This is a genomic window from Pseudomonas sp. SYWMCR5, assembly GCF_057197165.1.
In genome coordinates, this window is record NZ_JBXUNH010000011.1 from 53,764 (window position 1) to 110,155 (window position 56,392).

Sequence of the window (56,392 nt, forward strand, 5' to 3'; positions counted from 1 at the left end):
GCCTTGAAGAACCCGGCCTGAACCGCGTGATTCGCGCCGGCTACGAGCTGCTCAACCTGCAGACCTACTTCACCGCCGGTGTACAGGAAGTGCGCGCCTGGACCGTCCGCGTCGGCGCCACCGCCCCGCAAGCCGCCGGTGTCATCCACACCGACTTCGAGAAAGGCTTCATCCGTGCCGAAGTGGTCGCCTATGACGACTTCATCCAGTTCAAGGGTGAAGGCGGTGCCAAGGAAGCCGGCAAATGGCGCCTGGAAGGCAAGGACTACATCGTCAAGGACGGTGATGTGATGCACTTCCGCTTCAACGTCTGATCGCGCTGCAGGAGCATTCGGTACGCCGTCTCACTCCGAGCCAATAAAAAAACCGCGCCTTTGCGCGGTTTTTTATTGGCTATTGGAAGCCTCGATGGGCGAGGGGCCGCTAGGCGAAGATCACGGCTACTGTTAATGCAGCTGGAATTGACAAGTCCAATCCGCCCGCTTTATCCCGCCGGCATCAACCACCATCATTGAATCAACCGCTCCACTGCCGACCATCGACGCAAGCAACACTGCGAGGGCTCGAACATGACCAGCATTCCCCGCGACACCCCGTCATCCGTCCGCAATCTTCAGGCACGCCTGGAGCCGGTGTTCTACGCCCTGCTGCGCGGTGTACTGGGCATCGTCATGTTCACCCACGGGCTGCCCAAGCTGCTGGGTGACTCACATGGCTCGATGGCCGATCCGATGGCCAGTTCGACCCACCTCATCGGCAACGTGATGGGCCTGCCGTTCGCCGCCGAACTGGCGTTTCTGGTGATGCTGCTGGAAACCGTCGGCGCGCTGATGCTCGTCGTCGGCGTGCTGACCCGGCCCGTTGCCCTGGCCATGGCCGCGGAGATGGTCGGGATCAGCTACGCCCTCGGTCCGACCTGGCCGTGGGTGGACCGGGGCATCGAATATCCGGTGATCCTCGGCAGCCTGGCGTTGTACATGGCCATCCGGGGCGGCGGACGCTTTGCCTTGGATCACACGTTGTGGCACGGGCGCTAAGTGCAACGCGACCCGTTCAGGCGACGCTCGATCAGCCGTTACGGAACAGGAAGCTGTAGGCGTTGAGTGCCGGCACACCGCCCAGGTGCGCATACAGCACCCGCGAACCTTCGGGGAATTCGCCATCGCGCACCATGCCGATCATCCCCGCCATCGACTTGCCCTCGTACACGGGGTCGGTCAGCACCCCCTCCAGCCGGCCACACAGGCGGATCGCCTCCAGCGTGCCCTCGTTCGGCAGCCCATATTCGGGGTAGGCGTAGCGGGTATCGAGCACCACATCGTCCTCGGTGATCTCGCGCCCCAGGTCCACCAGCTCGGCGGTGTGACGTGCGATGCGCAGGATCTGCGCCTTGGTCTGCTCCGGCTTGGCTGAAGCGTCGATGCCGATCACCCGCTGCGAGCGCCCATCGGCGGCAAAACCGACCACCATGCCCGCCTGAGTGCTGCCGGTAACCGAACACACCACGATGTAGTCGAACTTGAAGCCCAGCTCCGCCTCCTGCTGGCGTACTTCCTCGGCAAAGCCGACAAAGCCCAGCCCGCCGTAGGGGTGCTCGGAGCACCCTGCCGGAATCGGGAACGGCTTGCCGCCCTTGGCGCGAACATCCGCCATCGCCTGCTCCCAGCTGGGGCGGATACCGATGTCGAAGCCCGCGCTGTCGAGCCGCACATCGGCCCCCATGATGCGTGACATCTCGATATTGCCGACACGGTCATACACAGCGTCGGAGTAGTTCACCCAGTTTTCCTGCACCAACACGCACTTCATGCCCAGGTGCGCGGCCACTGCGGCGACCTGGCGCGTCTGGTTCGACTGGATGCCGCCGATCGACACCAAGGTGTCGCAGCCTTGTTGCAGCGCCTCGGGGATCAGGTATTCGAGCTTGCGTGTCTTGTTGCCACCAAAGGCCAGGCCGCTGTTGCAGTCCTCGCGTTTGGCATAGAGCTCGACCTTGCCCCCCAAGTGGGCACTCAAGCGCTTGAGCGGGGTGATCGGGGAGGGACCGAAGGTCAGCGGGTAACGCTCGTAGCGACTCAGGTTCATGGTTGTGCTCCCAGTTGCGAAACACGCGGATCGCGGGCTCCGATAGGGTCAATGCTAGGGAGGTTGGTGGAAAAACGGGTTGCAAGTTTTCCCTGAATTTCGAGCTATTGTTTTATTGATCGATCATTTCACTTCGCTTTGTTGTGAGGTCCAGGCATTGAAAGCAATAAATGAACGCGAGCGGAAAACCCCTCCCCTGTCCGGGCCGCCACAGCTCGACCGTATCGACCGTGCGATTCTGCGTGCCCTGCAGCAGGACGCCTCGATTGCCAACGTGGCCTTGGCCGACAAAGTCAAGCTCAGCGCCCCGGCCTGTCTGCGACGGGTCGAACGCTTGAAGCAGGCGGGGTTGATCAAGGGCATCGTCGCCCTGCTCGACAGCGAGCGGCTGGATGCCGGGATGGTGGTGTTGATCGGCGTGGTACTGGACCGCTCCACCCCGGAGTCCTTCGCCGCATTCGAAGCGGCTGCGCAGAAGGTCTCCGGGTGCATGGAGTGCCATGTGGTGACGGGGGAGTTCGACTATTTCATGCTGCTGCGCACCCGCGACAGCCAGAGCTTCAACCGCCTCCATGCCGAGCAGTTGCTGTATCTGCCGGGGGTGCGGCAGATCCGTTCGTTCATGGGCCTGCGCCAGGTGCTTTCGACGACTCGGATTGTGTTGTAGAACAACACTTCACGCCGCGATCTCAACACCCCCACGGCACCGGCGCCTCGGCCTCGATGCCATAGCGCACGATCGCCTCGGCACACCGCTGGCGCTCCAGCACGCCTTCATCGGCCAGGCTCGACAAGGCCGCCAGCACGATCTGCCGGCTGTCCACCTCGAAGAAGCCACGCAGCCGCTCGCGGCTGTCGCTGCGTCCGAAGCCATCGGTGCCCAAGGCAACGAAGCGATCCTGCACGTATGGCGCCACCAGGTGCGGCCAGGCGCAGACATAGTCGGTCGCGGCAATCACCGGCGCGCCCTTGGGCAGGCACTGCACCAGGTGACTGACCCGCGCCGACTCCTGCGGATGCAGCCGGTTCCAGCGTTCCACCTCCCGTGCCTCGCGCGCCAGCTCGCTGAAACTGGTGGCGCTGAACACTTCACTGGCCACGCCCCAGTCCTGCGCCAACACGCGTGCCGCCGCCTGGACTTCGCGCAGGATCGTACCTGAGCCCAGCAACCGCACCGTGCCACTCGCCCCTTCGGGCAGGTGTTGCTCCAGACGGTAGAGCCCCCGGATGATGTCGTCCTCGACCCCTTCCGGCAGGCTGGGCTGTGGATAGTTTTCGTTCATCAGGGTGACGTAGTAGAACGCATCTTCCTGCGCTTCGAGCATGCGCCGCATGCCGTGGTCGAGGATCACCGCGAACTCGCCGGCAAACGCCGGATCGTAAGCACGGCAGTTGGGCACCGTCGAGGCGATCAGCAGGCTGTGGCCGTCCTGGTGCTGGAGTCCTTCGCCGCCCAGGGTGGTACGCCCGGCAGTGGCGCCCAGCAGGAAACCACGGGCGCGCTGGTCGGCGGCGGCCCAGATCAGGTCGCCGATACGCTGGAAGCCGAACATCGAGTAGTAGATGTAGAACGGCAGCATCGGCAAGCCATGGGCCGAATAGCTGGTGGCCGCCGCCACCCAGGAGCTGATCGCCCCCGCCTCGCTGATGCCCTCTTCGAGGATCTGCCCGTCAAGCGCCTCGCGGTAGCAAAGGATCGAACCGATGTCTTCGGGCTCGTAGCGCTGGCCGACGCTGGAATAGATACCGATCTGCTTGAACAGGTTGGCCATGCCGAACGTGCGCGCCTCGTCGGCGACGATAGGCACCACTCGCGGCCCGAGCTGAGGATCCTTGAGCAACCCGCCGAGCATGCGCACGAAGGCCATGGTGGTGGACATTTCCTTGCCATCGGCCTGGGTGGCGAATGCCGCGTAGCTCGCCATCGCCGGCACCGGCAGCCCCTGGGCCTGGCGTGGCCGCGACGGCAGGTAACCGCCCAGTGCCTGGCGGCGTGCATGCAGGTAGCGCATCTCGTGACTTTCGTCGGCAGGCTTGTAGAAGGCCAGGGACTCGGTCTGCTCATCGCTCAATGGCAGGTTGAAGCGATCGCGGAAGGCCATGAGCGCCTCGCGGTCGAGCTTCTTCTGCTGGTGCGTGGTCATCTTGCCCTGCCCGGCCTCACCCATGCCGTAGCCTTTCTTGGTCTGCGCCAGTACCACGGTCGGGCGACCATCACCTTGCTGGGCGGCATGGTAGGCGGCATGGATCTTCACCATGTCGTGACCACCGCGCTTGAGCCGGTCGATCTGTTCGTCGCTCATGCCTTGGGCCATCTGTGCCAGCGCCTCGCTCTGGCCGAAGAAATGCTCGCGGTTGTAGCGCCCATCCTTGGCGGCGAACGTCTGGAACTGCCCATCGACGGTGGCCGACAGCGTGCGCTCCAACTCGCCGGAGGCATCGCGGGCGAACAGGCCATCCCAATCCGATCCCCAGACCAGCTTGATCACCCGCCAGCCCGCACCGCTGAACAGCGCCTCCAGTTCGTCGATGATGCGCCCGTTGCCGCGCACCGGGCCGTCCAGGCGCTGCAAGTTGCAGTTGACCACCCACACCAGGTTGTCCAAACGCTCGCGCGCGGCAAGGGTAAGCGCCGACATGCTTTCCGGTTCATCCATCTCGCCATCACCGAACACGCCCCACACCCGACGCCCGGCGCTCTGGCGCAGGCCCCGGTGCTCCAGGTAGCGCATGAAGCGCGCCTGGTAGATCGAGCTGATCGGCCCGATGCCCATGGAGCCGGTGGGGAACTGCCAGAAATCAGGCATCAGCCAGGGATGTGGATAACTCGACAGACCCTGCACACCGCGGCGCCGCGCAGTGATTTCTTGTCGATAGTGCTCCAGTTGCTCAACCTGCAAGCGCCCTTCGAGGAAGGCCCGGGCATAGACACCCGGCGCCGAGTGCGGCTGGAAGAACACCAGGTCACCCGCCCCCGGTGCATCGCCGCCACGGAAGAAGTGGTTGAAGCCGACCTCGAACAAGTCGGCGGCACTGGCGTAGCTTGCAATATGACCGCCCAGCTCGCCGTAGGCCTGGTTGGCGCGCACCACCATGGCCAGCGCGTTCCAGCGCATGATCGAGGCCAGGCGTTCCTCGGTCGCCAGGTCGCCTGGGAAAACCGGCTGCTGCTCGACGCCGATGCTATTGATATAGGGCGTGCCATGCCCTGGCTGCCAGCCGACTGCGTGACGCCGCGCCAGCGCCGCAAGCCTGTCGAGCAGCACCCGCGTGCGCGGTGCGCCTTCGTGTTCGAGCAGCGACAGCAACGCGTCGCGCCACTCGTCCAGGCCCTGGGAGTCGATATCGTCCTCGGCGGACGGCTCGCGCAACGATCCTGCGGCTTGATGGATGCTCATGACAGCGCTTGCACCTCGGTGTGCTTGTTGGGTGGGGTTTCAGACCGCCAGGAAGCGTTCCTCGAGAATCCGCTTGACCAGCATCCGCGCCACGTCGACGACCTGCTCGACCTGTGTCACGGGCGAGCCCTGACGACTGATCGCGGGGTCGAGCTGCAGGCAGCGCAGCTCATGGCCACACACTGAGCCTAGCCATGCCAGGCGCACCTGCCCGTCGCTCTCGAGGTCTAGCAGGTAGCACCGCTTGGAGACCGCTCGCAGCAGCGCGCTGGCCTCGCACACCGACTCGGCGGCAAGCGTGCGCTGCCCCTCCCCGGCGGCCAGCCAGTTGGCCTGCAGGCCGTCCATGTCCTGCACGTGCAGATGGGCAACTTCGTTCCAGCCATCGAGCGCGGCGTGCAGCCCGCTGCCCAGGCTTTCGGGCAACGCTGCGCTGGACACCACCACCACCGCCACGTCCTGCGATGGCGCCTTCACCCACCTTGCGAACCTGGAAATCGCCAGCATGACCTGCTCCCTCTCGTCGGGCCTGTGCGCATGAAACCTGCTCCAAAACGATACTCAGCGCAGGTTTGAATTTCATACCTATTCTCAAGCTTGATCGGGAACATCCTTCCCGTTTCCTAGCACCCATTGAAGACCGTCCCGTGACTGCTTTGCAGAACAGACCATCATTCCGGCAACCGCCCAAGCCTGGCGGCAGCGGGCCCCACGCCAGACCGAGGAAGCGCGATGAAAGAACCCTCCAAGTCCATCGAGGTCAACGCCCACGAACGCAAGATCCTGCGTGCATTGCAAGCCAATGGCCGAATCAGCAACGCGGAACTGGCGAAGAAGGTCGGGCTGAGCACCACTGCGTGCTGGAACCACACCAAGCGGCTGTTCGATGCGGGCGTGATCAAAGGGGTGCATGCCCACGTCGATCCGAACGTGCTGCAGCAAGGCACCGTAGTACTCATCGGCGTGGTGCTGGATCGCTCCACCCCCGAGAGCTTCGCCGCGTTCGAAGCGGCCGCGCGCAACCTGCAGCAGGTGCTGGAATGCTGGCTGGTGGCGGGGGATGTGGACTACTTCCTGAAGATCCGCGTGCGTGACCTGCCGGCCTTCAACCAACTGCACAATACGCAGATCATCGCCCTTCCCGGAGTGCGGCAGGTGCGCACCTTCTTCGTGCTCAACGAGGTGAAGTCCGGGGGTTTCATCAATATCTGAGGCAATGCCACCTGCTTTGGTAAACCGTCCCTGAAAGGCATCCGTTCCTTCTTTTTCGAGCTGTGCCCCGACGCTCTAATGCCGACAGCGGTCCGTCGCAGACGCTCCGCTTCCCCCAGGAACGGAGCGTCCCATGCCACTTATCAACGCGTCCATGCAATTGCCAGGTCTGGCGGTGGCCTTGCTATACACAGGGCTCATCAGCGCACAGCCAGCCGATCCGCAGACCGAGACTCTGCAACTGGAACGCCGTGCCGCGCAGTGCGTGCCGCATCTGGAGAGTCTGGAGCGGCTGCTCATCGACAGCATCCATCGCCTGGAGCCCACCATGGGTGAAAGGCTGCGGCAGATTCCCGAAATCGAACGTCGTATAGCCCGCCTGCGCCAGCAGTTGGACCAGGAGCTCCAGGACTACGAAAAACTGCCGTGGCGCCCAGAGCACCGCATACGTCTGCAAGCGCTTGAAAACGAAATCTGGACCAATCAGAGCGCCATCCGTTCGACCCAGTTCGACGAGCGCAACCTGACGGTGATGAAACCGGCACTCAGCAGCACACGCCTGCAACAGAGCGCCGTACTCCAGCAACTGGACGCATTCACCGCCGCACGCCATGACTGTGAATCCCCCCAGCACAGCCCTCAGTGCTACGCCGAGGAGGTCGTGCCTCTGCACCCTCTGCTGCAGTCGGCACTCGACGACACCCATGCGCTGCTCAAAACGCTCTGGTCACAGCTCAGCAACATTGCCTTCTATTCGATGACATGGATAGACGACTGCGCGGCGACAGCCCCCTCGGGATTCGGCCGACAGCCATCCCCCGATTTCCAAACCCCCGCTAGATAGTTCTCCCAATCCACAGAAGAGGTCCACCGTGTCTGAATCTACCCCATTCATCAGCCGCAGAGCCCTGATCGAGAAAAACATCCGTAAGGAACTGACAACTCATGGCGCATCCCAACCGTTGAGCCTGCCAACCGTCCACAGCCCGCTCGTGACTCACTACGTGAACAGGATCGAGGGCTCCTACGACTCGTCGCGCGCCAGGATCGATACGGACCACGCCATCGACCTGCTCTACATCGCCTACAACACCACGCCCCAACGCAACGGCGACATCCGCGTCAAGATCAGCAGCATCATGAACAGCCTGATCAAAGCGCAGCAGGAGAGTGAACGCCAGATCAAGGCCGCCAGCAATGCCGCCAGCCGTCTCACCCGAAGGCTCAACCGCGGCCTGACCGGCTGGACCGCCGCCCAGACAAGCGGCGACATCACGCAGATCAAGCGCTTCGTCGGCAAAGAACTGATGGAGATGGCCAACGAGATCAAAAAATCGGCCATGGAGGTCAACGCGAACCTGCAAACCATCGTCGACCGCTACGATTGCATCATCAATGACACCAACGAAGTGACCGCCAGCAGCGAAATGGCCTTGAGCTTGACACTTGAGGCCAACGAAAAAATTCGTCAGGAAATTCTTCAGCACAAGGCTCGCAGCAAGGCACTGGAATCGCTGGTAGCCGACATGCAACAACAGGTCCAGCGCTACGAGGCGCTTGCCCGCGACTATGCAGCCCAAGCCAAGTCTTCCGAGGAGCGCGCCTTCTGGTCAGGCATGCTGCGTGGTGCGGCGCAGGTGGTATCGGCCGCCATGCCACTGGTGGCCATGGCCGCCAGCGGCGGCGGCTCGTCGCTGATCGCCGCCGCCTCAGTCGCTACCAGCGTCGGTAAAGGCGCCAACAGCGACACCACTGGCGATCTCATTCGCCTGAAGAAAGAACGCTCCGAGCAGCGCGCGGAACTGGCCCTGATACAGGAGGATGTGGAGAAACTGCAGACGTCGATCTCCGGTTATCAGAAGCAGAAAGGCCAGGAGAGCGACACCGGCAAGCTCAAGGCGCTGGAGAACCGGATCACCGAAGCCCAAGAGCTTCTGGCCAAGGCCAAGGTCAAGTACAACCTGGCCAAGGAGCACCTTGGAACACTGGATTCCGCGCTCCAGACGCTGGCCTCGGCAGCCGGTGAGATCAGCGATGCCAGCCGGGAACAAGCCGACAACCTGCGCCAGATGCAGCTGCATATGCTCGATAATGCCGACAAGTACGAAACCGCCCGGCGCGAACAGGCAGCCGAACTGGCGGAAGTCTCTGTGCTGATGGCAGGCAAAGGCAGCGAGCAGGAGATCATCGAGCTTGCCATCAGGTCACTGAACCTGAGCGTGAGCGCCCTCAAGCGCACCCGCGAAATCGTCGTGGAAATTGCGTTCTTCTTCCGCTCGTTCTGCGACTTCATGGAGATCATTCGCCAGGATGCCCAAGAGCAGATCGAAGAGTTCGAAGATGCCGAAGACATCGACTCGAGCCGCGACTACCTCTTCTCGCAATTGTGTGAGTCCACCGACGCATTCTTCATCAGTCAGACCGGGCAGTGGATCGCCGTCGGCATTGTCTCCGATCATTTCGCCCTGACGTTCAAGGACGGCTGGAGCAAGCTCAACACGCTGTCCGGAAAGTACATCACCAACGACGAACTGCCGGCCTATCTTACCCAGGCGGCGGGCAAGCTGGACATGATCGCAGCCGACCGCAATGCCGCCAGCCACGAGCGTCAGGTGTACCTGGAAAACTACCGTAGCGAACTCAACGCCGGTTAATGGCCTCCCGGCAGGGGCAAATAATCAGTTCATGATTTTCTGAACTGATTATTTGCCCCTGGCGATTTTTCCCCCTGACACGCCTCTCCAGAATCGCCTCACCACAATCACAATAACCGTGAGGCCACTCCCGTGGACCAGACCCTCCAGGTACGGCAAGCTGCCGCCGACCTCGTCGACGCCTTTGCCAGTAACGATACCGCCCGCTATTTCGCCTGTTTCAGCGAAGACGCCACGTTCCTGTTCCATACGCTGCCCCAACCGCTGCTGTCTCGCCGCGCCTATGAAGACCTTTGGGCCCAGTGGAAAGCCGACGGCTTTGCCGTGCTCGGCTGCACCTCGAGCAATGCCCACGTGAGCCTGCAGGGCGATCTGGCGATCTTCATGCACGACGTGGCCACACGCATTCGCATTGCCGAGCAGGAACAAGCGCTGAACGAGCGCGAGACCATCGTGTTCCGCCTGCAAGGCGAGCGCTGGCTGGCGTGCCATGAACACTTGTCGGTCGCCTCCTGCGCCTAACGGCCTTGCCGCACTGCCATCGCACTCACAACAAGGCCTGCCTCAGGCCAACAACACACGCGCTGGAGCACCACCATGAGCCACTCGACCGGTATCGAGACCAATGGCGTCGAACAGATCCCCGACGATCAACGCGACGCCACTCCCCTTGACCTTTTCCGCCTGATCTTCGGCGGCGCCAACACTTTCGCCACCGCCGTGCTCGGCAGCTTCCCGGTACTGTTCGGGCTGTCCTTCCAGGCGGGGCTGTGGGCGATCCTGCTCGGCGTCGGGGTCGGTTCGCTGATCCTTGCCCCCATGGGGCTGTTCGGCGCACTCAACGGCACCAACAACGCCGTCTCGTCCGGTGCGCATTTTGGCGTACACGGACGGATCGTCGGCTCGTTCCTGTCGCTGCTGACCGCCGTGGCGTTCTTTTCGTTGTCGGTGTGGAGCTCGGGCGATGCCCTGATCGGCGGCGCCAAGCGCCTGGTCGGGCTGCCCGAAACCGACCTCACCCTGGGTCTGGCCTATGGCCTGTTCGCAGTGCTGGTGCTGGTGGTATGCATCTTTGGTTTCCGCTTCATGTTGTGGGTCAACAAGGTTGCGGTATGGGCTTCAAGCCTGCTGTTCCTGCTCGGCGTCGCCGCCTTCGCCGGACCGTTCGACGCAAGCTTCGCCGGCAGCGTCAACCTCGGCCAGCCGGGCTTCTGGGCCGCCTTCGTTGGCGCCGCGATCCTCGCCATGAGCAACCCGGTGTCCTTCGGCGCGTTCCTCGGTGACTGGTCACGCTACATCCCGCGCCAGACCCCGAAATCGCGCATCATGCTGGCGGTGATCCTGGCCCAGGCCGCGACCCTGATCCCGTTCCTGTTCGGTCTGTGCACCGCTACCCTGGTGGCCAGCCAGGCGCCGGACTATATCGCCGCCAACAACTATGTCGGCGGCCTGCTGGCGATTTCGCCGACCTGGTTCTTCCTGCCGGTATGCCTGATTGCCGTGATCGGCGGCATGTCCACCGGCACCACCGCGCTGTACGGCACCGGGCTGGACATGTCCAGCGTGTTCCCGCGCCTGCTCAGCCGCGCGGCCGCCACCCTGCTGATCGGTGTGCTGGCGATCGCCTTCATCTTCATCGGCCGCTTCGCTTTCAACCTGGTGCAGAGCGTATCGACCTTCGCCGTGCTGATCATCACCTGCACCAGCCCGTGGATGGTGATCATGATCCTCGGCCTGATCACCCGCCGTGGCTTCTACCACGCCGACGACCTGCAGGTGTTCACCCGCGGCCAGCGTGGCGGCCACTACTGGTTCCTGCACGGCTGGAACTGGCGCGGCATGGGTGCCTGGATCCCCAGCGCCGCCGTGGGCCTGTGCTTCGTCAACCTGCCGGGACAGTTCGTCGGCCCGTTTGGTGACCTGGCTGGCGGCATCGACCTGAGCCTGCCGGTCACCCTCGGCATCGCCGGCGTGCTGTACCTGATCCTGCTCAACCTGTTCCCCGAACCTGCCGGTGTCTACGGCCCGCGCGGCCCGCGCTGGGTACGCTGCAAAGACGCTCCCGTGACCCCCGTGACCACTGCCGAAATGGCCTGACTGGAATCCGACCATGACCACCCCCCACTACATCGACGGCCGCTGGGTCGAAGGCCAAGGCAACGACAGCATCAGCGTCTGCGATCCCTCTCTGGGCATCCCGTTCGCCGAGCTGAAATCGGCCAGCAGCGCCCAGGTGGACGAGGCGGTGCAAGCCGCACGCCGTGCGCTGCCCACCTGGAAGAGCCGCCCCGCCGCTGAGCGCGCGGCCCTGCTGCGCGGATTTGCCGAACAGCTCGGTGCCCGCCGCGAGGAACTGATCGCGCTGCAGATGCGCAACAACGGCAAGCCACGGCACGAGGCCGAGATCGATCTGGACGACGCGGTGGCAACCTTCGCCTACTACGCCGAGCTCGCTGAACAACTGCCGCAGAAAAACTGCGACGTGCCCCTGGCCGCCCCAGGCTTTACCGCACGCACCCGCCTGGAAGCCGTCGGCGTGGTCGGCCTGATCGTGCCGTGGAACTTCCCGCTGGTGACCAGTGCCTGGAAGCTCGCCCCGGCCCTGGCCGCCGGCTGCACCGTGGTGCTCAAGCCCTCGGAGGTCACCCCGCTGATCGAACAGGCCTACGGCCAGATCGCCGAGCAGTTGGGGCTGCCTGCCGGGGTGCTGAACATCGTCAACGGCAAGGCCGAGACCGGCGCGGCGCTGAGCGGCCACAACGGTCTGGACAAGCTGTCGTTCACCGGCAGCAATGCCGTCGGCAGCCAGGTCATGCGCAGCGCCGCCACGCAGTGCCGCCCAGTGACATTGGAGTTGGGCGGCAAGTCGGCGATCGTGGTCTTCGACGACTGCGATCCGGACCAGGCGGTAGAGTGGATTGTCGCCGGCATTACCTGGAACGCCGGGCAGATGTGCTCGGCCACCTCACGCCTGCTGGTGCAGGACGGTATCGCCGACACGCTGCTGCCACGCCTGCAGGCGGCGCTGGAGAAATTGCGCGTGGGCAATCCACTGGTCGAAGACGTCGAGATGGGCCCGCTGACCAGCCAGGCGCAATGGCTCAAGGTTGCCAGCTATTTCGCCAGGGCGCGTGAAGAAGGGTTGAAGTGCCTGGCCGGTGGCAAGGCGCTGGATGCCGAAGGTTGGTTCGTCAGTCCGACACTGTACGTCGATGTGCCCGAGACCAGCCGCTTGTGGAGCGAAGAGATCTTCGGCCCGGTGCTGTGCGCACGCCGGTTCACCACGGAAGAGCAAGCAATTGCCCAGGCCAACGACAGCCGCTTCGGCCTGGTGGCCACGGTCTGCTCGGCGGACCTCGAACGCGCCGAGCGCGTGGCCGATGCGCTGGAGGTCGGGCATGTATGGATCAACTCGGTGCAGGCGGTGTTCGTCGAAACCTCGTGGGGCGGCACCAAGGGCAGCGGCATCGGGCGCGAGCTTGGGCCTTGGGGGTTGTCGGGGTATCTGTCGGTGAAGCACGTGACGCGGTGCGTAGGCTGAGGTCTCGGTAATGCAGTTGGGGCTGCCTTGCAGCCCATCGCGGGACCAGTCCGCTCCCACACTGATCGGGGCATGCCCAGAGGGTGGACGGATATCCCACTAAATCTGTGGGAGCGGGCTGGTCCCGCGATGGGCCGCAAAGCGGCCCCATTTGTGTCACACCGATTCGTCTGCCGCCCGTGTCCCTTCCTGCAGCAACACCATGCTCTGCGGCGACGACAGCGCGATACCTTCCTCGCGCAGGCGCCCGAGAATGGCGAACAGCAGGTCACTGCGTGCGCCCGACACCTGCCGCGGCCCGGCCACGTAGCCACTGGCGCTGAGCACCATGCCGCTGGCGGTCAAATCCTTGAAGGTGACCGACGGCGCCGGAGCATCGAGGATCGCCTCGTGGTCGCGGTAAGCCTGCAGCAGCAGCTCGCGCACGTGGTTGGCATCGGTCTCCAGTGGCAGGGTCAAGGTCACACCGACCACACCCAGCGCATTGGCCATGGTCACGTTGCGCACGTTCTGCGAGATGAACTGCGAGTTGGGCACGATCACCGTCGAGCGATCGGACATCTGGATCTCGGTAGCGCGCACGTTGATGCGCCGGATGTCACCCTCCACCCCCGCCAGGCTGACCCAGTCACCCACCTTCACCGGACGCTCGGTGAGCAGGATCAGGCCGGAGATGAAGTTCTGCACGATCTGCTGCAGACCGAAACCGATACCCACCGACAGCGCACTGACCACCCAGGTCAGGCTGGTCAGGTTGATGTGCAGGGTCGACATCACCAGCATGGCCAGGAACAGGAAGCCCAGGTAGCCAACCAGCGTCACCAAAGAGGCACGCATGCCAGCGTCCATGTCGGTTTCCGGCAACAGACGCTCGCTCAGCCAGCGCTTGACCACACGAATGGCGAACAGCCCACCGAGGAAGATCGCCAGCGCCAGGAAGATATCCTGGGGCACGATGTTCAGGTTGCCGAGGACCTTGCCACCGCTACCATCCCAGTCGGCCAGGCTCAGCAGCAGCTCGCCGGGGCTGGTGCCCGAAGGCATGAACGCCAGCAGCGCAGCGATGAACAGCAGTACGGTGCGACCGATACCGGCCAGTACCGTGCTGGCCTGGGCCTGGTGACGCTGCTGCAGGCCCAGCGCCGAGGCCAGCGCCAGGCCAGCAGGCTGACGCGGCGACAGCAAGGTTTCGCAGAGGTCGCCGAACACGGTCACCAGCAGGTAGGCGCACACCGCCACGACACTGATCCACAGCAGCTTGGCGGTCAGGAAGTAGGCCAGGGTGAGGTAGCCGGTGAGCAGCGCCAGCAGGATCGCGATGACCCACACCACCACCACGAAGGGGATCAGCCCCGCCAGGCCCGCCGGGCGCTCCAACCCGTGCTGGCGACGAGTGCGGCGATAGCGTACCAGTACGGCGACGAACAGCAGCGATACCACCAGCGCGGTCAGGCCGTTGGTGGCCAGGGTCAGTGCCAGGCTGGTGCCGATGACACTGTTGATCCGCTCCTGGGTCAGCAGCAGCACCAACGCCAGGGCCAGGGCCTGCGGGAACCAGCCCAGGGCGCTGGCCACTTCGTCGGGGATCGGCGGCAGGCGCCAAGACGGGCGCTGCAGCATCAGCATGGCGCGGCCCAGGCCCGAGATGAAGGCGCTGAACACCACCAGGGTGAGAACATGATTGGTCAGGCTGGCAAGGTCCGGCCCTACCTCGGCACTGCTTTCCAGGCCCCAGCGCAGCAACGACACGGAACCGGCGATGGTCGCCAGGGTGGCCAACGCCACGCCCAGGGCCAGGGCACTGCGGCGCAAGCGGCCTTCGGGCAGCCAGCGGATCATCGCGTCGGCCAGCAGGCGCTCGAGCACCTTGCGCACCAAGGTCCAGACCAGCACGGCAGCCACCAGCGCGCTGATGAACAACCAGCGGTGCTCGGCGCTGAGGGCACTGGCCACAGCATCTGCCGCCTCACCGCGCAGGTCGCGCAGGCGCGCCACGTCTTCATCGGTAGGACGGATCAGGCTCGACCAGAACGCCGGGCTCAGCGGGCTGGCGGCGCGGCTGGTGATCTGCGAGTTGAACAGGCTGCGGCGCAGGTTGACGATCTGCGTAGACAGGTCACGCGCCGACTGGGTGAGCTGGGTAGCTTCGGTCTGCTCGGCCACCAGGGTCTTTTTCTGCTTGCCCAGTTGCTGGCGCTGGCGCGTCAGGCTCTCGGCCTCCTCGGGCTGCACCGGCCCCAGCACATTGAGCTGATCATCCAGCCGGGCGACATCCGCCGTACGCTGCGTGGCCAGGGCATCGGCCTGGCGCTGCACCTGCAGCGCCGACTGACGCAGTTGCGAGAGCAGGTCGTCATTGGCATTGCTGGTCACGCCCTGGCGGATCTGGTCGAGCCGGTCGCTCAGCTGATCCAGGCTGGCATCTTCGTCCAGCACCTGCTGTTCGGCAGCGGCCAGGCTCGATACCGGGGTGGCCGGTGCCGACCAGGCGGGCGTGGCCACCCACAGCAACAAGGCCAAAATCCCCACGTAAAAACGCTCAAGGCTTACACGCCTCATCGAAATACCCTCTATACAACTCGACAGGCGGAGGATTCTACGCTGCCGCGGCGATCAGGTGATGACCGTTTCTCGCGCCAGTAACAGACGCTTGCGTTCCACACCCCAGCGATAACCACTGATATCCCCATCACGCCGCACCACTCGGTGGCAGGGGATCGCCACGGCAATGCGGTTGGCCGCGCAGGCCAGGGCGACGGCACGCACCGCCTTGGGGGCGCCGATGCGCTCGGCGATATCGCTGTAGCTGACCCGGCCGCCCGCCGGCACCTCGCGCAGTGCCTGCCAGACGCGCTCCTGGAACGCGGTGCCCTGTACATCGAGGGGCAGTTGCAGCCCCAGCGACGGTTGCTCGACAAAACCCACCACCTCGGCAACCAAGCGCTCGAAATCGGGGTCACCCCCGATGAAATGGGCCTTGGGGAACTGGTCCTGCAGTTGTTCGAGCAGCGTTTGCGGGTCATCGCCAAGCAGGATGGCGCAGATGCCGCGCTCGCTTTGCGCCACCAGGATCGCCCCGAGAAAGCACTGGCCAAGGGCAAAGCGGATGGTCGCGCCCACACCGCCAGCCCGGTACTCACGCGGCTGCATGCCCAGGCGCTGGCCCGCGCTGGCATAGAAGCGGCTGTTGGAGTTGTAGCCCGCGTCGTAGATCGCATCGGTGACGCTGCCTGCCTGCTCCAGCCCTTCACGCAAGCGCCGGGCACGGAAGGCCGACGCATAGGCCTTGGGCGTGAGGCCAGTTTCGGCCTTGAACAAGCGGTGCAGGTGGAAGGGGCTGACACCCAGTTCGGCGCCAAGCTGCTCAAGTTGAGGAGCGCTGTCGTGGGATTCGATCAGCCGGCAGGCACGCGCGACCAGCGCGGTACGCTTGGCGCCAGGGTCGACGAGGGTTGCCGTGCAGCGTTTGCAAGGGCGGTAGCCGGCGGCTTCAGCGGCGGCGCCATCATCGAAGAACTCGACATTTTCGCGCTTGGCCATCCGCGACTTGCAGCCGGGCTGGCAATAGATGCCCGTGGTGCGCACGGCATAGACGAAGTGACCGGCCGCTTGTGGATCGCGGGCCTGGACGGCCTGCCAGCGGGCGGCATCGGTGTTGTAGGGGGTGGCTGGCATGGGCGGGGCCTCTGGGGTGATTGGCTGTCAGGGTGCCAGGTTCTCTTGGAGCGGGCTCTCCGGTTCTTGCGGGGCTATTTTGTGCTGACCTTTTCGCGGGCAAGCCCGCTCCTACAAGAGACAGCGCGCCCATGCAGGAGCGGGCTTGCCCGCGAAAAGGCCCCCACCTCAAGCCCGCCAGAGATACCAGGCCGCCACCGTCCGATATGGGCTCCACACCCCACCCAGCGAGCGCATCTGCGCCGGTGTCGGTGCCCTCTCCAACCCCTTCAGGCGACGGTATCCCTCGCGTACCCCGAAGTCATCCACCGGCAGGATGTCCGAACGCTCCAGGCTGTAGATCAGCAACATCTCCACGGTCCAGCGCCCCACGCCACGCAAGGCCACCAGCCGCTCGATCAGCGCCTCATCCTTCATCGCCAGCGCTTCCTCGCGCCCGGGCACGGCCCCGTCGAGACGGGCCTGGGCGATGTGCAGGATGCTCGCCAGCTTGCTCGCCGAGAAGCCACAACCGCGCAACAGCTCGGGGTCGGTGGCGAGCAACTGCTCCGGCGCAGGAAACGCCACCTGCGGATACAACGCCAGCAAGCGCCCGAGTATCGCCTCGGCCGCCCGGGCATGCAGTTGCTGGTACGCCACCGCCCGCACCAGCGCCTCGAACGGCTCACGCCCAGGCGTAGCGCGGTGCAGGCACGGCCCGACCGCGGCGATATGCCGGGCCCAGTCCGGGTCCAGCCCGCTGAGGAAGTCGATCGCCTGCTGATAGGCGTGCGGCGAGAGATCGGCATGGATCATGGCACGTTACCCGTGGAATGAACTGAAAGACCCATGTTAGACCAACCATTCATCGCCAGATCGCCGAATCTTGCGCGACAAATTCCTGGTATGCCATTGCTCCAACAGCATTGCCCCGCATAGAATTGAGAACTATTCACACTCACTCCCCCACTCTTTCCTCGCAACCAGGGCCGCAGCCACGATGCAGATGAACGACATGCTCAAGCCTGCCGAAATCGATCTGCTCTACCAGACCCACCATGCCTGGCTACGCGGCTGGTTGCGGGCCCGGGTCGGCTGTCGGGAGCATGCCGCGGACCTCGCCCAGGACACCTTCGTGCGCCTGCTGCGCGCGCGTCAGGTTTCGCCGCTGAAAGAGCCCCGCGCCTACCTCAGCAGTATCGCCCGCGGCCTGATGATCGATCAGTTCCGGCGCCGCGCGCTGGAACGCGCCTATCAGGAAAGCCTGGCCTGCCTGCCCGAAAGCGAAGCGCCCAGCGAGGAGCATCGCCTGGTGATCCTCGACACCCTCGAACGCCTCGACCGCGCCCTGCACCTGCTCAAACCCCGGGTGCGCCAGGCGTTCCTGCTGGCCCAGCTCGATGGCCTGAGCATCCCGCAGATCGCCATGCGCCTGGAGGTGTCCCGGGCCACGGTCGAGCGCGACCTGGCCCGGGCGCTGGGCACCTGCTATCGGTTGCGCTATGCCGACGCCTGAGCGCATCCCGGCCCAGGCCCAGGTCGACGAGGCGATCGACTGGCTGGTGAAACTGCGCTTCGACGATCCATCGGCGCACCACCAGCAGCAATTCCAGCACTGGCTGCACAGCCATCCGCACAACGCCCTGGCCTGGCAGCGGGTCAACAGCCTGGGCAACGAACTGGCCGGCCTGCCCCCCGACCTGAGCCGACGCACCCTCGAGGGCAGCCAGCGGCAACGCATGAGCCGGCGAGACAACCTCAAGCTGCTGGTCGGATTCGCGGTTGCCGGGGGGGCTCTCTGGACCGCGCGCGAGCCCCTGGGCCTGCCCGCGCTGATGGCCGACAGCCGCACCGCCACCGGCGAGCGCCGCGACCTGCAAGGCAGCGACGGCAGCCGCATCCAGCTCAACACCGCCAGCGCCATCGACCTGCGCTACAGCGCCGACCAGCGCCTGCTGACACTGATTCGCGGCGAGGTCAGCCTTGACAGCAACGCCAGCGACAACCGCACCTTCCACATCGACACCGCCATCGCCGACATGGACACCCGCAACGGCCAGTTGCTGCTGCGCGAGAACGACGACGGCCTGCTGTTGGCGGTTCGCCGTGGCGAGGTGCTGCTGTTCCCCTCCTCCGCTCGCCCACGGTGGGTGAAGACCGGCGAGGTGCTGCAGGTAAGTGCCTCGGGGCTAACCGAGGTGGCGACCCTGCATGGCGACCCGTGGGGCTGGACCGATGGCGTGCTCAGTGTGCAGCAGATGCCACTGGGCGAGTTCGTGGCCGAGCTTTCGCGGTATCGGCCGGGGCTGCTCAGATGCGCACCGGAAGTCGCCGGGCTGAAGGTCTCGGGGACTTATCAACTGGCAGACATCGATCAGATCCTGCTGTTGATCGCACGAACCCTGCCGGTGCGCATCGACTACCGCACGCGCTACTGGGTGAGCATCGACCTGGCCTGACCCTGGGACGTTTGGCCAGTCAACATGCATCGACGAAAATAAATGAGGTGGAATCTCATTCTCGTCCGGCCTGAAGGAACAAAGCCCGAAAAGTGGTCTCCCCCAACCTTCAGGAGCGCTTCATGATTCGCCCGTGTTCCCCCCGCAACGACAGGCTGCGCAATGCCATCCACGCCGCTGCCTTCGGCCTGGGCCTTGCCAGCGCCACGCTCTCGGCCCAAGCTTTCGCCGCCACGGCAGGCCAAAACCAGCAGCTCGCCTGGAACATCCCGGCCGGCCCGTTGGCCCCAGCGCTGGACCAGATGGCCCGCCAGGGCGGCCTGAACCTGTCGTTCGACGCGAACAGCCTCCAGGGCAAGACCACCCGTGGCGTGCAAGGCAGCTACGACAGCGCCCAGGCCCTGTCGATCCTGCTGCAGGGCAGCAACGTGCAAGTTCAGCAACAGAGCGACAAGAGCTTCATGCTGATCCCGGCGCTGGACGTCGGTGATGCACTCGAGCTTGGTGCCACCAGCATTTCCAGCGACCGCCTGGGCGAGACCACCGAAAACACCGGCTCCTACACCACCGGCGCGGTGACCATCGGCAAGACTCCGCAAAGCATCCGCCGCACCCCGCAGTCGGTGACCGTGGTCACCCGCCAGCGCATCGACGACCAGAACATCACCAACCTCACCAACCTGCTCGAGCAGACCCCGGGCGTGGTGGTCAACCTGACCGACAGCGAGCGCGTGCAGTATTACTCGCGCGGCTACTCGATCGACGCCATCCAGTACGACGGCGCCACCGTGGTGCAGAGCAGCGGCGGCGGCTCGTTCATCCAGAGCGACTCGGCGATCATCGACCGCGCCGAGATCCTGCGCGGGGCCACCGGCATGCTGCGCGGGGCGGGCAACCCTTCGGGCACGGTGAACCTGGTGCGCAAGCGCCCGACCTACGAATACCAGGGCAGCGGCAGCATTACCCTGGGCACCTGGAACGCCCAGCGCTATGTCGCCGACATCTCCGGGCCATTGACCGAAACCGGCAACGTGCGTGGGCGGATCATCGCCGTGCACGACGACAAGGACCACTTCCAGGAGTCGCGCCAGGAACGCAAGGACGTACTGTACGGCGTACTGGCCTTCGACCTGAACGACAGCACCACCCTGACCACCGGCCTTGAATGGACCAAGCTCGACGCCACCGGCGCCTGGGGCAACCTGCCCGCCAACTACGACGGCTCGCCGCTGCCGTTTGGCCGCAGCACCTACCTGGGTGCCGACTGGAACCGCTGGAACCGCAGCAACCTGCAAACCTTCGCCGAGCTCGAACATCGTTTCGACAACGACTGGAAGCTCAAGCTGATGGCCCAGCGCACCCACTTCGAGTTGGCCGACGATGGTTTCAAGCAGACCTACTTCACCCGCGCCACCGGCGCCGCCAACCCCACCAACAACCCGTACCTGATGAGCTACCAGGTCACCGAAGGCGATGGCGGCGAGAGCCTGCAGAACAACCTGAGCGCGACCCTCAATGGCCCGTTCGACCTGCTGGGCCGCACCCACGAGCTGATGCTGGGCGTCGAGCGCATCCGCAACGATTCCTACGCCTCGGCCACCAACAACGTTCAGTCGGGGGTGTTCGACATCCGCAACTGGGACCCCAAGACCAGCCTGGCCAACCCGCCTATCAACATCCTCGCCCACCCGGTGCGCACCCGCACCACCCAGGAAGGCGCCTACGCCACCTGGCGCATTTCCCTGGCCGATCCGCTCACCGCGATCATCGGCGCGCGCACCAACTGGTACGACTATGAGCAGGAAAACAACACCCGCTCCAACGGCAAGTTCAGTGTCGACAACGAAGTGGTGCCCTACGCGGCGCTGATCTATGACCTCAACGACAACTTCAGCACCTACGCCAGCTATACCGAGATCTTCAACCCGCAGACCGCCACCGACGCCACTGGCTCGGTGCTCGCGCCGGTCACCGGCGAGGCCTACGAGACTGGCATCAAGGGCGAGTTCTATGACGGACGGCTGAATACCTCGCTGGCGTTCTTCCGCATCTATCAGGTCGGCAACCCGCTGGACGATATCAGCGGGCCAAATCCCTGCCCACCCAACTACACCAGTGGCTACTGCAAGGTTGCGGCAGGCAAGAACCGCAGCCAGGGCTTCGAACTGGAGATTTCCGGCGAAGTGCTGCCGGGCTGGAACGTGACCGGTGGCTACACCTACAACACCACCGAGTACCTGAAGGACACCACCAGCAACACCGGCAATGCGATCCGCACCACCGACCCCAAGCGCATGCTGCGGCTGTTCACCAGCTACCGCCTGCCGGGTGAGCTGGACGCCTGGACCATTGGTGGTGGCGTGCAGGCCCAGAGCGACATCTACAACCGCAGCGGCACTGCGGTCGCCACGCAGTCGGGGTATGCGGTGTACAACGCGATGGTCAACTACCGTTTCAACGACCACTACTCGTTGCAGGTCAACGCCAACAACATCTTCGACAAGCAGTACTACCGCCAGGTGGCACCGACACCGACCGGCTACTACTGGGGCGATCCGCGCAATGTGTCGGTGACCTTGCGCGGGAGCTTCTGATCGCCTCGACCTGAATGGGCCTGTTCGCGGCGGTTCGCCGTCCCGACTTGCCCGCCAAGAAGCCTCACTGGCCCGGGCTGGCTTCCACAGAAACCCGCCCGGCCCGCCGCCAGGCCTGCCGTGCAAAGCACACGAACAACCCTGCCATCACCGCCAGCGCCATGGGCAAGCCGTGCGGTGCGACGTCCATTGCCGCGCCGCTGACCAGCGGCCCGACCAGGCTACCTACACCCCACAGCAAGCCGACGCTGGCGTTGGCCGTCACCAGGTCCTTGCCCTTGAAGCGCTGCCCGATCAGCACCAGCGCCAAGGTATAGATCCCCCCTGCCACGGCCCCGAGCACCACCAGCAACGGCCACAGCAGCCAGGTCACCTGCAACAGCCACGGCAAGGCGATACCGATCGCCATCGCCACCAGCCCGCACGCCAGGTGCAGCCCGGTGCGCTCCACCCGGTCCGCCAGCCAGCCCAGCGGCAACTGGAACAGCATGTCGCCAGCGAACACCACCGTCACCATCAGCGCAGCCACGCCTATGGCAAAGCCATGGCTGGTGGCATACACCGGCAACAACGACAGCACCACGGCGTCGAAGAATGAGAAGAACAGCACCGCCACGCACAGGGCCGGGGCAACACGGAAGAAGCCGCCCAGGGTGAAGCTCTTGTCGTCTTCCTCGCCATGCTCGACATGATCGTTCGGCACCGTGAGCAGGATGCACAGCAACGCCAGGCCATAGCAGGCGGTGACCACACCCGTCACCCAGGGGCTGTTGGCACCGACCAGCGCCAGCATCGCCGGACCCAGCACCTGGAAGCCGGTGAAACTGGTGGCGTACAGGGCCATGATCTTGCCGCGGTTGTGCTCCGGGCACAGTTCGTTGACCCACGACTCACCCAGGATGATCGCGATGCCCATGCCGATCCCCAGCGCCAGGCGCAGCAGCGCCAGCAACCAGATCGAGGCGAACGACCACTCCAGCAGGCCGATGCTCAGGGCGCAGAGGCTGAAGCACAGCAGGTAGATGGTGCGCCGGGTGAGGTGCCGGCAGCAGGCATCGACCATGAACGCCGAGAGCATCATGCCTGCGGCCGGAATGGCCGAGACGATGCCGATTTCCAGGGTGCCCGCCCCCGCCTCGTGCAGACGCAACGACACCAGCGGCAGGCTGGCCCCCAGGCTGAAGCCCACCACCGACACGGCGAACAGAAGGCCCGCCAGCAAACGCATGTTCATGTACCACTCCACTGAAAAAGACGTGCAAACGCAGGCGCCCGCGGCCACGCCGAGGCGGCGCAGCAGACAGGGGCGCTGATCAGTTCAGTGCGCGGTGTGTGGCGAGAAGGTGAAGGCGAACAGGACGCTGCGCCGGCGCTTGAGCACCGTGTCGCTCGGCCACGCGCGACGCGCTGTCGGGGCGACAGGCAGGCATATGTGGCTGAGGGGGTGTGGGCGGCGCATTGCTGGAATCGCAGGGCAAAATGAAGGAGGCGGCACTCTAGGCCAGGGCTGATCGTTCAGTCAACTGGAGAGCCCCTTTCGCGGGCGAACCCGCGAAAGGGGCGCAGCAGGTGCCGGGGGCTCAACGCTTGCCGGTAGACGGCAGGAACACCGCCAGCAACCCGAACAACGGCAGGAACGAGCACAGCCCGTACACGTACTCGATCCCGCGCAGGTCGGCCAGATAACCGAGCAGCGCGGCACCGATCCCGCCGAAGCCGAACATCAACCCGAAGAAGATGCCCGCGATCATGCCGACGTTCCCCGGCACCAGCTCCTGGGCGTACACCACGATCGCCGAGAACGCCGAGGCGAGGATGAAGCCGATCACCAGGCTCAGCACCGTGGTCCAGAACAGGTCGGCGTAGGGCAGCGCCAGGGTGAACGGTGCCACGCCCAGGATCGAGAACCAGATCACCGCCTTGCGCCCTATACGGTCACCGATCGGCCCTCCGAAGAAAGTGCCCGCCGCCACCGCGCCGAGGAACAGGAACAGGTGCAGTTGCGAGCTGGCCACCGACAGGTCGAACTTCTCGATCAGGTAGAACGTGAAGTAGCTGGTGAAGCTGGCCATGTAGAAGTACTTGGAGAACACCAGCAGCCCCAGCACGATCAACGCGGCGAGCACGCGCTGGCGCGACAGGCCATGGGTGGCGGCACCGGCCTTGCGCGCCTTGAACTGGTTCAGGTGATCCTTGTACCAGCGGCGCAGCAGCAAGGTCACACCGAAGAAGAACAACGCCGCCAGGCCGAACCAGGCGACGTGGGTCTGGCCGAACGGGATGACGATCGCCGCCGCCAGCAGCGGGCCGAAGGCCGAGCCGGCGTTGCCCCCTACCTGGAACGTCGACTGGGCCAGGCCGAAGCGTCCGCCGGAGGCCAGGCGGGCGATGCGCGAGGTTTCCGGGTGGAAGGTCGACGAGCCGATCCCCACCAACGCCGAGGCCAGCAGGATCATCGGGAAACTGCCGACGAACGCCAGCATGACGATACCCACCAAGGTACACAGCGTGCCCAGCGGCAGCAGGTTCGGCGTCGGCCGCTTGTCGGTATAGAAGCCGACCCATGGCTGCAGCAGCGAGGCGGTCACCTGGAAGGTCAGGGTGATCAGGCCAATCTGGGCGAAGCTCAGGTCGTAGTTGGCCTTGAGCATCGGATAGATCGCCGGCAACACCGACTGGATCAGGTCGTTGATCAGGTGCGCAAGTGCGCAGAAGGTGATGATCCGCATCACCAGCGGGCTGCTGCCGGAAGTCGGCGTTGCACTGCTGGTCGTGGGGCTGGACGAGGTACTGCTGATGGCCATGGGCTCGACATCCGTGCTCAGGTTGGGATCCGATTATTAGAAACATCCCGATACGAAGCCACCCTTAATTTGTTTTTTCTGTGCGCTCGCCGAAAGCTTTTTAGTTCCTGTGAGAGCGCCGCCCGCGCGGCGCTCGGTCTCATAGGCACTAAAAAACTTTCGGCAAGCACCTCTCAGCCCTCACGCAATCACATGCGAACACCTTGAAAGACATGCCTGAAAAAAGCGCAAAAACGCTTAAACCACAAGACCACCCATCGCCCACTCACTTGCAAATGGTTCTCACTATATTTAGCATCCTCAGCTCATTCCCTCCGCAAACACAGGGCACACCGCCCTTCTCGCGAGCAGACCGATCCCATGAACCCGATGCCCGCCGTGCAGTTCGATCACGACCCCCAACGCGAAGCACTGGAATGGTTCGCGCGCCTGCGCCAGCCGGGCGGTGACGAGCGGCAGCGCAAGGCCTTCGCGCTATGGTGCCAGGATCCGGACAATGCCCGCGCTTTTGCGGCGCTGGAAAGCCGCTGGCAGCAACTGCAGAGCCCGCCTGCGCGGCTGCGACCGCGGGAGGTGGCGGTACGTCGCAGTCACTGGGGCAAGGCACTGGGGGCGTTGTTCCTGTTGCTGCTGGCCGCGCTGGCCTACCTCTACTGGCCATTGATGCAGCGCCTGGGCAGCGAGCTGCACACCGCTGCAGGCGAGCGCCGCAGCCTGCGCCTGGCGGACGGTTCGACCCTGCATCTGGACAGCGCCAGCGCCATGAACGTTGACCTGCGCAGCCGCACCCGGCAACTGCAACTGCTGCAGGGCCAGGTGTACCTTGAAGTGATGCTCGATGGGCGTGCGCTGGAGGTGCAGGTGGACGCCGCGCGGATCCAGGTGTTCGGCACCCGCCTCATGATCGCCCGCAACAGCGACTACGACGAACTGGTGGTACTCAGCGGCAAGGCCATGGTCAGCCAGGGCGGCGACCAGCGCATGGTGTCGGCGGGCGAGCGGGTCAGGTTCAACCCGGTGCGTATCGATGCGGTGGAAAAGGCCGACATCAAGACTGCCGATGCCTGGCGCAGCGGGCAACTGGTCGCCCGGGACATGCCGTTGCAGCAAGTGCTGGAGCGGCTAGCCAGCTACCAAGGGCAGCGGGTGTGGCTGATGGACGAGCAAACCGCTTATCGGCGCATCAGCGGTGATTTCAACCTCGACCGCGCAGGCGAAACCCTCGACAGGCTCGCCGCCGCCCAACAACTGCGGGTCAACAACCTGCTCGGGCAGTGGCTGATCGTCCGCTGAAGCGGGCCTTCCGGCTAAGTTTTTGAAAGCGTGCAGATTTTTTTTGAAATGAGTGTTGACAGAGGGTCATCACAAGAGAATAATGCGCGCCATTGGCTACATAGCTCAGTTGGTTAGAGCATAGCATTCATAATGCTGGGGTCCGGGGTTCAAGTCCCTGTGTAGCCACCAAATACGAAAAGGGCTTACCGCAAGGTAAGCCCTTTTTCTTTGCCCTCGAGAATCCCCTTCAGCGTATTCCAGCCATGGCGACGGCCACGCCCAGGCCAATCAATGCCACGCCGATCACCCGATCCACCACGATCTGTCGTTCGATCATCGCCTTGCGCAGCCCGGTGCTGGAGAAAAACACCGCCACCAGGCTGAACCACGCCCAATGGGCCAACGACATGAAGGCACCATAGCCCAGGTTTATCGCCAGTTCGCTGCCCGGCTTTACCACCTGCGTGTAGGCGCTGATCACGAACAGCATGGTCTTGGGGTTCAGTGCGTTAGTGAGAAAGCCCGTGCGCAGGGCCGCGAATGCGCCCCTCGCATTCGCCGGCTTCTGGCTGTCGAGCCGGATGCGCTGAGTATTGGTCAGCGACTTGTACCCCAGGTAGACCAGATACCCCGCCCCCAGGGTTTTCATCAGCACGAACAGCGTCGGGCTGCGACTGATGAGCACCGCGATGCCGAACAGTGTGTACAACACATGCACCTGAACCCCCAGGGCGATCCCCAGCGCTGCCGCCAATCCGGCCCGACGCCCTTGTGCATAACTGCTGCGAGTGACCATGGCGAAGTCGGCGCCGGGGCTGATGACAGCCAGGAGGGTGAACAGGGCAACGGCGATCAGTTCGGTCATGCAGGAGGCCTCGATAGGTGACGTCAGTACACAGGAGGGACGATTATCGAAGGCGCTGGCACGAGTAAAAATCGATTTTATCGCGGCTTTATCTGCTAGTTTTCATCACCTATTCTTTGACGGACATGGCTTCTTCACGCCAGCCACTCCAGCGGCAGCCCGGAACAGACAGCGGACTCCCCCATGAAACTCCCCCACCTCACCGCCCTGCGCTACTTCGACAGTGCCGCTCGCAGCGAAAGCTTCGTGCGCGCCGCCGAGCAACTGCACGTCACCCATGGCGCAGTCAGCCGCCAGGTCCGCCTGCTCGAAGAGGGCCTGGGGATCGAACTGTTCGAACGCCGCAACCGCGCAGTCTTTCTCACCGCCGCCGGTCGCACCCTGTTCGACACCACGCAAACGATCTTCGAACAGCTCGCCAGCACGGTGCAGCGCCTTCAGGAACACGCCCAGGACAACGTCCTGGTGCTGTCGTGCGAGCCCACCCTCGCCATGCGCTGGCTGATCCCGCGCCTGCCGGACTTCCATGCCCGCCACCCGGATCTGCAATTGCACCTGGTGGCCGCGGGCGGCCCGGTCGACTTCACCCGCGGCGGTATCGACCTGGCATTACGCCGTGACGACTTCCGCTGGGATCGCCAACTGCACAGCCTGAAGATCTGCGCGGAATGGATCGGCCCGGTCGTCCGCTCGGGCGCGCCCACAACGCTCGATGGCCAGCGTCTGCTGCACAGCCACACCCGCACCACAGCCTGGAACACCTGGCTGAGCCTGAGCGGCAACAGCGTCACCCATACGGAACGCAGCGACTACGAGCATTTCTATCTGTCAATCCAGGCCGCCAGTGCCGGGCTGGGCATGGCCATCGCCTCGGCCCTGATGGTTGGCGATGAACTACACAGCGGCCAGTTGCAGGCGCCCTACGGATTTGTGCGCGACGGCTCGGCCTATCATCTGCTCAGCCCCCAGCCCCTGGACGATGACAGCAAGCGCCAGCGCTTCGCCGAATGGGTCTTGTGCCAGTGCCAGGGCAGTCTCGATCAGCTGGGCCTGGCACAGAACGACGAACCTGCGCTGCCGTCGCCACCCCAGGTGCGGTAGCCCGCGGTATCGAGATGGATACGGCCTGAAGGGTAGCGCCCCAGCCCCATGTTCCAGGCCTGTCCGTGCTGCTGCCAGAAGACGCACAGCGGATTGGGATCGGCCCAGTCAGGCAGCAACAGGTCGACAGCGAAGGCGCGGGTATGGGCGCTGCCCACCGCGCCCCCGGCACAGGCGTTGAGCTTGGGGTCGCGGTAGGCGGACACCACCTCGAACCGGCGCAGGATGCCCTGCTCATCGAGGGTGCGGATCAGGGCCAGGGTCGAGCGCACCGCCGGCCATTGCGCGGTGGGCGCCACGGCGAACGGCGAGGCGCGGCACAGACGCCAGTCCGACGCCGAGCGCAGCAACTGGTGGATCGGCACCACCCCGTACAACCGCGCATCCACCAGCATCTGGCGAAACGCGCGGGTCTCGTGATCGCCCGCCCAATGGGCGAACATCCGCACATCACGCTCATCGGCGCAGACCTCTGTCATCGCCAAAAGCGACGTCGCCAACAGCCATGTTCCGACGCTTTTCATCCCCCACCTCTTCATCCAGTATGAGCAGCCCGCCGATCCTGGCGGCCACTGACAAGGAGTTAAGCATGCAAAAGATGGCTGTATCGGGCCTGGCCGCCCTCGCCTTCAGCGGCCTGGCACTGGCGGATGCTCAGGTCGACCTGGGCGATGCGCAACGGGTCACCCGCCTGTTCGCCTTCCCCAACAACTGCCACGTGATCTGCTTTCGCGACTGGACGCTGGAACAGACCGTCGAGCACTACCTGACCCAGAGCGTACGCCGCGACGGCTATGCCAACGCCCAGGTACAGGTGCGTCGCGACAACGACAGGCTGCATGCCCATATCAGCGACGTTCCGCCCAGCTATGCCGAGCCGTTGCGCAAGCTGCTCGACAGCGGCGAGCTGGCCTACCAGGGCGCCACGCGCCTGAACAACGATGGCAAGTGGGCCTACGACTGGTACCTGTTCCTGCCACTGGGCATGGCCCTGGAAAATCGCCGCAGCATCGAGCTGTTGCACTTCCCGCCGGATTATTCGCTGACCCAGGCCCAGGACTACCTGCGTTCCAACACCACCGATCGCTGGGCACAGCTGCTGACCTTCAACGGTGTCGAGGCCAGCCAGACCCCGGCCTACCAGACCATCGTCGACATCGCCCCGATCGCCGCGCCCGCCAGCGCCGGCAAGGACCTGGAAGGCACCTACAGCTACTTCGCCGACTATCAGACGCGCATGGTCAAGGAGATGACCCTGCGCCACGACGCCAAGCCCCTGCCGATGGTGGCCTTCGGCGCCCCGGTGCGCAGCTGGATCCAGCAGCAGTACGGGCCGAAGGTCAATGTGCTGGGGCTGGTCAGCATCAGCCCAGAAGCCGGCACCCAGGTACCGGTGCTGGGCGCCAACCACCCGAGCGCGATCTGGTATGCGGCCGACAAGAACAACACCGGCGGAGATCAGGACAAGGCGGACGCTGCGGGCCTGAAGATGATGGGCCAGGACCTGAGCGCCGCCTGCTGGCAGGCCGGCATGGGCCGCAACCCGCAGGCTGACGCCAAGCTGACGCTGCAGGCCTGCTCGAACAAATGGCAGGTAACCCAGAAAAAACAGACCTGCGAACTGTTCTACCGCACCATCCGCGACATGACCCCGGAGCAGGCTGCGGCCAAGTGCAACACCGGCACCGTGACCCGCAGCCTGAGGGACCTGCGCAAACCCGTGGAGATCACGGCGCCGCAGGGCTGACAGGCGTCGTCTAGACCCTGAAGGCCCCGATCAGCCGCTTCAACTCCACCACCTGGCTCGACAGCGCGCGGCTGGCGTCCTCCGTCTGGCAGGCACCCTGGGTGGTGTCCTGCGCCGCGCGGTTGATCGCCACGATGTTCTGGTCGATGTCATGGGCCACGGCCGTCTGCTGCTCGACGGCCGCGGCGATCTGCTGGTTCTGCTCGACGATGCCACCCACCGCGCCCAGGATATTGGCCAGTGCCTGTTGCACCTGCCGCGCCTCATCCACGGTCCCCGCCGCCATCTGGTGGCTGCTGCCCATGGCGCGCACCGCAGCACCAACCCCCTCCTGCAGGCGCTGGATCATCTGCGCGATTTCCTCGGTGGAGTCCTGGGTGCGGCGTGCCAAGGTACGTACTTCATCGGCAACCACGGCAAAGCCCCTGCCCTGCTCGCCCGCACGCGCCGCCTCGATGGCCGCGTTCAGGGCCAGCAGGTTGGTCTGCTCGGCAATACTGCGGATCACTTCCAGTACCCGGCCGATGGCCTGGCTGTCGCCGACCAATTGGTTGACCGCAGCCACCGTCTGGTCGATCTCGCCGGCCAGGCGAGCAATGCTGTCCTGCTGGTGCGCCACCAGGCTACGCCCGTTGGCACTCTCGCGGTTGACCTGCTGCGCGCCATCGGCGGCCAGCGCCGCGCTGCGGGCCACCTCCTGGGCGGTGGCGCTCATCTGGTTCATGGCCGTGGCCACCTGCTCGATCTGTTCGCGCTGGCCACTCACGGCCTGGTTGCTGCGTGTCGACACCGACAGCACCTGCCCGGCCTGCTCCTCGACGGTCGCCACGGTACGCCCGACCTGCTCGATCAGCCCCCGGATGCGTCGTACGGTCTCGTTGAAGCCCTGGCCCAGCTCGCCCAGCTCATCCTGGCTGCGCACCTCGAAGCTGACCGTCATATCGCCACCGGCCACCCTGTCCATGGCCGCGCCAAGATTGCCGAGGGTGCGCCGGGTCGACACATAGAAACCGCTGTAGAGATAGAGGATCGACAGGAACACGCTGGCCAGCGCCGCAACCAACGCGATCATGTGCAAGCGGTGCTCGTCCAGGCGCGCCTGCAATTGCTGCTGCAGGTGGGCGACCACTGCGTCGTTGAGCCGGTAGGTTTCGCCCATCAGGGCACTGACCTGCTCGTAGAACGCAGGCCAGGGTGCGTCGAGGGTTTCGGCCACCACGACCTGTTCCTCGAACAGCGCCGCAGCCCGGCGCACCGTTGCCTGGCTGAGCTGGGCCTGCGTACCGAGGCTGGCCTTGGCCTCGGCATCGGCTGCCAAGGCGTCGTCCACTCGCAGGGCGTAGTCAGCCGACAGACGCTCCAGGCGTTGCAGCAAGTCTTCGAAACGGGCACTCCCTGCCGAATCGATGAAACCGCGGCCCAGGGCAACGGCGCCGATGGCCCGTCCTTCGCCGAGCATCTGGGTGACCTGTGCGGTGCTGGCACCGATCAGGTCGCTCAACTGGCGTACCGATGCCTGGTTGTCCTGGGTCAACCCCGTCTGGCTGGCCACCAGCTTGCCCAGCACCTGGGCCTGGGCCAGCAGCTTGTCGAACAGTGCGGTCTTGTTTTGCAGGGAGGTTTCGGCACGAGCCCTGGCGAAGGCGTCGGCCAGCTCGACGCGCTTGGCTTCGAGTTGCGGATCCTGGCTCGCCAGGGCCTGGAGCTGGGCCTGGACCTTGTCCTCAAGGGCATCGATACGCGCTTCGACATCCCCTGCCTGGCCCGACTGACCGAGCACGGCGTTGATCTGCAGGAGATTGCCCAGGCTTTCGAGATCGCCCCGCAGGCTAAGGCTGCCAGCCACGGGGCCAAGGCCGTTCAGCTCGACGCCTGTGACATGGAACTGGCGATAGGCATCGCGAACCAGGTAGAAGCTGGTGACCAGCATGGGCAGAAAGAACAGGACGCTGATCAGGCTGAACTTCATGCCGAAGCTCAGCCGGTTCATCAACGCGATGGCCGGATGGAGCAGGCGCTTCATGGGTCACCTCCTTGGATTTTTATTGTTCTGCGGGGTAGCACAAGGCCATAACTGGCCGAGACTCTGTATAGCGCAGAATCAATCCAAGGTTTGTAACTTAAGGTTAAGCAGCCTCGCCGCTCACCTCAGAGCAGCACCGTCCACAGTGCAAACACCGCGTACCACAGCACCGCGCTGCGCAGCAGCAGCTCCCACAGGCTGTCCAGGCGCGCCAGCGCGCTCTGCGCCTCTTCTTCCTCGGGAATGTCATCGGCCACCCGCCCGACACGGGCGATCAACTGCCCGGCGCTGATGTGCCAGTTGAGCACTTCGTGCAGCATCACCCGGGTCACCGAAACGAAGTTGCCGACCAGCGCGAAGCTCAGCGCCAGCACCCGCACCGGCAGCCAGTCCATGGCATGGCGCAGCTGCGCCGCGCGCTCCTTGAGCGCCGGTTGACGGCTGTTCGCCGCACTCAGCGCCAGCAAGCGATACCCCAGCGCTGCGGCCGGACCGAGCAGGAAATACCAGAAAATCACGGCAAAGAAGCTCTGGTACGCCTGCCACACCAGGTTGCCCTGCACCCGTGCCAGCAGGTCGCGCGGATCGTCTGCCGCCAGGCCCAGGTCGCGCTCGGCCACATGCAGCGCCGCCTGTTCATCACCCCGACGCCAGGCATCGCGGAACGGGCCGAGCGCCGCCTTGGCATCACCGCGCCCGAGGCTGTAGATCAGCACCAGCAGGTGCACCGGCAGTGCCAGCAGGCCGTAGGCCACCGGCTGCAACACGTGCAGCAGCAAGGCCAGCACCAGCACCGGAGCCAGCACCAGGATCGCCAGGCTCCACCAGGGGTGCACCTTGCCGCTGCGCTCCAGACGTACCAACTCCCCCAGGAAGAACCCGTCACGTTGCAAGCGATGGCGCAGGGACGAGAACTGTTCGACCCACAACACCAGCACCAACACCAGGAAACTCATGCCTTGTCCTCGTTCAGCGCGGCGCGGTAGCGGGGCCAGTCGAAGGCCGGCCCGGGATCGGTCTTGCGCCCCGGCGCGATATGGTCGTGACCCTGGATGCGTTCGGGACCGATCGCAGGCCAGCGGCTGCGGATCTGCCGCGTCAGTTGTTGCAGGGCGGTGTACTGGGCATCGGTGTAGGGCATATCGTCGGTGCCTTCGAGCTCGATGCCGATGGAAAAGTCATTGCATCCCTCGCGCCCGTCGAAGCACGACACCCCGGCATGCCAGGCGCGGTCGAACAACGACACGAACTGGGTGACCGCGCCATCGCGCTCGACGAACAGGTGCGCCGACACAGTCAGGTGCTGGATGCTTTCGAAGTAGGGATGCTCGGCCGGATCAAGCCGGTTCTGGAAGAACTGCTGAACCTTGCCCGTGCCGAAACAGGCCGGCGGCAGGCTGATGTTGTGGATCACCAGCAGTGAAATCGCCTCGCCGTCGGGGCGGGCGTTGAAGTTCGGCGAGGGGCAGTGAGTGACACCGGAGAACCAGCCAGTGGCGCGGTCCAATTGCATGGGCAGATCCTGAAAAACGCCGGATACGAGGCTTCAGTATGCCCCGCCAACCGCGCGCTTGCATGTAAATGATTGTTGGCGCCTCAACGTACCTGGGCGATGCGCAGGCTGTCGAGCACTGCATCCAGGGCGCGTTCGAACAGCAGCCCGTCGTCCAGCACCCGTGCCTCGCCACGGTGCAGGGCAAGGGCCAGGCCGATGCTGTTCCACTCGCGCACCTTCATGCCGGTGCGGTTGGCGAAGACCAGCCGATCACTGCTGTCGATACGCGCCACCAGCTTGCAGCGCAGCGGCTCGTCCTCGTCGCTGAGCTCGATCCAGGTGCCCAGGCGTAGACGCTGGACCTGGCGCAGTTGCGGGCTGTGTTCGTCCAGCACCGGCATCAGGCCACCTGCCGACTCCTCGGCGACGGCCAGGACGATGTCCGACTCGACCCGCACATCGTCAGCCTCGTCCTGCCAGTGGCCAGGCTCGGCACAGGCGCGCAGGTGCAGACGCTCCAGTTGCAGGAAGAACTCGCGCAGCGCAGCCGAGTCCAGTGCCACCCCCGCCAGCCCATCGCGCAACGCCTTGAGCAGGCCCGGCACCTGTTCGAGCAGGGCCTGGCGCGCTTGCGCCCCCGGGTGCGGGGCGATGCTGGCCAGCAGCGCGTCCATGGTCGCCAGACCATCGATCCAGGCCGCCGATGCCTCGCCCTGCTTGAGCCAGGCCAGCAGCAGCACCTGGCTCCAGGAGTCCACCAGCATCTGCACCACCACCCGCGGCAATACGCGCCCGCGCAGGCGTTGGTTGAGCGCGTGCTGGACCTGCTGGCGTGCCTGCAACGTCCGCGCCCGGCCCTCTTCGGCATCGCGGGTGCGCTGCTCCAGCAGCTCGTTGCGCCGGCGCTCTTCAGTGCTGAAGAGCAGGAACTCGTCGAGCACCTCGGCGAACAGCCGAGCATCGTCGGTGAAATCGCTGAGCAGCCGCAGGACGATACGCTCCACCCGCGCCTGCAGCCCTTCACCCGCCCCTTCCCAACCGATGGCCATGGCGGCGATTTCGTTGAGCAGGCGGCGCGCCGGATGGCTGGCACGGCTGAACAGGCTCTTGTCGAGCAGGGCGACCTTGAGCAGAGGGATGTGCAGGCGTCCAAGCAGGGCACGCAGGGGCGGCGGCAGGTTATCGTCGCGCTCGATGTAATCGAACAGCAGGCCGACCAGGTTGATCATGTCCTCGTCGGCGGTGGCCAGGCGGCGGCGCGTGCCACTGCGAACGCTGACCCGCAGCAACAGTTGTTCGAGCTGCTGGCCCAGGTCGAAGTCGTCGGCCTCGAACGGCCCAGGCACGTAGTGCTGAAGGTGGGTGAGCAGGCGCAGCAGGTCGGCGCTACCGATCGGCTGCGCCGTCGAGACACTCTGCAAGCGCGGCGCCAGCCTGCCACGTACCGGTGCCAGCAGGCCTTCCAGCGAGGCGAAGTACGCCTGGCCGGCGCTGTCCGCACCAATGTCTTCACCCGCGATCAACGAGGCCTGGGTGCGGCGTGCGGCCAGGCTGCGGTCCTCGGCTCGCCGGCGCGGGGCGAGGGCAAGTTCGCCAAGCACGCCCGCCGCGGCCAGTAGCTGGTTGGCCTCGCCATAGAGCAGGTCGACGTCGCGCAGCACATAGCGCTCGAACAGCTTGAGCAGGACCAGCTTGACCTTGAGGTCTACCCCCAGGCTGCGTCCGGCGTCCAGAAAGTAGCCACACAGGCACGCAGGCCCCAGCGGATTGCAGCGCGCATCCAGGGGGATTTCGAGCAGGGCGGCGAGGCGCTGGCCGAGTTGCTCGAGGGCAAAGCCGTCGCGCGCCAGCACGCGCTCGACCATGGCCCCAACGGCCAGGGTTCGTTCGCGCTGGGCCTTGCCGACGGGCAGGTCGATACTGCCCAGCGCGCCCAGCGGGTCGGCCTGGCCGATGCGGCTGAAGGTGTCGTGGAAGGTGTCGAGAAAGGCCCGCTCGATGCTCTTGCGCTTGAGACGCAAGTCGCGCATGGCTTCGAAATAGAGGTGTTGCTGATCGCCAGCGCAGGCCTTGTCGGCCATTTCGAAGAGGGTGTCGTCAGCGTTGTCGAACAGGGCACGCAGCCCCTGGCGCAGGTGCAGTGCAGCTTTGTCACGCACTTGCAGGAGCACGACGGGAAGGCAAGGCAAGGGCGTACGCACCCCTCTGTCGATGGCGGCCACCAAGGGCCCCATCTTGCCTTCTTCATGCATCCCGAACTCCTTGCAGGGTATTGGTCGACTGGCGAGGAAACATCGTCAAAGCTATGACGCCAAATACAAGGCGCCATTATCAGTGAAAAAGATGAAAGCTGCCAACACGCCATTTACAGGACGCGACCAGGCGCACACTTCCCGACTGCAGGGTCGACGGCTGTACACCGCGCCCCCCTGCCCTATAATCGCCGGCATCTAGCTTGTGGAGCCGACCATGCCGAACCTACGTCTCGCCGATCTCACCGCCGAAATCGAATCCAACGTGCGCCGCGCGCTGCTGGAAGACGTCGGCAGCGGCGACATCACCGCCCAGCTGATTCCGGCCGAGCGGCTGGCCAAGGCCACCATCATCACGCGCGAAGACTGCGTGATCGCCGGCACCGCCTGGGTCGATACCGTGTTCCGCCAGCTCGACCCACGGGTGGCGGTGCACTGGCAGGTGGCCGATGGCGAACGCGCCACTGCCAACCAGGTGCTGTTCCACCTCGAAGGCCCGGCCCGTTCGCTGCTGACCGGCGAGCGCTCGGCACTGAATTTCCTGCAGATGCTCTCGGGCGTTGCCACCCGCGCACGCTTTCTCGCCGACCTGGTCGAGGGCACCCAGGTACGCTTGCTCGATACCCGCAAGACCCTGCCGGGCCTGCGTCTTGCGCAGAAGTACGCGGTCACCTGCGGGGGTTGCCACAATCACCGCATCGGCCTGTATGACGCCTTCCTGATCAAAGAGAACCACATCGCGGCCAGCGGCGGCGTGGCCGAAGCCGTCGCCGCCGCGCACCGCATCGCGCCGGGCAAGCCAGTGGAAATCGAAGTGGAAAGCCTGGACGAACTGCGTCAGGCCCTGGCGGCCGGTGCCGATATCGTCATGCTCGACGAACTGACCCTGGACGAAATGCGCGAAGCGGTGCGCATCACTGCGGGCAAGGCCAAGCTCGAAGCCAGCGGCGGGGTCAACGAAACCACGCTGCGGGTCATCGCCGAAACCGGTGTGGACTACATCTCCATCGGCGCGATGACCAAGGATGTGAAGGCCGTCGACCTGTCGATGCGCCTGAGCCTCTGATTCCGCTGCCCGTCAGCCGACCAATGCTTGCGCTTTCAGCAATGACTTAGCGGCTGAGCGGGCCGTCGCTCACGATGTTTCGCAGTGCGGCGGTGGCAGGCTGAAACGAAAGAACCGGCCAGAGGGCCGGTTCTTTCGTGATCAGGCAGCGACTCAGAACGAGGCGTTGGCCAGGCCGTCCAGGTAGCGCTCCACGTCCAGTGCCGCCATGCAGCCGGCACCGGCCGAGGTGATCGCCTGGCGGTAGACGTGGTCGGCCACGTCACCGGCAGCGAACACACCCTCGACGTTGGTGGCAGTGGCATTGCCTTCACGGCCGCCGTTGACCACCAGGTAGCCGTCTTTCAAGGTCAGTTGGCCCTCGAACAGCGAGGTGTTCGGGGTGTGACCGATGGCGATGAACACGCCGTCGACCTTGATTTCGTCGCTGCTGCCATCGTTGTTCTTCAGGCGCGCACCGGTCACACCCATGTTGTCACCCAGCACTTCGTCCAGGGTGGCGTTGAGCTTGAGCTCGATCTTGCCTTCGGCGACACGGGCATTGAGCTTGTCGATCAGGATCTTCTCGGCGCGGAAGGTATCGCGACGGTGCACCAGGGTCACCTTGCTGGCGATGTTGGCCAGGTACAGCGCCTCTTCCACGGCGGTGTTGCCACCACCGACCACGGCAACCGGCTTGTTGCGGTAGAAGAAACCGTCGCAGGTGGCGCAGGCCGACACGCCCTTGCCCATGAACGCTTCTTCCGACGGCAGGCCCAGGTAACGGGCGCTGGCACCGGTAGCGACGATCAGCGCATCGCAGGTGTAGGTGCCGCTGTCGCCGGTCAGGGTGAACGGCTTGCTGGCCAGGTCGACGGCATTGATGTGGTCGAAGACGATCTCGGTCTCGAAGCGCTCGGCGTGTTCCTGCATGCGCTGCATCAGTGCCGGGCCGGTCAGGCCATGGGGGTCGCCCGGCCAGTTGTCGACTTCGGTAGTGGTGGTCAGCTGGCCGCCAGCCTGCATGCCGGTGATCAGCAGCGGCTTGAGGTTGGCACGGGCAGCGTAGACCGCAGCGCTGTAACCGGCAGGGCCGGAACCGAGAATGATGACCCGGGAATGACGAACTTCGGACATGTCGTGCTCCTGTCGAGCCGGCCACATGAGGCCGACACCAGTGTGCCGGCGACGCCGGCTGGAAATGAAAAAGGACCTGCGCAGCACTTGGGGAAGGCTACAACGCACAGGTCCGAAAACCTGGGTGCCACCTCCCACTGAGGGCTCGCGGCGTTTCACGGCGTTCAGAAATTGAGCGCACTGTAGCGAGGTGGCAAAGATTAAGGAAATATCCTTCGACAATCCACCTTATAGACAGGCTCTATCCAGGGACGAATCCGATCTGCGATTGTCCCTATGCTTTGTTACAGCCGGTGTCGCGCCTTTCGTCGGCGTCTCAAACTCGGTAATGTCAGCCCGTTTTCCTTCTGTGGAGCATCCCGATGCAAGCCCCCGTCCTGTCCGGCCCCCAGTACCTGCGCGAGGGCCTGAAACTGGTCCTGAGCCCGAACCTGCGGTTGTTCGTGCTGTTGCCGCTGGCGGTCAACCTGCTGCTGTTCGGCGGCCTGATCTATTTTGCCGGCCACCAGTTCAGCCTGTGGGTCGATGCACTGATGCCGACCCTGCCCAGCTGGCTGAGTTTCCTCACCTACATCCTGTGGCCACTGTTCGTCGCCCTGGTGGTGCTGATGGTGTTCTTCACCTTCACCCTGTTCGCCAACATCATCGCTGCGCCGTTCAACGGTTTTCTCGCGGAGAAGGTCGAGGTGGTGGTACGCGGTGAAGACACCTTCCCGGCGTTCAGCTGGGGTGAACTGGCGGCGATGGTGCCGCGCACCTTCAGCCGCGAGATGCGCAAGCTCGGCTACTTCCTGCCGCGCGCCATCGGCCTGTTCATCCTGTCGTTCATCCCGGTGGTGAACGTGGTGGCCGCGCCGCTGTGGCTGGTGTTCGGCATCTGGATGATGGCCATCCAGTACATCGACTACCCGGCGGACAACAACAAGATGAGCTGGCAGGACATGCTCGCCTGGTTGCGCAGCAAGCGCTGGCAGTCGATGGGGTTTGGTGGCATCACCTACCTGGCGTTGATGATTCCGGGGGTGAACGTGCTGATGATGCCGGCGGCGGTGGCGGGGGCGACGTTGTTCTGGGTGCGGGAGCGCAACTGAGGCGTCCGGCTCTTGTGCCGAAACTCACACCCCCGTTGGATGGCACGGGCTACGCCCGTGTCCGCGGGCAAGCCCGCTCCTACAGAGGGATTGGGCTGGTCTTTAGTTTCGCCTACCGCCTTCAGCAGCGGGCACCGCCCGGCAGTCAGTGACTCAACTGGCTGGAGAACTGTCCCACCGCATTGACCACCTTCCTCGCCCCGTCCTGGATCTCGACGATCACGCTGCCGGTTTCCCCGGCCAGCGTCAGGCCCTGCTCGGCCTGGCGCTTGCTGGTGTCGATGATGTCCACCGCCGCCTGGGCCAGTTGCTCGTTCTGTTGCACCACCCGGGCAATCTCCTCGGTGGCGCTGCTGGTACGCGAGGCAAGCTGGCGCACTTCGTCGGCAACCACTGCGAAGCCCCTGCCCTGCTCACCGGCACGGGCGGCTTCGATGGCGGCATTGAGCGCCAGCAGGTTGGTCTGCCCGGCAATGTCGCTGATGGTCTTGATGATCGAGCCGATCACCTTGGACTGCTTGTCCAGCGCCTGGATGCCCTCGGCCGCCTCCTGCATCGAGCTTTCCAGGCCACGCATCACCTCGACCGTCTGGGTGACCACGCCGGTGGCCTTGCGGGCGCTGGCGTCGGTGTCCTGCGAGGTGCTGTAGGCGATATCGGCGGCCTGGGCCACAGCGATTTCCTGGTTGACCTGGTCGGTGATCACAGTGGCGAACTTCACCACTTTGTACAGCACGTCATGGGCATCGATGATCGGGTTGTACGAAGCCTCCAGCCAGACGACTCGACCATGGGCGTCGATGCGCTTGAAGCGCTCGGCCACGTATTCGCCCCGGCGCAACTTGTCCCAGAACTGCTGGTAACCCGCCGAGCTGACTTCCTCGGGTTCGCAGAACATGCGGTGATGCTTGCCGCGCACCTGCTCCAGGCTGTAGCCCATGGCCTGCAGGAAACGGTCGTTGGCGGTCAGCACCTGGCCGTCGAGGTTGAACTCGATCACCGCGGTTGAGCGCATCAGTGCCTTGATCAGGCTTTCATGCTCGCGCGAAGTCTCGATGGTGCGGGTCAGGTCGCTCGAATGCAGGGTGAAGTACTTGATCCGCCCGTCGACACCTTTGACCGGTTGCAGGATCGAGCGCAGCCAGGCTTCTTCGCCATTGCCACGCAGCAGGCGGAACGCGCCGTTGAGGTGCTCGCCGCGGGTGATTGCGGCCTTCATGCGCTGGTAGAAATCCAGCTTCTTCACGTGCTCCGGGACGATCTCTTCAATGTTGCGGCCGATCAGACGATCGCTGCTGTAGAGCATCTCTTTTTCGAAGTTGCCGTTGGCGACTTCGATCCGTCCCTGAGGGTCGAGCTGCAAGACCAGCATCTCGCTGTCGAGGCTGTTCTTCACCTGCTCGATGGATTGCAGTTCCTCGCGCAGTTGCTGGATTTCTTTTTTCAGTTTGCTGTTGAACATCACCGCTCTCCCGGACCGCAATCCATCCATCGAATGCATCTTCATCGGCTGCGGGCAGGAGGTTCTTGAGTGCCCGGCAAGGAAATATTCCAGGGGCCGGAGAAACCTGGAAAACAGGCGTCACCGGGGGATCATCTGGATGTCACATAACGGCAACCCAGCAGGGGGAAACTTTTTGATATGAATACACCGCCCCTACGCATCACCCTGGTCAGCGAAACCTTCCCGCCCGAGATCAACGGTGTGGCCAATACCCTTGGTCGCCTCAGCGAAGGGCTGCGCCTGCGCGGCCACCAAGTGGAAGTGGTGCGCCCGCGCCAAGCCGGTGATGCGCCGGGCAACGCCGACGACACGCTACTGCTGTGCCGTGGCTGGCCACTGCCGGGATACCCGGGGTTGCAATGGGGCGAGGTGTCGATGCACAAGCTGTGGCGACGCTGGCGTCGGTTGCGCCCGGATGTGCTGTACATCGCCACCGAAGGCCCGCTCGGGCTCAGCGCCCTGCGCGCCGCACGGCGCCTGGGGATTGCCGTGGTCAGTGGTTTTCACACCAATTTCCCGCAGTATTCCGGCCAGTACGGCCTGGGTCTGCTGGCACGCCTGCTCACCCACTACCTGCGCTGGTTCCACCGCCGCACCGCGACCACCCTGGTCCCCAGCGCCAGCCAGCGCCTGGAACTGGAGCGCCGTGGTTTCGAACGCCTGACACTGATGGCGCGTGGCGTCGATGCGCAACTGTTCAACCCGGCACGGCGCAGCCAGGCGCTGCGTGAGCAGTGGGGCCTTGGCCCGGATGACGTCGCGGTGCTGCACGTCGGCCGCCTGGCGGCGGAGAAGAACCTCGCACTGCTGCTGCCTTGCATGCAGGGGCTGCAGAAGAGTTATCCACAGCGACGCCTGCGCCTGATCGTGGTCGGCGACGGGCCCCTGCGGGCGCAGATGCAGCAGCAGTTCCCCGATGCGGTGTTTTGTGGCGTGCAACGCGGCGAAACACTGGCCGAACATTACGCCAGCGGCGACCTGTTCCTGTTCCCCAGCCTCACCGAAACCTTCGGCAACGTGGTGCTCGAAGCACTGGCCTCGGGCCTTGCGGTAGTGGCGTACGACGAGGCCGCCGCAGCCCAGCATATTCGCCACGGACACAGCGGCGCGCTGGCCATGCCGGGGGATCAGCCAGCATTCATCGACGCCGCATGCTGGCTGCTCGAGGACGCCGAGACCCTGCGCAGGGTGCGTCTCAATGCCCGCCAGCACGCCAGTCGCCAGGGCTGGCAGGCGATCGTCGAAGAGTTCGAGGGGCACTTGTACAGCGCCTGTCGGCAGACCGCCGCCCAGGGTGAGCGCGCGGCCACGCCACTGACGATCAAGTCAGGCTCGACAGCGCCTCGCGGCTGAACGGCAGAATCTCGTCCTCACGGCCCTCGCGGACTTTCTGCGCCCACTGGGCATCCACCAGCAGCGCGCGGCCGACCGCGACCAGGTCGAACTCCTCATCGCCCAGGCGCTGCAGCAGGCCTTCCAGGCTGGCTGGCTTGGCCACCTTGTCAGTGTCGACCATGAACTGCAGGAACTCGCCATCCAGACCGACGCTGCCAACGGTGATGCTCGGCTTGCCGGTGAGCTTGCGGGTCCAACCGGCCAGGTTCAGTGGCGAGCCGTCGAACTCCGGCTCCCAGAAACGGCGGGTGGAGCAGTGGAAGATATCCACACCGGCATCGGCCAGCGGCTTAAGGAAGGCTGCCAATGCCTCGGGCGTTTCGACCAGACGCGCGCTGTAGTCCTGCTGTTTCCATTGGGAGAACCGGAAGATGATCGGGAAACCAGGCCCCACCGCAGCACGCACAGCCTGGACCAGTTCGATGGCGAAGCGCGAGCGTTGCGCCAGATCGCCGCCGTATTCGTCACTGCGCTGGTTGCTGGTGGCCCAGAAAAACTGGTCGATCAGGTAGCCGTGCGCGCCGTGGATCTCGACGCCATCCATACCGATGGCCTTGGCATCGCGGGCCGCTTGTGCAAAGGCGGCGATGACCTCACGGATGTCATCGTGGGTCATTTCATGAACCACCACCTGGCCATCCTTGCTTTTACCGCTCGGGCCATAGCCCGGCACGCTGGCGTCCGGTTCGGTGCCCAGGCGGCGAACGCTGCCCACATGCCACAGCTGCGGAACGATGCGCCCGCCTTCGGCGTGCACGGCATCGACCACCTTCTTCCAGCCAGCCAGGGCGTCTTCGCCATGGAAGCGCGGCACATTCGGATAACCGTTGGCAGCCTTGTGATCGACCGTGGTGCCCTCGGTGATGACCAGGCCCACGCCAGCCGCAGCGCGGCGCCGGTAGTACTCGATGACGCCGTCGTGCGGTACGCCGCCAGGGCAGAAAGTACGGGTCATCGGCGCCATGACCACGCGGGTCGGCAACTCGAGGGAGCCCAGGGTGAAGGGCTGGAACAGTGGGTTGCTGGACATGCGGCGCTCCCGATGAGGGTAAGGAAATGCGCCTGAGCTTAGAGCCAGCCGAGTGGCGGGCACAGCATTATTGATTTGGGTGATTGAGCACGATATGGCGCAGCTTGCTCCTGCACCTGTGGCAAAACTGAGCGGCGGTTCGCCGCTCCAGCATGCATCAGGCCAGTGCCTTCTCGACCGCCTGAACCACCGTCGGATCGTCCGGCGCAGTGCGGGGCGCAAACCTCGCCAGGACGCGGCCGTCCTTGCCCACCAGGAACTTCTCGAAATTCCAGGTGATATCGCCGGGAAACTCCGCGCCCTCGCCTGCCAGCAGGCGGTACAGCGAATGACGCTCAGGCCCGTTGACCTCGAGCTTGGCGCTCAAGGGGAAGCTGACGCCATAGTTCAGGCTGCAGAACTTCTGGATCTCGTCTTCGCTCCCTGGCTCCTGGCCGGCGAACTGATTGCACGGCAGGCCGAGCACACTGAAGCCCTGGCCCTTGAACTGCTGGTGCAGCTTCTCCAGCGACGCGTACTGAGGCGTCAGGCCGCACTTGGAGGCGACATTGACCACCAGCAGCACCTTACCCTTGAACGGTGCCAGGGGCAGGTCCTGGCCGTTCAGCGCCTTGAGCGTCAGATCGTGAAATGCACTCATCTTGATTCCCCTCTCAGGTTGCCGGTTGCCGCTGGGGCGAATTGCGCCCACTAAAAAGGCGCGCGATCAAGCCGTGTACCCGCCCGCAGAGGGTAGGTCGGCTTGCTCGAGCGCCTGACGACTCTCAGAGCTTAGCTGAGAAATCAGTGGTGATGGCCACCTTCACCGTGGATGTGACGGTGAGCGATTTCTTCTTCGCTGGCGTCACGCACGTTGACCACCTTGACCTGGAAGTTCAGGCGCTGACCTGCCAGAGGGTGGTTGCCGTCGACGGTCACGTCGTCGCCGTCGATGTCGCGGATGGTGACGATCTGCATCTGGCCGTCCGGCGCCGAAGCGTGGAACTGCATGCCGACTTCCAGTTGGTCGACACCTTCGAACATGCTGCGGTTCAGGGTGCTGACCAGCTCGGCCAGGTACTCGCCGTAGGCGTCTTCCGGCTCGATGGCAACGGTCAGTTCGTCGCCGGCCTGCTTGCCTTCCAGGGCTTTCTCCAGACCCGGGATGATGTTGGCGGCACCGTGCAGGTAAACCAGTGGCGCGCCACCGGCGGAGCTGTCGATGGTCTCCCCGGCGTCGTTGGTCAGGGTATAGTCGATGGAGACTGCCTTGTTGGCGGCGATCAGCATGGGGCAAGACCTTTTGCAAAAGAATGTAGAGCGCACAAGTGTAACCAAGGCCTCGCCCGATTGCGAACGCGCGGCGGGTGGCGAACGGCCCATCAGTCGGATCATCGGCTTTCACCAGGACGAGGAAGGCCAATGGGTGGTCGAGCTGTCCTGCGGCCATACCCAGCACCTGCGCCACCAGCCGCCGTGGCAGGCACGCCCCTGGGTGCTCGATGCACGCGAGCGCACCCGGCGCATCGGCCAGGCTTTTGCCTGCGGCTGGTGCGCGCAGGGGGCCGATAGCGCTACCCTTGGCCGTTGATCCCTTGCACCGCTTATTCCGAGAAGCACGCATGCAGACATTTTTCATCGCGCCGACCGACTTTGGTGTCGGCCTGACCTCCATCAGCCTCGGCCTGGTACGCGCCCTCGAGCGCGGCGGCCTGAAAGTCGGTTTCTTCAAGCCGATCGCCCAGCCGCATCCCGGCGATACCGGCCCTGAGCGCTCCAGCGAGCTGGTCGCACGTACCCACGGCATCAAGCCACCCACGCCGCTGAGCCTGGCCCAGGTCGAGCGCATGCTGGGCGATGGCCAACTCGACGAACTGCTCGAAGAAATCATCCGCCTGTACCAGCAAGCCTGCGTCGGCAACGACGTGGTGGTGGTCGAGGGCATGGTGCCGACCCGTCATGCCAGCTACGCGGCGCGGGTCAACCTGCACCTGGCCAAGAGCCTGGACGCCGAGGTGATCCTGGTCTCGGCACCGGAGAACGAGGTGCTCAGCGAACTGTCCGGGCGGGTCGAACTGCAGGCCCAACTGTTCGGTGGCCCACGCGACCCGAAAGTCCTCGGGGTCATTCTCAACAAGGTCCGTACCGACGAAAGCATGGCCGATTTCGCCACGCGCCTGCGCGAGCATTCGCCACTGCTGCGCGGCAACGACTTCCGCCTGCTCGGCTGCATCCCTTACCAGGCCGACCTCAACGCCCCGCGCACCCGCGATGTGGCCGAGCTGCTCGGCGCACAGGTGCTCAATGCCGGCGACTACGAACAGCGGCGGATGAACAAGATCATCATCTGCGCGCGCACCGTGGCCAACACCGTGCCGCTGCTCAAGCCGGGCACCCTGGTGGTGACGCCCGGGGATCGCGACGACATCATCCTCGCCGTGAGCCTGGCAGCGATCAACGGCGTTCCGCTGGCCGGGCTGCTGCTGACCAGCGACAGCAAGCCTGACCCGCGCATCCTCGAACTGTGCCGCGGCGCCCTGCAGGCCGGCCTGCCGATCCTTTCGGTGAGCACCGGCTCGTACGACACCGCCAACCAGCTCAACTCGCTGAACCGCGAGATCCCGGTGGACGACCGCGAGCGCGCCGAGTTCATCACCGACTTCGTCGCCAGCCACCTCGACGCCCACTGGTTGCACCAGCGTTGCGGTACGCCGCGAGAGATGCGCCTGTCGCCAGCGGTGTTCCGCTATCAACTGATCCAACGCGCGCAGCAGGCCAACAAGCGCATCGTCCTGCCCGAGGGCGCCGAACCGTTGCTGGTGCAGGCCGCCGCCATCTGCCAGGCGCGTGGCATCGCCCGCTGCGTATTGCTGGCCAAGCCCGAGGAAGTCGAGGCGGTGGCCCGCGCCCAGGGCATCACCCTGCCCGCCGACCTGGAAATCCTCGACCCCGAGCTCATTCGCGCACGCTACGTCGAGCCGATGGTCGAGCTGCGCAAGAGCCGCAACCTCAACGCCCCGATGGCCGAGCAGCAGCTGGAGGATCCAGTGGTGATCGGCACCATGATGCTGGCGCTGGATGAGGTCGACGGCCTGGTTTCAGGGTTGGTGCACTCCACCGCCAACACCATCCGCCCGGCCCTGCAACTGATCAAGACCGCACCAGACTGCAGCCTGGTGTCGTCGGTGTTCTTCATGCTGTTCCCCGAGCAGGTGCTGGTGTATGGCGACTGCATCATGAACCCGCACCCCAGCGCCGTGGAGCTGGCGGAAATCGCACGGCAAAGCGCCGAATCGGCGCAGGCTTTCGGGATTGCACCGCGTGTGGCGATGCTCAGTTATTCGAGCGACTCGGCGGCCAGTGACGAGGAAGTGGAAAAGGTGCGCGAAGCCACGCGCCTGGCGCAGCAGGCCGAACATGATCTGCTGATCGACGGGCCGTTGCAGTACGACGCCGCAGCCAACCCGGAGATTGCCCGGCAGTTGGCACCGCACAGCCAGGTAGCGGGTCGCGCCACGGTGTTCGTGTTCCCGGACCTGAACACCGGCAACACCACGCACAAGGCAGTGCAACGCAGTGCCGACTGCGTAAGCCTGGGGCCGATGCTGCAGGGGCTGCGCAAGCCAGTGAACGACTTGCCGCGCGGTGCGCAGGTGGACGATATCGTGCACACCATCGCATTGACGGCGATCCAGGCCAGTCACGTGCGCTGAAACGCATCGCGGGACAAGCCGGCGTACCGACTTGTCCCGCGACAGGGCCGCAAAGCGGCTGCGTTACAGGTCAGGGATACTGCTGAACGGTGCCCTGCTGGTCATACTGCTGGCCAGGGATCGGCTTCAGGTTAACCTCGACGCGACGGTTCTGCGCCCGGCCATTGGCATCGGCGTTGCTGGCGATCGGCTGGTCCGGGCCCATGCCACGAACCGACACCCGTGACGCATCGACGCCCTGCGAGGTCAGGTAGGTGCTGACGGCCTGCGCGCGACGCTGCGACAGGTCCATGTTGTGCTGGCGGCTGCCGGTGCTGTCGGTGAAGCCGACCACTTCGATGGTGTTCTGGTTGAACTGCTTGAACGAGCTGGCGAGGTTGTTCAGCGGCGAGTAGAAGCTTGGGGCGATGTTCGCCGAATCGGTAGCGAAGGTGATGTTACCTGGCATGATCAGCTTGATCTGGTCGCCCTGGCGCTGCACTTCGACACCGGTGTTGGCCATCTGCGCGCGCAGTTCGGCTTCCTGCTTGTCGGCATAGTAGCCATAACCGGCGGCAGCGGCGCCTACCGCAGCAGCGCCGATCAGCGCACCCTTGCCACGGTTGTTGTGATCGATGGCCGCACCGGCGATGGCACCGGCCAGTGCACCCAGGCCACCGTACTTGGCAGTCTTGCTCATCCCTGTGGAGCCGCCCTGCGCCTGGCCCTGGTTGTCGTAGGGGTTCTGGCCGGCACAGCCGGTCATCAGGGCAGCAGCGGTAGCGACGATAATCAGACGACGCATGGTGAACATGGACAAGCTCCTGGTGAAATTCGAAAGTGCAGCGGATCGTATACGGATCAGTGCCAGCCTTGGATTGCAGCGACGCGGAAAAATTCCATGAAACTTCATGCCCGCACGAACGGATTTTCACGCATCTCTTCGCCGAGGCGAGTGTCCGGACCATGGCCGGTCACCACGATCGCCTCTTCATCCAGGCGGTACAGCCGCTCCTTGATGGAACGAACGATAGCCCGTTGATCGCCCCCCCACAAATCGGTGCGCCCCACGCCACGCCGGAACAGAGTGTCGCCGGCGATCAGCAGCTTGTGTTCGGCAAACCAGAAACTCATCGAGCCCGGCGTATGCCCGGGTGTGTGCAGCGCCACGCCACAGCCGCAGGCCAGCGCCTCGTCATCGGCGAGCCAGCGGTCGGGGGAAGGGACGGGCGTGTAGGGCACACCGAACATCTGGCACTGCATCTCCAGGTTGTCCCACAGCGGCTGGTCGTCCTTGTGCAGGTGCAAGGTCGCACCGGTCAGCTCCTTGAGCCTGCCGGAGGCCAGGAAATGATCGAAATGGGCGTGGGTATGGATGATGCTCACCAGCGTCAGGCCATGCTGTTGCAGGCGTGCGAGAATCTTCTGCTCGTCGCCACCGGGGTCGACGACGATGGCCTTCTTGCTGACCGGGTCGCCGATCAGCGTGCAGTTGCATTGCAGGGGGCCTACGGGGAAGGTTTCGCGGATCAGCGATACAGGGATATGGGTCATGGGAGTCCAGCTCCAAGCGACTTCACGCTCATTCGAATAAGGTTTGTACGCGCGCCAGCGCATCATCGATGACGGCGTCGGGAACAGACTCGATACGCCGGGCACCAGACGCCTCGAGATCCATCGTACGCAACTGGTTGCACAACACCACGCCCTGGGTTCGCGTACCTGCCCCGCTGAGCGTGACTGCAAACCCGGCATGCCGGGTGAAATCCCCACCTTGAGTAATCGGGACGACCACGGCCAGGCCCGCGGTATTGTAGGCAGCCGGCGTCAGTACAAGCACCTGGCGCATCGCACCTTGCTGCTCGCGACCGACCACAGGCTCAAGATCGACTCGCACAATATCGCCCCTGGCGAATCCCGCCCGCCTCATACCTCACGACCGACAGGACGAATGGCGTTCCACGCCGCGAGCTCATCCGGCTCAGGTGCATCGAGATCGCACTGGGCCATCAGATCCTCAAGCTTGTACTTGGGTTTTGATCGGACGGGCTTGAAAACCAGCGACCCGGTGGCGGTATCCAGGCAGAGGACGGAGCCCACGCTCAGGCGCATCTGCTTGAGAATGGTCGATGGCAGGCGAATGGCAGCACTGTTGCCCCATTGTTGAATCTTGACTTCCATAAGTATCTCCAAAGGTAGATACATAGTAGAAACCCTCCAGATGATTGCAAGTAACTTGTAGAAACAACGTGTCTACATTGTCATCTGAAGCGCTGCTTCTGAAGTCATGAAACCGAGGTCAGGAGCTATCCCACAACGCAGTGGGAAGTGACACTCAAACAGCCAGAGTCAAGGCAAATACAACCTGAACAACCCGCCACCCAGCGCACCACCGTTGGCGATTTCGATCCGCCCGCGTACGCCGTTGCGCTCGTGCAGGGCGGCGATCCTGGCGGCGAAGTACAGGCCAAGGCCGGTGCTGCCGCTCTGCTGGTCGATGCCCTGCACGTAGTCCTGCTGTCGCTCGAGCATGCGCTGTGGATAACCGGGACCATCATCGTTGACGCTGATCACCAACTGCTCGCCCTCCTCCTCGATACTGATCAGCAACGTATGCCCGGCATAGCGAATGGCGTTGGTCAGTACGTTGGCGACCACCGAGGCGACCAGTTCGCGGTCGAAGAAGCCCAGCGGGCTTTCGGTGTCGATGCGCCAGGTCGCCAGCACGTCGCGGTGGCGGATGACTTCCTGATGCGCCGCCAACTGGGCTTCGACGAAATCCTCGAGCTCGTGGTAGTCGGGGCAGATCGGCAACTGGTTGATGCCCAGCTTGTACAACCCCAGCAATTGCACCAGCATCCCGTTGAGGTGGCGGAACTCATGCTCCATCACCCCTTGTTCGCTGCCACTGCGGGCCTGTTCGGGCAAACGCGCCAGCCACTGATCGTGGGCCTGGATCAGCGCCGAGAGCGAGTTCTTCATGTCGTGCACGGTGGAGGCGATCACCGTCGAGAAATCCAGCCCCTGCTCATCCCGGCTCATGCGCCGAACACCCGCACGTGCAGCTTGCGGTAGCGGTCGAAACGGCTGTCGCTGGCGGGGATGCCAGCCACGCTGTTCAGGCAGTTGCGACATTCCTGCATAAGCGACTCCGACGGACTTTCGCCGCCGATACGCAGCAGCGCCTGGGCGGTATTGAGGGCAATGCTGATGTTCTTCGGTTGCAGCGACAGGGCCTTGCGAAACATCTCCAGGGCCTCGTTCAACTGGCCGCCCTGATAGCTGCGCACCCCTTGGCGGTTGAGGTCGACAGCCTCGGTGACGGCTCCGAGCACCGTCGGATCGTCGGTGACCTTGGCCACGCTCTGCATGACTTTCGGGTCATCCCCGTAGGTTTCCACGCACCCCTTGAGAATCGAAGTCCCGGCCGACTCCTGCCCCAGGTCCTTGAGCTGCTTGGCCACGGTCAGCGCGGCATCGACCGAGAAGAACTGATCCATCTTTTCCAGACGCTGCATGGCCTGCTCGGTGAGCTTGGCCGCGGTTTCCGCATCGCCGGCCTGCTGCAGGCTGGCAGCCTTCATCAGGCGGGCGCGAACTTGCAGGCCCTGGTCTTCGGTGTGTTCCTTGGCAACTTCGCTGAGCACGGTATTGATCTCGACCCGCGTACGCGCATCGAGGCCATTGCCGGCGTTCTTGTTCATCAGCGCCTGGACCAGGCCCAGGTTGCTCTCGGCGCTCTTGTAGCGCGAGCTCTGCCCCTGGCTCACGGCGTGCCGGTAGGCCTTGGATGCGCCTTCGTAGTCTTCGTTGTCCAAGGCCAGCTTGCCCAGCGCCGCCTGGCGCCGTACCGCCAGCGGTGACAGGCGCACGGCTTCCTCGAGCATGTGCTGGGCGCGCTTGTTGTCGCCCTTGGCCACCAGCACTTCAGCCAGCCCGTCGTAAAGCCCTGGCATGATCGGGAAGGCCTTGAGCGCCTGCTCATAGACGCCCTGGGCCTGTTCGTACTGGCCACGCTTGTGCATCAGGCTGCCCAGCGCCGCATACACCCAAGGCTGCGGGCGGCTGGCCAGAATGTTGGTGAGAAACTTTTCCAGGTCGTCGAAGCGATTGAGGTCGCGCAGTGCATCGGCCCGGTAGCGCAGGCACAACGGCGCGAAACGCGGATCCTGCTTGCACAGCTCGGCGCAGGCCGCCAGCACCTCGGCCGGGCGCCCACGGTCCAGCGCCTGGAGAATCGGCTTGAGCAAGGTCTTGCGCTGCACCAGCTTTTCCAGGCGCTGCGCCAGGCCCAGGCGGTTGAACGGCTTGGTCAGATAGGCATCCGGTTCATGCTCGATGGCGCTGAGGACAATCGACTGGCTGCTTTCGGCCGTGACCATGATGAACACGCATTCATGGCTGATGAGCTTGTCCAGCAGCAGGTCCTCGAGCACCTGCTGACCATTCTTCTTGCCATCGCCCAGGTGGAAGTCCTGGAGGATGAAGTCATAGCGCTTCTGCGCGCACATGCGCAGGGCCTGCTCGCCGCTGTCGGCAGTATCCACGTCGCGCACACCCAACTCGCGCAGCATGGAGCGCGTCGAGGTGCGAAAGTCGGTGAAGTCGTCGACGATCAGAAAGCTTTTTTGCCCATACTGCAGCATCAACACGACCTGTATTGAGAAGAAGTGGAAAAAGGCCTGCGGCGACTGGGCCCGGCGAATGCTGTATCGGCCGGGCGGCGGGAAAGATGAGACCGGGAAGTCAGCGCATGACGAGATAGTGGCAACTAGCCATCATTTTAACTGCAAGGCGCTTTCTAGACCAGCAGGCCCAGCGACTTGGCCCGTGCCACTGCTTGCGTGCGGCGCTCCACGCCCAGCTTGCTGTTGATATGGCTGGCGTGGGTCTTGACGGTATGCAGGGAGATGAACAGGCGCTCGCTGATCTGCTGGTTGGAGCAGCCTTGCGCGATCAGTTCCAGTACCGCCAGCTCACGGCCACTGAGCGCCTCATTGTTGGCCATGCTGACAGGCTGGGTTTGTGGCAGGCGTGCCAGCAGTTCGGCCTGTGCCGGGCACGCAGGGCTTGCCGCGAGCTGCTCGCGCAACCATATCGGGCGCTCCTCCAGCAGCCGCTGGAAAGCGTGCAATGCCCCGCCACGCGCAGCCTCGAGTGCTTTGGCCAGCAACTTGCCCGCTTCCTGTTCGCGCCCCTGCGCCAGCAACAGATCAACCAACTGACACAGCGCGCTGACCGCCAGCATCATTCCACCACTGGCCTCCCCCTGTGCCACCAGTGCCCGCAGGCGCTGCTCGGCGGGCTCCGGTCGTGCCAGGGTGCGCTCCAGCAACGCTTGTTGCAGCTCGATATGCAGTGGCAGCAATGGATGAAATTCCGGTGCAGCGGCCGGTTGCTCTCCGCCGTAGGTCTGCCCCAGGCGCAGCAGCCAGGACTCGGCAAGGTCGGTGCGGCCCTGGGCCAGCCAGAGTTCGCACTTCACCAGCGTGATCATGGCCAGGTAGAAGATCGGCGGCACGTCCCAGATGTGCATCAGCCGCTCGGCCTCGGCGAGCTCCGCAAAGGCCTCGGCGAAGCGCCCGTCGCGCCCCTCCAGCGAGGCGATCACGCAATGGCCGATCAGCACACTGATATCACGGCACGCCCGCGCTTCGCTCAGCCCGGCGCGCAACCGCGCCCGCCCCTGGCCTGGTTGCAGGCGCGAGGCATACAGGTAGCCTTCGTAGAGAATCAAGCGGGCGCGCACGGCGTACAGGCGCTGCCCCGACAACCCCTGCAGACGCTGCAACCCCTGACGCACCTCGTCCAGGGCGCGCAACACCTCGCCGCGGGCGTGCAATACCCTGGCGCGATCGTAATGGGCCAGGGCCTCGAACAATGGATTGCCAACACGCTGGGCCAACTCCAGCGCCTCACGGTTCCAGCCCCGCGCCCGCCAGAAGTCACCGTCGGCAATGGCCAGGTTGGACAGCGTCGACAGGCACACCAGACGCTGGCCATAGCGCTTGCAGGGCAGGCTCTGCAGGGCCTCCTCGCAGTAGGCCAGGGTGCGCTCGCGATCGCCGCGGCCGCGCGCGATCACGCCGCTGAGCGCCAGCCACTGGGCGAGCATGGATTTCTGGGCGGTCGCCGAGGGCGCTGGGAGGAAACGGCTGAGATAGGCCGCCAGTTCTTCGGCAGCATCCAACTGGCAGGCCAGGCCCAGTGCCCAGCTGTACAGCACGATCAAGCGTGGCGTACTGATCAGCAGGCTGTCAGGCAGGTCCATCTTCCAGCGCAACAGCATGCCGACGTTCTGTTCGGCCAGCAGTTGCTCTTCGGAAAGGCTCTGCACCAGATCGGCGGCGACATCCAGAGAACCCGCACGCAAGGCTTGCTCCACCGCTTCGTCGAGCAGCCCCTGGCGCTCGAACCAGCGACAGGCACGCAGATGCAGCGCCGCCGAAGGCTCGCTGGCCTGGCGACTGCGCAGCAGGTCGGAGAACAGGTGGTGATACCGGAACCAGCGACCGTGCTCATCCAGCGGCACCAGGAACACCTGGTGAGCCTGCAGGTAACGCAGGATGGCCGCGCTGTCCTCGCGCTCGCGCAGGGCGTCGCACAGTTCGATGCAGAAGCGCTCCTGGCAGGCGGTGTCATAGAGGAAGGCCTGGACTTCTACCGGCAGGATCTCGATGACCTCTTCGAGCAGGTAATCGCGGATCAACCCTTCACCACCGTGCAGCGCCTGGGGCAAGGCATGGTCCTCGCCAGACTCGCTGGTCGCCAGTTGCCAGAAACGCAGCCCGGCGACCCAGCCGTCGCTGCGCTGGATCAGGTTGTCCAGCGCCTGACCACGCAGGCCGGTGGGCTGGCGGCCAATCACGGCGAGGGCTTCGTCGGAGGTCAGGCGCAAGTCTTGTTCGTTGAGTTCGGCCAACTGGCGCGACAGGCGTAGCCGCGCCAGATGCCAGTCGGGGCGCTGACGGCTGGTGACCAGCAATGCCAGACCCGGCGGCAAATGGTTGAGGAAGAACTGCAGGCAGCGATCGAGAACCGGCCCCTGGGCAAGATGGTAGTCATCCAGCACCAGCAGCAGCGGCGTATCGCTATTCAGGTAGAGCGCCAGCTCGTCGAGCAGGCTGTCGAGCCATTCTTCGAAGGCGAATGGCTGATGGCGCTGGCGCATCTTCAGCAAGCCCATGGCCTGACCACCCAACGCCGGGCAGAACTGCTGCAAGCCTTCGAGCAGACGCTCGAGGAAACGACCGGGGTCGGCATCGCGCTGGCTCAGGCCCAACCAGAGGCTGCGCCAGTGGCTGGGCAACTGCTGGCAGAACTCGATGGCCAGCGAACTCTTGCCGAACCCCGCCGGTGCGTTGACCAGCAGCAGCCGCCCATCCAGACCCGCTTCGAGACGCTGGCACAAGCGCGCGCGCAGCACATGCCCGTCCGGCAGCGGTGGCCGGAAGAAACGCCCGTCCAGCAGACCCAGGGCCTGGCTGGCGACTCCATGCGTACGGGACAAATCTGTCATGGCCGACTCGTTCTGGTTGGAAGATCACGGCGGTACGGATTGTTGCGAGACTAACGGCTATTGCGGCGCATTTGAAGAAAATCGAAACGCTTGAGAGGGAAAAGACTACGACAAAAAGCAACAACACTGATGGACATCAGTGAGATCTATTGCACGGCATAGCACAGACCGCCCCGGCAAGGGCGCAAAGGCTCAGCGAGGTTCGACCCAGACCAGCGAGGCGAAACGCCCGCCCTGTGGGGTGCGTCGATAGGAGAAGAAACGCGGATCGCTGACCGTGCAGAAACCGCCGCCATACACGGCCGTCACGCCGCGCGCGGCCAGACGGATACGCGCCAGGGCATAGATGTCGGCGATCAGCTTGTCGGGGCGCTCGCCCGCGACGAAGGCACTGGCAGCCTCCGGATGCACGGCGGTGAAAGCATCGCGCACTTCCAGGCCCACCTCGAACGCTTGCGGGCCGATGGCAGGGCCCAGCCACACCAGCACCTGTTCAGGTGCCAGCGCCAGACGATCAAGGGTGGCTTCCAGCACGCCACCGGCCAGCCCGCGCCAGCCCGCATGGGCGGCCGCCACACGCGTGCCGGCACGATCGCAGAACAGCGCGGGCAGGCAATCGGCGGTCATCACGGTACAGGCGATACCAGGCTGGTCGGTCCAGCTGGCATCCGCTTCGGCCACCACGGCCGGATCGGCGTCGGCCACGACCAGGCCATGCACTTGCTTGAGCCAGGCCGGCTGGATAGCGAATTCATCGCCCAGGCGGCGGCGATTCTCGGCAACCGCCGCAGGGTCGTCGCCCACGTGGTCACCCAGGTTGAAGGTGTCGTAGGGCGGCAGGCTGACGCCGCCCTCACGCGTGGTGACGCAAGCGCGAACCGAGGCCGGGGCCGGCCAGTCGGGGAAGATCAGCGATTGCGTCAGCTCGCTCATCCGATGAAGCTCTCGCGGTCCTGGTCGAGCAGCGACAGCAGCCACATGAAGTCGTCCGGCAAGGGCGATTTCCACTCCATGCGCTCACCGGTCGTCGGATGGTCCAGCGCCAGGAAGCGTGCGTGCAGCGCCTGACGCGGGAAATGCTTGACCGCCTCGACCATGGCCACGCTGGCCGCCGGCGGGATGCGGAAGCGACCGCCGTAGGTCTGGTCACCCACCAGCGGGAAACCGACATGGGCCATGTGCACACGAATCTGGTGGGTACGCCCGGTCTCCAGCTTGACCCGCACATGGGTGTGCGAGCGGAAGCGCTTGAGCACGCGATAGTGGCTGACCGCCGGCTTGCCGCCATCGGTGACCGCCATGCGCTGACGCATGCCGCCGTGGCGACCGATCGGTGCGTCGATCTTGCCACCGGCCGTCACCACGCCAACCACGATGCATTCATAGATGCGGCTGACCGAGCGCTTCTGCAGTTGGTCGACGAGGTTGGTCTGCGCCTGCAGCGTCTTGGCGACCACCATCAGACCGGTGGTGTCCTTGTCCAGGCGGTGGACGATGCCGGCGCGCGGCACGTTGATGATGTCCGGCACATGGTGCAGCAAGGCGTTGAGCAGGGTCCCGCTGGCATGCCCGACAGCCGGGTGGACCACCAGCCCGGCAGGCTTGTTGATCACCAGGATCTGGTCGTCTTCATAGACGATGTCCAGATCGATCTCCTCTGCCTCCCATTCACCCTGGGCCTCCTGTTCGGCCTCCAGGGCGAGAACGGAGCCGGTGTGGACGGTATCGCGCGGGCGCAGCACCGCACCATCGACGGTCAAGCGGCCTTCCTTGATCCACGAAGTCAGGCGCGAACGCGAGTACTCGTCGAACAATTGGGCGGCGACCTGGTCGAGGCGTTGGCCGCCCAGCTCGGACGGGACCTCTGCACTAAGTTGAATGATCTCGGACATGCTCGAATCGATGGGCTTACAGCCTTTGGTTTCAGCTGCGTGCTTGTGGTTAAATACGGCTTCTTTTGCCCCGGGGTTGGCCGGGGGCGCTCATCATAACAGGACGGCACCGCCCAAGACAGCGGCCGTCAAAGGACGCAAGCCGCCATGCAAGTGAAACACCTGCTGCTGATCGCCATCCTCGGGCTCACTGCTGCCTGTTCCTCGAACAAGGAAGTCATTGACGAGAACCTCAGCGAAGCCGAGTTGTACCAGCAGGCGCAGGCCGACCTGGACAACCACAGCTACACCAGTGCCGTGAACAAGCTCAAGGCCCTGGAATCGCGCTACCCGTTCGGCCGCTACGCCGACCAGGCCCAGCTCGAGCTGATCTACGCCAACTACAAGAACACCGAGCCGGAGGCCGCCAAGTCTGCTGCCGAACGCTTCATCCGCCTGCACCCGCAGCACCCGAACGTCGACTACGCCTATTATCTGAAAGGCCTGACCTCGTTCGACCAGGACCGCGGCCTGCTGGCGCGCTTCCTGCCGCTGGACATGACCAAGCGTGACCCGGGCGCGGCGCGCGACTCGTACAACGAGTTCGCCCAGCTCACCAGCCGCTTCCCCAACAGCCGCTACGCCCCGGACGCCAAGCAGCGCATGATCTACCTGCGCAACCTGCTGGCCTCCTACGAAATCCACGTCGCCGACTACTACCTGAGCCGCGAGGCTTACGTTGCCGCCGCCAACCGTGGCCGCTACGTGGTGGAGAACTTCCAGGAAACGCCATCGGTTGCCGACGGCCTGGCCGTGATGACCGAGGCCTACCAGAAAATGCACCTGGACGACCTGGCCGCCACCAGCCTGGAAACCCTCAAGCTCAACTACCCGAACCACCCGAGCCTGGTCGACGGTCAGTTCGTACCCAAGCAGAGCGAGTCCGACGGTCGCTCCTGGCTGTCCAAGG

General features: G+C 64.6%; 49 protein-coding genes, 1 tRNA gene and 2 pseudogenes (2 of these 52 running past the window's edge). 22 read left to right on the top strand and 30 right to left on the bottom strand.

Going from position 1 to position 56,392, the window contains the following annotated elements; translation table 11 throughout:
* Positions 1-314 carry the 3' end of a redox-regulated ATPase YchF gene (gene ychF / locus AC2CGW_RS23270; protein WP_186667640.1) on the top strand. Its footprint begins 787 nt before the window's first position, so the window shows 314 of its 1,101 coding nt (coding positions 788-1,101); the start codon falls outside the window, past its left edge; the stop codon is at positions 312-314.
* 255 nt (positions 315-569) lie between these two features.
* On the top strand, positions 570-1,037 hold the full coding sequence (locus AC2CGW_RS23275; protein ID WP_484574675.1) for a DoxX family protein: 468 nt from the start codon (positions 570-572) through the stop codon (positions 1,035-1,037).
* 31 nt (positions 1,038-1,068) lie between these two features.
* Here the strand turns inward: AC2CGW_RS23275 and AC2CGW_RS23280 are convergent, their stop codons facing one another.
* The gene (locus AC2CGW_RS23280; RefSeq protein WP_186711642.1) at positions 1,069-2,085 is read right to left on the bottom strand and encodes a 1-aminocyclopropane-1-carboxylate deaminase; all 1,017 of its coding nucleotides are present in this window, start codon (positions 2,083-2,085) and stop codon (positions 1,069-1,071) included.
* A 157-nt stretch (positions 2,086-2,242) separates the two neighbouring features.
* Here AC2CGW_RS23280 and AC2CGW_RS23285 point away from each other — a divergent pair, with 157 nt between their 5' ends.
* Positions 2,243-2,752: an Lrp/AsnC family transcriptional regulator gene (locus AC2CGW_RS23285; RefSeq protein ID WP_411383798.1), complete on the top strand. Its 510-nt coding sequence runs from the start codon at positions 2,243-2,245 to the stop codon at positions 2,750-2,752.
* 22 nt (positions 2,753-2,774) lie between these two features.
* Here AC2CGW_RS23285 and mdeB read toward each other — a convergent pair whose 3' ends face one another.
* Together mdeB and AC2CGW_RS23295 are read right to left on the bottom strand one after the other, a co-directional pair.
* Positions 2,775-5,483, bottom strand: coding sequence for an alpha-ketoglutarate dehydrogenase (mdeB, locus tag AC2CGW_RS23290; RefSeq protein ID WP_484574676.1), 2,709 nt, complete (start codon positions 5,481-5,483; stop codon positions 2,775-2,777).
* 39 nt (positions 5,484-5,522) lie between these two features.
* Positions 5,523-5,990, bottom strand: a complete 468-nt coding sequence (locus AC2CGW_RS23295) for a transketolase (RefSeq protein ID WP_186711639.1) — start codon at positions 5,988-5,990, stop codon at positions 5,523-5,525.
* A gap of 225 nt (positions 5,991-6,215) precedes the next feature.
* On the opposite strand from AC2CGW_RS23295, the gene AC2CGW_RS23300 reads away from it, so the two are divergent.
* From AC2CGW_RS23300 to AC2CGW_RS23325, 6 genes are all read left to right on the top strand, one after another.
* Positions 6,216-6,695, top strand: a complete 480-nt coding sequence (locus AC2CGW_RS23300; protein ID WP_186711638.1) for an Lrp/AsnC family transcriptional regulator — start codon at positions 6,216-6,218, stop codon at positions 6,693-6,695.
* Between the two features lie 133 nt (positions 6,696-6,828).
* Positions 6,829-7,539, top strand: a complete 711-nt coding sequence (locus tag AC2CGW_RS23305) for a hypothetical protein (RefSeq protein WP_186711637.1) — start codon at positions 6,829-6,831, stop codon at positions 7,537-7,539.
* Between the two features lie 160 nt (positions 7,540-7,699).
* Positions 7,700-9,349, top strand: a complete 1,650-nt coding sequence (locus AC2CGW_RS23310; protein WP_186711636.1) for an AAA family ATPase — start codon at positions 7,700-7,702, stop codon at positions 9,347-9,349.
* A gap of 132 nt (positions 9,350-9,481) precedes the next feature.
* Positions 9,482-9,871, top strand: coding sequence for a YybH family protein (locus AC2CGW_RS23315; protein ID WP_186711635.1), 390 nt, complete (start codon positions 9,482-9,484; stop codon positions 9,869-9,871).
* Positions 9,872-9,946: 75 nt separating this feature from the next.
* Positions 9,947-11,446 carry a purine-cytosine permease family protein gene (locus tag AC2CGW_RS23320; protein ID WP_186721988.1) on the top strand — a complete coding sequence of 500 codons (1,500 nt, stop codon included), beginning with the start codon at positions 9,947-9,949 and terminating at the stop codon, positions 11,444-11,446.
* 13 nt (positions 11,447-11,459) lie between these two features.
* Complete coding sequence (locus AC2CGW_RS23325; protein ID WP_484574677.1) at positions 11,460-12,890, top strand: aldehyde dehydrogenase family protein; 1,431 nt, start codon at positions 11,460-11,462, stop codon at positions 12,888-12,890.
* A gap of 156 nt (positions 12,891-13,046) precedes the next feature.
* Here AC2CGW_RS23325 and AC2CGW_RS23330 read toward each other — a convergent pair whose 3' ends face one another.
* The 3 genes from AC2CGW_RS23330 to AC2CGW_RS23340 all read right to left on the bottom strand — a co-directional run bounded on the left by AC2CGW_RS23330 (position 13,047) and on the right by AC2CGW_RS23340 (position 17,360).
* Entirely contained in the window at positions 13,047-15,449 is a 2,403-nt protein-coding gene (locus AC2CGW_RS23330) for a DUF3772 domain-containing protein (RefSeq protein WP_484574678.1), read from the bottom strand.
* 54 nt (positions 15,450-15,503) lie between these two features.
* Positions 15,504-16,565 carry a bifunctional DNA-binding transcriptional regulator/O6-methylguanine-DNA methyltransferase Ada gene (gene ada / locus AC2CGW_RS23335; RefSeq protein ID WP_186711627.1) on the bottom strand — a complete coding sequence of 354 codons (1,062 nt, stop codon included), beginning with the start codon at positions 16,563-16,565 and terminating at the stop codon, positions 15,504-15,506.
* A gap of 168 nt (positions 16,566-16,733) precedes the next feature.
* Entirely contained in the window at positions 16,734-17,360 is a 627-nt protein-coding gene (locus AC2CGW_RS23340; protein WP_411383791.1) for a DNA-3-methyladenine glycosylase family protein, read from the bottom strand.
* 184 nt (positions 17,361-17,544) lie between these two features.
* On the opposite strand from AC2CGW_RS23340, the gene AC2CGW_RS23345 reads away from it, so the two are divergent.
* From AC2CGW_RS23345 to AC2CGW_RS23355, 3 genes are all read left to right on the top strand, one after another.
* Complete coding sequence (locus tag AC2CGW_RS23345) at positions 17,545-18,060, top strand: sigma-70 family RNA polymerase sigma factor (protein WP_186667630.1); 516 nt, start codon at positions 17,545-17,547, stop codon at positions 18,058-18,060.
* Entirely contained in the window at positions 18,047-19,003 is a 957-nt protein-coding gene (locus AC2CGW_RS23350; protein ID WP_186667629.1) for a FecR domain-containing protein, read from the top strand. Before AC2CGW_RS23345 ends, AC2CGW_RS23350 begins: the two co-directional genes overlap by 14 nt.
* Before the next feature lie 122 nt (positions 19,004-19,125).
* On the top strand, positions 19,126-21,597 hold the full coding sequence (locus tag AC2CGW_RS23355) for a TonB-dependent siderophore receptor (protein ID WP_484574679.1): 2,472 nt from the start codon (positions 19,126-19,128) through the stop codon (positions 21,595-21,597).
* Positions 21,598-21,661: 64 nt separating this feature from the next.
* Here the strand turns inward: AC2CGW_RS23355 and AC2CGW_RS23360 are convergent, their stop codons facing one another.
* Both AC2CGW_RS23360 and AC2CGW_RS23365 read right to left on the bottom strand, forming a co-directional pair.
* Positions 21,662-22,831: an MFS transporter gene (locus AC2CGW_RS23360; RefSeq protein ID WP_186667627.1), complete on the bottom strand. Its 1,170-nt coding sequence runs from the start codon at positions 22,829-22,831 to the stop codon at positions 21,662-21,664.
* A 346-nt stretch (positions 22,832-23,177) separates the two neighbouring features.
* A complete protein-coding gene (locus AC2CGW_RS23365; protein WP_186667626.1) occupies positions 23,178-24,401 on the bottom strand; it encodes an MFS transporter in 1,224 nt (407 codons plus the stop codon).
* Positions 24,402-24,761: 360 nt separating this feature from the next.
* Between AC2CGW_RS23365 and AC2CGW_RS23370 the strand changes: the two genes are divergently transcribed.
* Both AC2CGW_RS23370 and AC2CGW_RS23375 read left to right on the top strand, forming a co-directional pair.
* Positions 24,762-25,694, top strand: coding sequence for a FecR family protein (locus AC2CGW_RS23370; protein ID WP_186667625.1), 933 nt, complete (start codon positions 24,762-24,764; stop codon positions 25,692-25,694).
* A 94-nt stretch (positions 25,695-25,788) separates the two neighbouring features.
* A tRNA-Met gene (locus tag AC2CGW_RS23375) sits at positions 25,789-25,865 on the top strand.
* A 58-nt stretch (positions 25,866-25,923) separates the two neighbouring features.
* On the opposite strand, the gene AC2CGW_RS23380 is transcribed toward AC2CGW_RS23375, so the two are convergent.
* Entirely contained in the window at positions 25,924-26,541 is a 618-nt protein-coding gene (locus tag AC2CGW_RS23380; RefSeq protein ID WP_411383787.1) for a LysE family translocator, read from the bottom strand.
* A 183-nt stretch (positions 26,542-26,724) separates the two neighbouring features.
* On the opposite strand from AC2CGW_RS23380, the gene AC2CGW_RS23385 reads away from it, so the two are divergent.
* Positions 26,725-27,642: a LysR substrate-binding domain-containing protein gene (locus AC2CGW_RS23385; protein ID WP_288374191.1), complete on the top strand. Its 918-nt coding sequence runs from the start codon at positions 26,725-26,727 to the stop codon at positions 27,640-27,642.
* Here AC2CGW_RS23385 and AC2CGW_RS23390 read toward each other — a convergent pair.
* The gene (locus tag AC2CGW_RS23390) at positions 27,582-28,166 is read right to left on the bottom strand and encodes a D-Ala-D-Ala carboxypeptidase family metallohydrolase (RefSeq protein ID WP_484574680.1); all 585 of its coding nucleotides are present in this window, start codon (positions 28,164-28,166) and stop codon (positions 27,582-27,584) included. The two genes, AC2CGW_RS23385 and AC2CGW_RS23390, sit on opposite strands and share 61 nt — an antisense overlap.
* 65 nt (positions 28,167-28,231) lie before the next feature.
* Here AC2CGW_RS23390 and AC2CGW_RS23395 point away from each other — a divergent pair, with 65 nt between their 5' ends.
* Positions 28,232-29,389, top strand: a complete 1,158-nt coding sequence (locus tag AC2CGW_RS23395; protein ID WP_186709415.1) for a hypothetical protein — start codon at positions 28,232-28,234, stop codon at positions 29,387-29,389.
* A 10-nt stretch (positions 29,390-29,399) separates the two neighbouring features.
* Here the strand turns inward: AC2CGW_RS23395 and AC2CGW_RS23400 are convergent, their stop codons facing one another.
* The 5 genes and pseudogenes from AC2CGW_RS23400 to AC2CGW_RS23420 form a co-directional block, all read right to left on the bottom strand.
* Positions 29,400-30,113 carry a methyl-accepting chemotaxis protein gene (locus tag AC2CGW_RS23400; RefSeq protein WP_426352167.1) on the bottom strand — a complete coding sequence of 238 codons (714 nt, stop codon included), beginning with the start codon at positions 30,111-30,113 and terminating at the stop codon, positions 29,400-29,402.
* A gap of 144 nt (positions 30,114-30,257) precedes the next feature.
* Positions 30,258-31,412, bottom strand: a pseudogene (locus tag AC2CGW_RS23405) (HAMP domain-containing protein); the annotation flags it as partial.
* 125 nt (positions 31,413-31,537) lie between these two features.
* Complete coding sequence (gene ampE, locus AC2CGW_RS23410) at positions 31,538-32,368, bottom strand: regulatory signaling modulator protein AmpE (RefSeq protein ID WP_186667619.1); 831 nt, start codon at positions 32,366-32,368, stop codon at positions 31,538-31,540.
* The gene (gene ampD / locus AC2CGW_RS23415) at positions 32,365-32,925 is read right to left on the bottom strand and encodes a 1,6-anhydro-N-acetylmuramyl-L-alanine amidase AmpD (protein ID WP_186709418.1); all 561 of its coding nucleotides are present in this window, start codon (positions 32,923-32,925) and stop codon (positions 32,365-32,367) included. The genes ampE and ampD overlap by 4 nt, the downstream gene beginning before the upstream one ends.
* 83 nt (positions 32,926-33,008) lie before the next feature.
* Positions 33,009-35,159 (bottom strand): DUF1631 domain-containing protein, encoded by a 2,151-nt coding sequence (locus AC2CGW_RS23420; protein ID WP_484574681.1) that lies wholly within the window; start codon positions 35,157-35,159, stop codon positions 33,009-33,011.
* Between the two features lie 217 nt (positions 35,160-35,376).
* On the opposite strand from AC2CGW_RS23420, the gene nadC reads away from it, so the two are divergent.
* Positions 35,377-36,225, top strand: coding sequence for a carboxylating nicotinate-nucleotide diphosphorylase (nadC, locus tag AC2CGW_RS23425; RefSeq protein WP_186667616.1), 849 nt, complete (start codon positions 35,377-35,379; stop codon positions 36,223-36,225).
* 153 nt (positions 36,226-36,378) lie between these two features.
* On the opposite strand, the gene trxB is transcribed toward nadC, so the two are convergent.
* A complete protein-coding gene (gene trxB / locus AC2CGW_RS23430; RefSeq protein WP_065863398.1) occupies positions 36,379-37,341 on the bottom strand; it encodes a thioredoxin-disulfide reductase in 963 nt (320 codons plus the stop codon).
* 362 nt (positions 37,342-37,703) lie between these two features.
* Between trxB and cysZ the strand changes: the two genes are divergently transcribed.
* A complete protein-coding gene (cysZ, locus tag AC2CGW_RS23435) occupies positions 37,704-38,432 on the top strand; it encodes a sulfate transporter CysZ (RefSeq protein ID WP_186667615.1) in 729 nt (242 codons plus the stop codon).
* A 145-nt stretch (positions 38,433-38,577) separates the two neighbouring features.
* Here the strand turns inward: cysZ and AC2CGW_RS23440 are convergent, their stop codons facing one another.
* Together AC2CGW_RS23440 and AC2CGW_RS23445 are read right to left on the bottom strand one after the other, a co-directional pair.
* Positions 38,578-39,009, bottom strand: a complete 432-nt coding sequence (locus tag AC2CGW_RS23440) for a methyl-accepting chemotaxis protein (RefSeq protein ID WP_238348328.1) — start codon at positions 39,007-39,009, stop codon at positions 38,578-38,580.
* A gap of 162 nt (positions 39,010-39,171) precedes the next feature.
* Positions 39,172-39,939: pseudogene (locus tag AC2CGW_RS23445) on the bottom strand (PAS domain-containing protein); the annotation flags it as partial.
* A gap of 135 nt (positions 39,940-40,074) precedes the next feature.
* On the opposite strand from AC2CGW_RS23445, the gene AC2CGW_RS23450 reads away from it, so the two are divergent.
* Positions 40,075-41,289 carry a glycosyltransferase family 4 protein gene (locus tag AC2CGW_RS23450; protein WP_484574682.1) on the top strand — a complete coding sequence of 405 codons (1,215 nt, stop codon included), beginning with the start codon at positions 40,075-40,077 and terminating at the stop codon, positions 41,287-41,289.
* On the opposite strand, the gene AC2CGW_RS23455 is transcribed toward AC2CGW_RS23450, so the two are convergent.
* The 3 genes from AC2CGW_RS23455 to AC2CGW_RS23465 form a co-directional block, all read right to left on the bottom strand.
* Positions 41,258-42,361, bottom strand: a complete 1,104-nt coding sequence (locus AC2CGW_RS23455) for an NADH:flavin oxidoreductase (protein ID WP_186667612.1) — start codon at positions 42,359-42,361, stop codon at positions 41,258-41,260. The two genes, AC2CGW_RS23450 and AC2CGW_RS23455, sit on opposite strands and share 32 nt — an antisense overlap.
* Before the next feature lie 157 nt (positions 42,362-42,518).
* Entirely contained in the window at positions 42,519-43,001 is a 483-nt protein-coding gene (locus AC2CGW_RS23460) for a glutathione peroxidase (RefSeq protein WP_186667611.1), read from the bottom strand.
* Between the two features lie 143 nt (positions 43,002-43,144).
* On the bottom strand, positions 43,145-43,630 hold the full coding sequence (locus AC2CGW_RS23465; RefSeq protein WP_054925639.1) for an FKBP-type peptidyl-prolyl cis-trans isomerase: 486 nt from the start codon (positions 43,628-43,630) through the stop codon (positions 43,145-43,147).
* Here AC2CGW_RS23465 and AC2CGW_RS23470 point away from each other — a divergent pair.
* Together AC2CGW_RS23470 and pta are read left to right on the top strand one after the other, a co-directional pair.
* Positions 43,629-43,931, top strand: a complete 303-nt coding sequence (locus tag AC2CGW_RS23470; protein ID WP_186709423.1) for a DUF3565 domain-containing protein — start codon at positions 43,629-43,631, stop codon at positions 43,929-43,931. The two genes, AC2CGW_RS23465 and AC2CGW_RS23470, sit on opposite strands and share 2 nt — an antisense overlap.
* Positions 43,932-43,962: 31 nt before the next feature.
* Entirely contained in the window at positions 43,963-46,053 is a 2,091-nt protein-coding gene (gene pta / locus AC2CGW_RS23475) for a phosphate acetyltransferase (RefSeq protein ID WP_186667609.1), read from the top strand.
* 70 nt (positions 46,054-46,123) lie between these two features.
* Here the strand turns inward: pta and AC2CGW_RS23480 are convergent, their stop codons facing one another.
* The 9 genes from AC2CGW_RS23480 to rluD form a co-directional block, all read right to left on the bottom strand.
* The gene (locus AC2CGW_RS23480) at positions 46,124-46,846 is read right to left on the bottom strand and encodes a YiaD family glycine zipper/OmpA-like lipoprotein (protein WP_065863405.1); all 723 of its coding nucleotides are present in this window, start codon (positions 46,844-46,846) and stop codon (positions 46,124-46,126) included.
* Between the two features lie 95 nt (positions 46,847-46,941).
* Positions 46,942-47,586, bottom strand: coding sequence for an MBL fold metallo-hydrolase (locus AC2CGW_RS23485; RefSeq protein ID WP_186667608.1), 645 nt, complete (start codon positions 47,584-47,586; stop codon positions 46,942-46,944).
* Positions 47,587-47,614: 28 nt separating this feature from the next.
* Positions 47,615-47,929 carry a type II toxin-antitoxin system ChpB family toxin gene (locus AC2CGW_RS23490; RefSeq protein WP_411383779.1) on the bottom strand — a complete coding sequence of 105 codons (315 nt, stop codon included), beginning with the start codon at positions 47,927-47,929 and terminating at the stop codon, positions 47,615-47,617.
* Positions 47,930-47,958: 29 nt separating this feature from the next.
* The gene (locus AC2CGW_RS23495; RefSeq protein ID WP_186667606.1) at positions 47,959-48,213 is read right to left on the bottom strand and encodes an AbrB/MazE/SpoVT family DNA-binding domain-containing protein; all 255 of its coding nucleotides are present in this window, start codon (positions 48,211-48,213) and stop codon (positions 47,959-47,961) included.
* A gap of 168 nt (positions 48,214-48,381) precedes the next feature.
* A complete protein-coding gene (locus AC2CGW_RS23500) occupies positions 48,382-49,074 on the bottom strand; it encodes a sensor histidine kinase (RefSeq protein WP_484574683.1) in 693 nt (230 codons plus the stop codon).
* Entirely contained in the window at positions 49,071-50,678 is a 1,608-nt protein-coding gene (locus AC2CGW_RS23505; protein WP_186721965.1) for a tetratricopeptide repeat-containing response regulator, read from the bottom strand. The genes AC2CGW_RS23500 and AC2CGW_RS23505 overlap by 4 nt, the downstream gene beginning before the upstream one ends.
* A gap of 155 nt (positions 50,679-50,833) precedes the next feature.
* The gene (locus AC2CGW_RS23510; protein ID WP_411383778.1) at positions 50,834-53,551 is read right to left on the bottom strand and encodes a winged helix-turn-helix domain-containing protein; all 2,718 of its coding nucleotides are present in this window, start codon (positions 53,549-53,551) and stop codon (positions 50,834-50,836) included.
* Between the two features lie 192 nt (positions 53,552-53,743).
* Positions 53,744-54,484 carry a peptidoglycan editing factor PgeF gene (pgeF, locus tag AC2CGW_RS23515; RefSeq protein WP_484574684.1) on the bottom strand — a complete coding sequence of 247 codons (741 nt, stop codon included), beginning with the start codon at positions 54,482-54,484 and terminating at the stop codon, positions 53,744-53,746.
* The gene (gene rluD, locus AC2CGW_RS23520; RefSeq protein ID WP_186667601.1) at positions 54,481-55,443 is read right to left on the bottom strand and encodes a 23S rRNA pseudouridine(1911/1915/1917) synthase RluD; all 963 of its coding nucleotides are present in this window, start codon (positions 55,441-55,443) and stop codon (positions 54,481-54,483) included. The genes pgeF and rluD overlap by 4 nt, the downstream gene beginning before the upstream one ends.
* 147 nt (positions 55,444-55,590) lie before the next feature.
* Between rluD and AC2CGW_RS23525 the strand changes: the two genes are divergently transcribed.
* Positions 55,591-56,392: the 5' portion of an outer membrane protein assembly factor BamD gene (locus AC2CGW_RS23525; RefSeq protein ID WP_186667600.1), read on the top strand. Its footprint extends 218 nt past the window's final position; only the first 802 of its 1,020 coding nucleotides appear in the window; it begins with the start codon at positions 55,591-55,593; its stop codon lies off the right edge, out of view.

What these genes read in the sequence shown, in the direction of transcription:
- AC2CGW_RS23275 (WP_484574675.1), top strand. Translation starts at nt 570, where the DNA reads ATGACCAGCATTCCCCGCGACACCCCGTCATCCGTCCGCAATCTTCAG.
- AC2CGW_RS23280 (WP_186711642.1), bottom strand. Translation starts at nt 2,085, where the DNA reads ATGAACCTGAGTCGCTACGAGCGTTACCCGCTGACCTTCGGTCCCTCC.
- mdeB (WP_484574676.1), bottom strand. Translation starts at nt 5,483, where the DNA reads ATGAGCATCCATCAAGCCGCAGGATCGTTGCGCGAGCCGTCCGCCGAG.
- AC2CGW_RS23295 (WP_186711639.1), bottom strand. Translation starts at nt 5,990, where the DNA reads ATGCTGGCGATTTCCAGGTTCGCAAGGTGGGTGAAGGCGCCATCGCAG.
- AC2CGW_RS23300 (WP_186711638.1), top strand. Translation starts at nt 6,216, where the DNA reads ATGAAAGAACCCTCCAAGTCCATCGAGGTCAACGCCCACGAACGCAAG.
- AC2CGW_RS23305 (WP_186711637.1), top strand. Translation starts at nt 6,829, where the DNA reads ATGCCACTTATCAACGCGTCCATGCAATTGCCAGGTCTGGCGGTGGCC.
- AC2CGW_RS23320 (WP_186721988.1), top strand. Translation starts at nt 9,947, where the DNA reads ATGAGCCACTCGACCGGTATCGAGACCAATGGCGTCGAACAGATCCCC.
- AC2CGW_RS23325 (WP_484574677.1), top strand. Translation starts at nt 11,460, where the DNA reads ATGACCACCCCCCACTACATCGACGGCCGCTGGGTCGAAGGCCAAGGC.
- AC2CGW_RS23330 (WP_484574678.1), bottom strand. Translation starts at nt 15,449, where the DNA reads ATGAGGCGTGTAAGCCTTGAGCGTTTTTACGTGGGGATTTTGGCCTTG.
- ada (WP_186711627.1), bottom strand. Translation starts at nt 16,565, where the DNA reads ATGCCAGCCACCCCCTACAACACCGATGCCGCCCGCTGGCAGGCCGTC.
- AC2CGW_RS23340 (WP_411383791.1), bottom strand. Translation starts at nt 17,360, where the DNA reads ATGATCCATGCCGATCTCTCGCCGCACGCCTATCAGCAGGCGATCGAC.
- AC2CGW_RS23345 (WP_186667630.1), top strand. Translation starts at nt 17,545, where the DNA reads ATGCAGATGAACGACATGCTCAAGCCTGCCGAAATCGATCTGCTCTAC.
- AC2CGW_RS23350 (WP_186667629.1), top strand. Translation starts at nt 18,047, where the DNA reads ATGCCGACGCCTGAGCGCATCCCGGCCCAGGCCCAGGTCGACGAGGCG.
- AC2CGW_RS23355 (WP_484574679.1), top strand. Translation starts at nt 19,126, where the DNA reads ATGATTCGCCCGTGTTCCCCCCGCAACGACAGGCTGCGCAATGCCATC.
- AC2CGW_RS23360 (WP_186667627.1), bottom strand. Translation starts at nt 22,831, where the DNA reads ATGAACATGCGTTTGCTGGCGGGCCTTCTGTTCGCCGTGTCGGTGGTG.
- AC2CGW_RS23365 (WP_186667626.1), bottom strand. Translation starts at nt 24,401, where the DNA reads ATGGCCATCAGCAGTACCTCGTCCAGCCCCACGACCAGCAGTGCAACG.
- AC2CGW_RS23370 (WP_186667625.1), top strand. Translation starts at nt 24,762, where the DNA reads ATGAACCCGATGCCCGCCGTGCAGTTCGATCACGACCCCCAACGCGAA.
- AC2CGW_RS23380 (WP_411383787.1), bottom strand. Translation starts at nt 26,541, where the DNA reads ATGACCGAACTGATCGCCGTTGCCCTGTTCACCCTCCTGGCTGTCATC.
- AC2CGW_RS23385 (WP_288374191.1), top strand. Translation starts at nt 26,725, where the DNA reads ATGAAACTCCCCCACCTCACCGCCCTGCGCTACTTCGACAGTGCCGCT.
- AC2CGW_RS23390 (WP_484574680.1), bottom strand. Translation starts at nt 28,166, where the DNA reads ATGAAAAGCGTCGGAACATGGCTGTTGGCGACGTCGCTTTTGGCGATG.
- AC2CGW_RS23395 (WP_186709415.1), top strand. Translation starts at nt 28,232, where the DNA reads ATGCAAAAGATGGCTGTATCGGGCCTGGCCGCCCTCGCCTTCAGCGGC.
- AC2CGW_RS23400 (WP_426352167.1), bottom strand. Translation starts at nt 30,113, where the DNA reads ATGAACCAGATGAGCGCCACCGCCCAGGAGGTGGCCCGCAGCGCGGCG.
- ampE (WP_186667619.1), bottom strand. Translation starts at nt 32,368, where the DNA reads ATGAGTTTCCTGGTGTTGGTGCTGGTGTTGTGGGTCGAACAGTTCTCG.
- ampD (WP_186709418.1), bottom strand. Translation starts at nt 32,925, where the DNA reads ATGCAATTGGACCGCGCCACTGGCTGGTTCTCCGGTGTCACTCACTGC.
- AC2CGW_RS23420 (WP_484574681.1), bottom strand. Translation starts at nt 35,159, where the DNA reads ATGCATGAAGAAGGCAAGATGGGGCCCTTGGTGGCCGCCATCGACAGA.
- nadC (WP_186667616.1), top strand. Translation starts at nt 35,377, where the DNA reads ATGCCGAACCTACGTCTCGCCGATCTCACCGCCGAAATCGAATCCAAC.
- trxB (WP_065863398.1), bottom strand. Translation starts at nt 37,341, where the DNA reads ATGTCCGAAGTTCGTCATTCCCGGGTCATCATTCTCGGTTCCGGCCCT.
- cysZ (WP_186667615.1), top strand. Translation starts at nt 37,704, where the DNA reads ATGCAAGCCCCCGTCCTGTCCGGCCCCCAGTACCTGCGCGAGGGCCTG.
- AC2CGW_RS23440 (WP_238348328.1), bottom strand. Translation starts at nt 39,009, where the DNA reads ATGCGTGGCCTGGAAAGCTCGATGCAGGAGGCGGCCGAGGGCATCCAG.
- AC2CGW_RS23450 (WP_484574682.1), top strand. Translation starts at nt 40,075, where the DNA reads ATGAATACACCGCCCCTACGCATCACCCTGGTCAGCGAAACCTTCCCG.
- AC2CGW_RS23455 (WP_186667612.1), bottom strand. Translation starts at nt 42,361, where the DNA reads ATGTCCAGCAACCCACTGTTCCAGCCCTTCACCCTGGGCTCCCTCGAG.
- AC2CGW_RS23460 (WP_186667611.1), bottom strand. Translation starts at nt 43,001, where the DNA reads ATGAGTGCATTTCACGATCTGACGCTCAAGGCGCTGAACGGCCAGGAC.
- AC2CGW_RS23470 (WP_186709423.1), top strand. Translation starts at nt 43,629, where the DNA reads ATGGGGCAAGACCTTTTGCAAAAGAATGTAGAGCGCACAAGTGTAACC.
- AC2CGW_RS23465 (WP_054925639.1), bottom strand. Translation starts at nt 43,630, where the DNA reads ATGCTGATCGCCGCCAACAAGGCAGTCTCCATCGACTATACCCTGACC.
- pta (WP_186667609.1), top strand. Translation starts at nt 43,963, where the DNA reads ATGCAGACATTTTTCATCGCGCCGACCGACTTTGGTGTCGGCCTGACC.
- AC2CGW_RS23480 (WP_065863405.1), bottom strand. Translation starts at nt 46,846, where the DNA reads ATGTTCACCATGCGTCGTCTGATTATCGTCGCTACCGCTGCTGCCCTG.
- AC2CGW_RS23485 (WP_186667608.1), bottom strand. Translation starts at nt 47,586, where the DNA reads ATGACCCATATCCCTGTATCGCTGATCCGCGAAACCTTCCCCGTAGGC.
- AC2CGW_RS23495 (WP_186667606.1), bottom strand. Translation starts at nt 48,213, where the DNA reads ATGGAAGTCAAGATTCAACAATGGGGCAACAGTGCTGCCATTCGCCTG.
- AC2CGW_RS23500 (WP_484574683.1), bottom strand. Translation starts at nt 49,074, where the DNA reads ATGAGCCGGGATGAGCAGGGGCTGGATTTCTCGACGGTGATCGCCTCC.
- AC2CGW_RS23505 (WP_186721965.1), bottom strand. Translation starts at nt 50,678, where the DNA reads ATGCTGCAGTATGGGCAAAAAAGCTTTCTGATCGTCGACGACTTCACC.
- AC2CGW_RS23510 (WP_411383778.1), bottom strand. Translation starts at nt 53,551, where the DNA reads ATGACAGATTTGTCCCGTACGCATGGAGTCGCCAGCCAGGCCCTGGGT.
- pgeF (WP_484574684.1), bottom strand. Translation starts at nt 54,484, where the DNA reads ATGAGCGAGCTGACGCAATCGCTGATCTTCCCCGACTGGCCGGCCCCG.
- rluD (WP_186667601.1), bottom strand. Translation starts at nt 55,443, where the DNA reads ATGTCCGAGATCATTCAACTTAGTGCAGAGGTCCCGTCCGAGCTGGGC.